Origin of the sequence: Proteus sp. G2673, assembly GCF_009915125.1 — a bacterium.
Classification (GTDB): domain Bacteria; phylum Pseudomonadota; class Gammaproteobacteria; order Enterobacterales; family Enterobacteriaceae; genus Proteus; species Proteus penneri.
In genome coordinates this window covers 288,358-346,028 of record NZ_JAABLT010000022.1, presented here as the reverse complement: position 1 = coordinate 346,028, position 57,671 = coordinate 288,358, and the positions used below count along the sequence as shown (strand labels likewise).

The following is a 57,671-nucleotide window of genomic DNA, read 5'->3' as shown; positions in this document are numbered from 1 at the left end:
ATTATGGATCTCTGTATGCAGATCATGAGAAATTCATCCTCATTTGGCCGATTACCATTAAAAGGTATTTTTCAAAGCTTAAAACTCGCCGCCTCAGTGCTGATTGGGATAATGATTATTTCCCTACTTATTGGCAAATCACCCCTTATTTTACTCAGTGGTTTAGGCGCCATGACGGCGGTATTAATGTTGGTGTTTAAAGATCCAATTATGGGATTAGTCGCCGGTATTCAATTATCTGCAAACAACATGATAAGTCTTGGTGACTGGCTAGAAATGCCTAAATATGGAGCTGATGGCGCTGTCATTGATATTAGTTTAACAACTGTCAAAGTGCGTAATTGGGATAATACGGTTACGACTATTCCAACTTATTCTCTGATTTCAGATTCTTTTAAAAACTGGCAAGCAATGACAAAATCAGGAGGACGTCGTATTAAAAGAAGTCTTGCTCTTGATATTAACAGCATCCATTTTTTAGATAAAAAACAAATTGATAATCTGGAAAAGGCCCACTTGTTAGCGCCTTATATAAAAAATAAGGAAAGTGAAATTAATCAATTCAATGCAACCTTGGGCAATGAATGTCAAACACCATTAAACCAACGAGGCATGACCAATATTGGAACCTTCCGTGCGTATGTTGAAGCTTATTTAAAAAACCATCCTAATGTTCATAAGCAAATGACGATTATGGTAAGACAATTAGCACCAACTTCGGATGGGCTACCCATTGAAATTTACGCCTTTACGAACACCACTGTTTGGGTTCAATACGAGGCAATTCAATCAGATATATTTGATCATATCTTTGCTATTTTGCCTCAATTCGGCTTAAGAGTTCACCAATCTCCAACCGGAAATGATGTAAGAGCACTCAGATTTCCTGTCGAAAATAATCCTCAATAAATCATTTTCGTATTAAGTAAAAAAGAAGAGTTATTCTTCTTTTTTACTTTTCTAATTAACAAATATTTTTAATCTCTTATTTTGTTATTATGTTAACAATCTTGTTTTTCTAGATATTTATGAAAATCGATATGTTATTTTTTACATATCGATTGATTGTTAAATCCTATTTAATTTATATTTCGTTTACCACTAAAGTGGTATTTATCAAAAAATGTAACCATTTGTTTAATAATTATTTTTTTAGATAACGTTATTAACATTTTTTATATTGATATAAATCATTATAGGTAGAAGGGTTATAACTTAACATATATATACAACTTTACTTGTTGTGAAAAATGTTAGGGTAATGTCAATGTCAAAAATTAAAAATAATACTTCTATTACTGAAATGAGTCGGCGTGGATTCATTCAGTCTGCAGCAGTTATTTCTGGTGCTGCCGCTGTTGCAGGAACGGTTTCATTACCATTCGCTGCTAATGCTCAAATCCCCCAGGGTATTCGTCCTGATGAGACTTCAGAAACTATCAAATACAGTGCATGCTTAGTGAACTGTGGTAGCCGTTGTCCATTAAAAGTGCATGTGAAAGATGGCGTTATTCGTCGTATTTCTAATGAAACTATGTATGACGATTCAACATTCGGTCTTCACCAAATTCGCCCGTGTCTGCGTGGTCGTTCTGTACGCTGGAAAACGTATAACCCAGATCGTTTAAAATACCCAATGAAGCGAGTTGGTAAACGTGGTGAAGGTAAATTTGAACGCATTTCTTGGGATGAAGCCACTTCAATCATCGCGGAAAAATTAAAATATACCATCGAAAAATACGGTAATGAGTCCATTTATTACCAATATGGTACAGGCTCTACTGGCGCAAACTTACACGGTAGAACCGCATGTAAACGTTTATTAAGCACTGTTGGCGGCTTTTTAAGTGACTATGGTACTTATTCATACTCTCAATTAACCGGTATTGTGCCTTATGTTTATGGGGACATGTTAGAATCACTGTTAACAGAAATTGAGAATTCAGACTTAGTCGTGATGTTTGGTCATAACCTTGCTGAAACTCGTATGTCTGGTGGTGGTCAGTTCTATGAAACATTAAATGCGTTAGATAAGAGCAAAAGTAAAGTTATCATCATTGACCCTCGTCGTACCGATAGTGTGACAACATTAGGTGCCGAATGGATCCCTATTTATCCAGGTACCGATGCTGCATTAGTCGCTGCATTAGGTTATGTAATGATCCAAGAAGGCATCACCGATGAAGATTTCTTACGTGAATATTGTGTCGGTTGGGATAAACAAACATTACCAGCATCAGCGCCTGAAAATGGCTCTTATAAAGATTATATTTTAGGTAATGGCCCAGATGGCATTGCCAAAACACCTGAATGGGCGAGTAAATTAACCGGTATTTCTGTTTCTCGTATTATCCAATTAGCGCGTGAAATTGGTGGTGCAAGAGCTGCGTGGATCTCTCAAGGTTGGGGTATCCAGCGTACTTCAAATGGTGAGCAGGCATGTCGCGCGATTATGATGCTGCCATTAATGTCAGGTCATATTGGTCGTCCAGGTACAAATACCGGTTGTTGGGGCGGTAACGTTGCTTATCCAGTTGCCAGTTTTGCTCTGCCTAACCCAGTTAAAACCTTGATCCCAACATTTATGTGGTCTGAAGCAATTGCTCGCGGTGATCAACTGACCAGCAAAAATGCAGGTGTTAGAAATAAAGATAAACTCGACACAGGTATTAAATTTATGTGGTGTTATTCCAGTAACGTGATTGGTAACCAACACGCTGACTTGAATAAAACACATGATTTACTGCAAGATGAATCAAAATGTGAGTTTATTTTAGTGTGGGATAACCACATGACACCATCTGCAAAATACGCTGATATTTTATTGCCAGATGTGACAACTGTTGAGACTAACGATCTTATCAATAACTCTTATGCAAGTGGTGCTTACCACTATGTCGTCCGTTTACAAAATGCAATTAAACCACTTTGGGAAAACCGCCCTTGCTATGATGTCTTAACTGACATAGCAGAAAAGATGGGCACCAAAGAGCAATTTACTGAAGGACGTACTTACGAAGAGTGGATTGAATATTGCTATAACCAAATGCGTGAGAAAAATCCAGCGCTACCTACATTTGCAGAAACTAACGATGTAGGAATTATCGATCGTAAATTACCTAATCGTAATCAATACGTTGCACTTGAAGCATTCCGTCAAGATCCTATCGCTAACCCATTAAAAACAGCGTCAGGTAAGATTGAAATTTATTCTGAAAAACTAATGCAAGATACCGATGGCTGGGTTTTACCTGAAGGCGACCGTATCCCTGCAATTCCAGAATATTGTAAAAATGAAGAAGGTGTTGAAAACGTTAAGCTTAAAGAGAAATTCCCTCTACAAATGACCGGTTTCCACGACAAAGGCCACGTTCACTCTAGTTACTATAACGTTGCTATGTTACGTGAAGCTATTCCGCATCAATTCTGGTTAAACCCAATTGATGCGCAAGAACGCGGATTAAAATCTGGCGATATTGCTGAGATTTATAATGATCGTGGTCGTTTAAATATTCGCGTTAAAGTGACAGATCGTGTATTACCTGGTGTGATTGCAGTACCGCAAGGTGCGTGGCGTTCACTTGATACAACAGGTGTAGATACAGGTGGATGTATTAATACATTAACAAGCTGGCACCCATCGCCGTTTGCTAAAGGAAATCCACAACATACAAACCTTGTTGAAGTGAAACGTGCATAAGGAGTTAACTCATGAAGCAATATGGTTTTTATTTTGACTCCACTAAATGCACTGGCTGTAAAACCTGTCAAGTCAGTTGCAAGGATGAAAAAGATTTAGATTTAGGGCCTAAATTCCGTCGTGTTTATGAATACGGTGGTGGTAGCTGGGCAAAACAAGACGGGATCTGGACACAAAATATCTACAGTTATTATTTATCCATTTCTTGTAACCATTGTTCAAATCCTACTTGTGTAGCAGGTTGCCCAACTGGCGCTATGCATAAACGTGAAGAAGATGGTTTAGTGGTTGTTAACCAAGATATTTGTGTTGGTTGTCGTTATTGTGAGTTACGTTGCCCTTATGGTGCACCACAATTCGATGAGAAGAAAAAACTCATGTCTAAGTGTGATGGTTGCTACGAACGTGTAGCACAAGGCATGAAACCGGTTTGTGTTGAGTCTTGTCCTCAACGTGCACTTGATTTTGATGATATTGAAGTGATCAGAGCAAAACACGGTACTGAGTGTGGTATCGCACCAATGCCTGATCCTAGTTTGACCAATCCAAATATCGTGATCAAAGCACACAAAGAAGCTAAACCTTCTGGTGATAAAACCGGTTCAGTTCAAAATGCGGCGGAGGTATAAACCATGCATGAACTTCCTCTAGTCTTTTTTACTGTTTTAGGTTCATCAGCAGCAGGCCTATTTCTTATTGCTTATATCAGTAAAAAATTAGGTCAAATTGATGAAAACCAACTACGTAATGCGAATATTTTAGCGTTGGTTTTAACATTAGTTGGTTTAGGTATTGGTGGATTACACGTTGGTCAGCCACTGCGTTTTTTCAATATGCTTTTAGGCGTTGGTCGTTCTCCAATGAGTAACGAAGCGTTTTTAAGTGGTGTGTTTACAGGTTTTGCTTTCGCAACTGTTGCTCTCACTATAATGAAAAAATGGAAGGGATTACGTGAAATTTGTAACCTATTTACCGTTGTTTTTGGTTTAGCATTTGTTTGGTCAATTCCGCAAGTTTATCATATTCCTACAATTGCTAACTGGAATACAGACTACACTACATTGCAATTCTGGATGACACTGTTAGTTGGCGGTGGTGTATTAGCAATGGCAATAGGTGCAAGACGTTTAGGCGCATTATCCTTTATTATCGGTGCCATTATTACTTTTGCTACTCGCTCTGGTTATGTTAGCTTCCTTGGCTTTACTGGCCCAGAACTCAGCGCTGATCAATCTCTATTTTGGGGATTCCAATTAGCGGTATTAGCATTGGGTATTGTTATCGTTGGGTTTACAGCCCTAAAAGCACAGGCATCAAAAATGACGCTAGTAACTTGTGCTACTGCGGTCATTATTGCCGAGTTATCAGGCCGTATCGCTTTCTATAACTTATGGCATATTACAATGTAATCTAAAGTTATAGCTGATTAATCAGTTATAAAAAAGAAACAAAAATGCATACCTTTTTAGGTATGCATTTTTTTTAGAATGAAGAACCAGGTTGTTGTAAAAAATCTAATTCTTCTGGTGTAGATGTTCGTCCTAAAATTTCATTACGATGAGGATAGCGACCATATTTATCAATAATTTCTTTGTGTCTTAGTTCATATTGATAAGTATTTTCATCATTAAGCTGAGAAAAAAAGATAACCGCATCTTGATGAATTTTAGCTGACTCTGAATGCATAAATGGCATTATCATAAATTTACGTTTAACGGGGGTTAATGTCAGATATTCAGGTAACCGAATAGCTTCTTGCGCTAAGATTAATGCCATATTATCTTGGGCAAAGGCTTTTGGTGTATCGCGCCAAATATTACGCGAGAACTGATCAAGAATAATAATCTCAGCTAAGCGTCCTTCTATCGTTTCTCTCCATGATGCCAACTCACCACGACTCGCGCTTAACCATAATTCACCAAATCTGCGGCTAATTTCTTTATCAAACTGAAGATCTTTTTTAAACCATTGCTCTGGTGTGCATTCTTCAAACCAAAACGTCAAAGTTGATTGATAAGGGATCATAAAAACTACCACGCTAGTTGTTTATTAATCAAAACAGCGTTTATTTTCATCAAAATAAACGTCATTGGCGGTTTACTACTGTAGTAAGTTACCATTTTAATATAGTGACAGCTATTAACCCCAATCCGAAAAGGGCATAAAAATAAATCCCCTTTTCAATCTTAAAAGGGGATTTTAAATGCTTCCTAGCTAACGCTTAAATCCATTAAGTCGCGCCATCCATAAGCCAATTTATCTACAAGTATGTATAAAATGGCATTCATCCCATTTGTTACATTCTGTCGATATCATGATGTAATATAATTAACCTGCGCATTTACAAACATCAAATTTATCTCTTCATCACTATCCTGCCTTAAAAATCAGCATTTAAAAATTTTAATTTTTATAGTGAAACTACTAAAAAAAATCTATATCGTTTTGTTCTATTGTTTATAGAATATCATTTTAAAACAATAAAGATTGTTATAAATAACAAATAAAATCAATGCGATATATTTCATTCTTTTGATTCCTCAGCTTTAATCTTGTTATTATCTTGTGTGATTACTCCCAAAAGAGATCGAAGATCAAAAATGAGATGAATGTTTAAAATTTGCACATTAGTAATGACATTTATTGAAAAGTTTGCCCTATTCCTCTGTTTCTTTAACAATTTTAGAGTACAATTGTTGCAGTCTATTTACTGAATGATCTGTTATGTCTGCTATCTCTATTATTGGAATAAGCTACCTTATTGGAGCTGTAATATCGTTTATTATTACTTTCTTTTTAACCAAAGATCCGAGTCTAGCTATGCGCCTTTTAAGTGCATTACTAATCGCCTTAACTTGGCCGCTTAGTTTTCCTATGGCACTTATCTTTTCTATTTTTAGTTAGTTTTTTATTTAATTTAAATTTAATAACAGTAGTTATATTCTATTAATTTAGAATAATAGCTATTTACGTTTTATTCTTATATAAATACATTAATTTTTTTGTATAAATAACACTTTTAGCTTAGATTTTATCTAAAAAAGAATATCTAATTGCTCGTTATTTTATTCAAGTAATTATAGTCCTATCAGGTAATATCAGAATGTTATATTAATACTCAGTTTATCGAGATAGAGCATCATTTTAAAATCTAATGTTAGAGTAAATATTTTTATAAATTTACAATCAAATTTAATTTCATTACAGTATCTTATGTAAATTGGTTAGATACGCGTATTGTTTACTATTACCAATAATAATTTTTTAATTAGAGCTAGAATATGTTTAGTGAAAATGTCATTACAGATATTATCTATTGGATTGAAGAAAATTTAGAGAAAGATCTAAAACTTGAGAATGTTTCACAAAAATCAGGATATTCCAAATGGCATCTTCAACGCATGTTTAAAGAGCAAACAGGATTGACATTAGCCTCTTATATTCGAGCAAGACGACTTTCTTGTGCTGCTGTTGAATTACGCTTACAAAAAACACCACTGCTGGATATTGCATTAAAATATCGTTTTGATTCTCAGCAGACATTCTCAAGAGCGTTTAAAAAGCTATTTGATATGACGCCCTATAATTATCGTAGAAAAGAGAATTGGCAAGCTTATGGCTTTACATTACCGTTAAGAAAATTTAGTGGTTTTAATTTAGATATCGAAATCGTCACAATAGACTCTCTTCCATTAATCGGTATAGAGCATACCTATAAAGCTAATATGATTGGTTGGAATTTTAATACAGAAAAAGCGCGAGAAGATTACTGGAAAGTATTCTTTCAACATACGCACTCCAAGCATGAGCGGGTATATGCTTTACATAATATTTTATCTAATAAAAATAATGAATTGACAATAAAATATGCAACTATGATGGAAAATAAACCTGACGTTTATCATCCTCAATTTAAAAATCATGCACATATAAAAAATACAAAGTATTTAAAATTCAGTATTCCAGAAGCATTATTAAAATTAGATTATAAAGATATTATCTATAACACCTATGGTATTTTACTTAGAAAACTTAATATCCCAAGAAAGAATGGTGCTCCCGATATTGAAGAGTATATATTTAAAGATGATTATCCAGCTTCAATTCTCGCTACTAATCCTGCATCGTTATTAAAAGATGTTAATTATTATATTCCGATTGAAGTGGATAATAATGAAAAAGGTAAGATAAAAGAATAATTTTATCTTACAAAATGAAGCAACGAGATACAGGGAAATAATACAAATTAGTAAATGATTTAACATTATTTAACGTAACTAATAAAGAAAAAACCCGCTATCTCTTACGAGATAACGGGTTCTTATATGGTGCCGGCTACCGGAGTCGAACTGGTGACCTACTGATTACAAGTCAGTTGCTCTACCAACTGAGCTAAGCCGGCTAATTCTGGCGGAAGGATAGAGATTCGAACTCTAGGATGGTTTCCCATCGGCGGTTTTCAAGACCGCTGCCTTCAGCCACTCGGCCATCCTTCCATAGCGCGGAATTATGCCTATCTCTGACCCTGCTGTCTAGTCCTGATTGTAAAAAAAATGACTTTTTTATCTGTTTGCTCAATCTTCAAACGTTTTATGCTTAAAAAATGCTAACTCTCTAATATATTGGTTAATTTTTGATAACTAGAGATCAAAAATTATAGTGATATCGAGAGATAAATAGAGTAACCCAAAAGAAATAAAATAAGAGGGAATAGAAAAAAGAGAATTATGGATAAGAAAAACCCGCTATCTCTTGCGAGATAACGGGTCTTATATGGTGCCGGCTACCGGAGTCGAACTGGTGACCTACTGATTACAAGTCAGTTGCTCTACCAACTGAGCTAAGCCGGCTAATTCTGGCGGAAGGATAGAGATTCGAACTCTAGGATGGTTTCCCATCGGCGGTTTTCAAGACCGCTGCCTTCAGCCACTCGGCCATCCTTCCATAGCGCGAAATTATGCCTATCTCTGACCCCGCTGTCTAGCTCCGATTGTAAAAAAATTGAATTTTTTAGTTTGTTTGCTCAAAGTTCATCCGAATATCCCTTTTAAAGTGATAACCTGTTAATATAATGGCCGAATAATGATGACTGTTTATTCTATTTTTAAATTACATTGTCTCTTAAGGGCTCGCAAACTGAATGCGTACATTGAACCAACTCAAGCCAAATACACTAACTCGTCTATATGCCCTGTTTCTTCTTTTTATGGTCATATCGCTTTTTTTATACGCTTACAGCTATTTCAACACTTGGCTAGATAGCAAAAAAAACGCGATAAACAATACGACTCAAAAATTCGCGCGGTAGGTTGAAGATTATCGCTATCACTCTAATCAGCTTTTCCAGTTATCAAATAAAATAGCTGATACCTCAATATTCCCTATATTGCGACTTAATCCAATAAAATTACGTTCTGATGTATTTTGGCTTGAAGGTCGAGACCAAACCGTAGATTCTATTATATTTGGTAAACCCAATGAGCAAACCTTTCAGTTGGCACAACGATTCGCAAATTCACTCGAAATTCTTTGGGGTGTACGTAATGATTACAGTTCACTTTATTATTTAAATGGTAAAGGAAATGATCTTATCTTAATTACGACCCATTCTGTGCTTAAGCCAGAGATCCGTTACAAAGAAAGCTATTTAACATTAACGGCTGAAAATAAACGGTCTGAGTTATTGATGCAATCAACAGCATTAGATGAAAAAGAGAGTCTTTCACCTATTAGGAAAATGTCTACAGAAAACATTTATTACTATACTTATCGTATTATGTTTAATGTGCCGGGTCAGTTAACCAGCGTAGTAGCGTTTGATTTGCCTATCAATAATTTCTTACCTTCAGAGTTATCTCCACACTACTTAAGATTACTGCCAACAGGTCAGCAATCTGTCTATGACAAAAATGACATTGAAATATCAACCGACGGCTCATCACTGATTTTTTCTCAACCAATTATTGGGATCCCCTATTCACTCTCTTATGAATACCCAATGAAGTCGATGATCAAAGAAATTGTCTACAAAAATATTTGGTTATTAATCAGCTTAATGGTATTTGTTTCTATTTCCGTTTTTGGCCATATCTATATCCGTAATAAGTACGTTTACCCTTATATCTCTATGACACGTAATCTACGGATCAAAGAAGAGATGACTCACGACATCATTTCAAATCTCCCGATAGGATTATTAGTCTATAATTTTTCCTCTAATCATAAGATTATTAGTAACAGTCATGCAGAAAAACTATTACCTCATATCGATTTATCTAAGATCCGCCAAATGGCAGTTGAGCACAATGGTTTAATCCAAACCGCTATCAACAACGAAATTTATGAAATAAGAACAAGTAATAATAACAATATTGACAATACATCATTATTCATATTTCTGAATAAAGATAACGAAGCTCTGATCAATAAAAAATTACAACTTGCACAGCAAGAATATGAGAAAAATACCATCGCTCGACGCAAGATTTTATCTAATATGTCATTAGAATTAATGCGCCCCATCAAAGATATAAATGAGATGGTTTATCAATTCAAAGATTTATTACCCGAAGATACTCATCAACAATTGCTTAGTTTATTATTAGAGAAAACAAATTACATTTCTGAATGGATAGAAAACATTACATTAATTAATAAGTTAGAAAATCAAGAATGGAAAATACATAAGGATGAATTTGAACTATCAACATTAGTTGAATCTATTCTGACAACAGCATCACCTTTTATGATAAGAAAAGGCTTAACACTTTATTTCCACAATAATATAAAGCCTGGGTTACTTTTAATTAACGATGGTCCCGCATTAAGTAAGATTATTTTATCATTGATTAATTATGCCATTAGTACGACTAATTATGGAAAGATAACCGTTAATCTAAATTTAGTTAAAGATGAAGATGAAGAAAAGATAGTGATTGATATTATTGACAGTGGAAGTGGGCTTACACCTCAAGACATTGCTAATATAAAATACCCATTCTTAGGCCAAGCAATGGGAGACAAATATTATTCTAATTCAGGCATCATTTTTTATTTATGCCATTTACTGTGTAATAAGATACAGGGAGAATTAACTATTAAGAGCCAAGAAAGTATTGGTTCTCATTTCCGAATTGCACTCCCATACCAGCATATAGATACAGAAGAACGGACTTTTAACGTATTATTAGAAGGAATAAACGCAAAACTCGCCATAAAAAACCCTGAAATAGAAAAAATCATTCGCCAACAGCTTGATAAATATGGTGCTACATACTTTGATAAAAATAGAGAGAATCTTTATCCTGAATACGATATCATACTTAGGGATACACCGAATGATAATCCTGAATCTCCAACAATATTATTAATAAGCTCTGTTGTTGGTTTCGAAAAAATATCAAAAGATTTAATAAAGTGTAACTATAACTTCGGTGACCCTTTAATTGAGGCTATTACTTATTTAATTGAAGAAAATGAGTCAATTTCCCTAGATACAACTAAAGAGAGTATTTGGGATGAAAATAATAACCTTGATAAATACGAAGTAATTCTTAATAATTACAGGAAGAAGTTGAATGGTAGTGATTATAAGGAACTATTTATCAGTACTGTTCCTATTGATGTTGAAAAACTACACTTAGAAGCAACAAATAAAGACTTTCATTCTCTAGCCCAGACAACTCATCGTCTAAAAGGTGTTTTTGCCATGTTAGATTTAGAATATCTCAGAGAAAGCTGTGAATATTTAGAGCATGACATAAAAAATCATAATGAATTAGAGATCAAAGAACGTATCACTCAACTGGATAAATGGATTCAACAGTTGCTGCAGCAAGGTAACAATTAAACATGAATAACCTTAATATTATTATTGCCGATGATCACCCAATCGTTTTATTCGGTATTCGTAAATCTTTAGAACAAATTGAATGGGTCAATGTTGTAGGTGAGTTTGAAGATTCAACTTCACTTATCAATAACTTACCTAAGTTAAATGTTGATGCTTTAATTACTGACTTATCTATGCCTGGCGATAAGTATGGTGATGGTATTACACTCATTAAGTACATTAAAAGACATTATCCCAATTTGTCGATTATTGTACTAACAATGAATAACAACCCTGCTATTTTGAGCGCAGTTCTTGATCTTGAAATTGAAGGTATTGTGCTTAAGCAAGGAGCGCCAACTGACCTGCCAAAAGCATTGGCTGCACTACAAAAAGGCAAGAAATTTATGCCTGAAAGCGTTGCAAAGCTACTTGAAAAAGTAAATGCTAATGGTTATGGCGATAAACGTTTATCACCCAAAGAAAGTGAAGTACTAAGATTATTTGCTGAAGGCTTCCTTGTGACCGAAATCGCCAAAAAACTCAATCGCAGTATTAAAACGATTAGTAGTCAGAAAAAATCAGCTATGATGAAATTAGGTGTCGATAACGATATCGCATTGCTTAATTACTTGTCATCAGTGACTATTGATAAGGAAATTAACGGCCCAGATTAATTTCACCGTAGTTGCCTTAACCGAGTCGATAAAATCAGGAAGCTCAACCCTTTGCGGGAGCTTCTCTGTTTTTTTGTTTTTTTACTCTTTATCACTCATTCTCTTTGCACTTATTTCTCTTTCCTTGCAAATACTTTCCGTTGAAGCACCTTATAAGCTGCATAGCATAACTTATATTTTTCATACCGTTACTAGGTTTAAGCTTATAGACTGTTGCAGAAACGCTCTCACTCTCCTTTTAATCAACTAGTATTATTTCTGCTCTTTGTTTCATTTTATCTATCAAAATGCTTTGTGATTACGTTATTTTTACCTTATGAGGTTTAAAAACAGACAAAGACTAATAAATTAGTCTTTGTCTGTTTACTTATTTTATCATTCTCTATTTAGAATTATTCTTTAGAATTATTCTTTAGAAATATTCTTTAGAAATATATTTCACCAATACTTCTCTTAAAATAGAGAGCGAAACAGGTTTAGATACACAATCATTCATTCCTGCATCAATACAGCGTTGCTTTTCTTCTGCTATTGCATTCGCCGTCACCCCTATCACAGGCATATTACTACCCATTTCTCTTATATGTGTTGCCAACTGATAACCATTCATATTTGGCATATTGACATCCGTCAGAACGATATCAACATGATTTTTAGCTAAATATGTTAATGCATCACAGCCATCTTCTGCCGTTGCTGTATTAAAGCCAATTTTTTTCAATTGATCGGTCAACAATAAACGGTTTATTGGATGATCGTCGACAATAAGGATAGTTAAGGTTTGTAAGCGACAATCCGTATCTTGCTTCACGATCTCCACACAATTTGCTTCAACTTTACTTTGTGGCAATTGCAGTATTATTTTTGTTAAATCGTTTAGCTTATAAGTACTGCATACCCATACGTTTTCAGCTATTTTTTTCAATGGTTCAAAGTAATGCTCATTGATCCTAATCAACTGGCAGTTATCTTTTCTTGGTGCATCGTAATCTGTAATAATAAAATCGGTTGAAGATATCACCTCTTCTTCGGTAAACAATTCACAACTCAAACCAAAGTAACGAAGGTATCTACCAATAAATCCTTCTAAATAAAGATTTTTAATATCAATAAAGCAACGAACATGACTTTCTTTATAAATATTCTGTTTAGAATTAGGATCTATGCCATCTAAGGCACCATAAAGAGGTATACGGATCGTAAAGCGACTACCAATATTTTCTTGAGAAACAACGCTAATATCGCCATCCATCAAGTTGATCAACTTTTCACAAATGGCTAAACCTAACCCTGTTCCCTCTGATGCGCTTTCTGTATTCTGGGACACTTGGAAGAATGGTTCAAAAAGCTCATGCAATGCTTTGTCACTGATCCCTCGTCCTGTATCATGAATATCAAAATAGAGATAATAATCATCTTTATAAAGATGTAAGGTAATACACCCGGTCGTAGTAAATTTAATACTGTTATTCAACAGATTAGAGATAACTTGTTGTACACGCACAGGATCACTATTTACAATTTTAGGTACATCAGGTTCGATAAAACAGTAAATAGCCAAGCCTTTTTTCGCAATCAAAGGTAAATAGTTTGAGATAACAAAAGATAACACTTGGCGACAATTAAATGGCTTAATATCAATTTTTAACTGTTTAGATTCAATTTTCGAAAAATCGAGGATATCACTAATAATTTTTAGTAATAATGATGAGGAGTTATCCATCGTTTTTAGCAATCGAGCGGTATCATCGCTTTGTGTATGAGATTGCAATAGCTCTAAATTACCAATAATGCCATAAAGTGGCGTTCGTAATTCATGGCTAACTGTTGCCAAGAACATCGATTTAGCTTGGTTAGCTTGCTCCGCTGCTGTTGCCATATTTTGTAGTGAACGCTCCATTTTAACCCGTGAGCTGATATCCACTAAAACACAAATAGCCACATCTTCATTTTGATAACGTGAGTTAACAAAGCTTATTTGCAGATGATTACGATTGTTGGTAACGACATCAACCATGTTGCTACTTTTCTCGGCAATAATAGAGAGAATATTTTGTTTATCACTATGGCTAAGTAAACGGAAATAGTTATGTGCTAGCTCGTTACTTAAAATAATCATGCCATCACGTATTCTGAGAATACTGATCCCAACTGGTGCTGATGCCACAATCTTATGGTTAAATTGCTCGTGCTCTTCTAGGCGAGAAGCATTATTTTCTGCTGGGGAGAATATTTTTCTCTCAAAGATCCATACAAAGATAAAAATCATAATGGCTGAAATAATATTTAAGATCAGCGCATTGAAAATCGTGAATTTAAATTCATTTAAAATTTGCTTGAGTGGTAATGAATACACCACACTAAAAGACGAGGGCAATAATTTACGCTTAGCAACCAAATCGCTAAAGTCTTCATCAAAGCCAAAATAAGGTGCGCTGACATCAGGAACTTGTTTAACTAAATGATAAGTATTTTCTGCAGGATAGCTTAAAACTGTAGTATTTCTGTTATTAAGAAGATGAATTGAAATCACTCTATCTTTGGTAGGTGAGAAATATTCAAGACGAATAGCTCTTTCAATACCAATCAGACCAATAAATTTACCTGAAGCATAAACTGGAGACATAACATATAAAATGCCACTATCCCCTTTTGCATCTGGCACAATCCAATATTGGTTAACTTCTTTACCTTGTGCACGTTGATTAATGTAGTTACGTGTATTTTCGTAAACCAATTTTTTCAACATTTCAGTATCGACAGGGGATGCGCGCAAAGGAAAGTTAATCATACACATGCTATGGGAACCAACCATAAAGACTTGGTTTATCCCTTGTAAGGCTGGAGTATTATCTTTCCAATAATATAAGATACTATTAAATGAGCGGAAATAGTTATTTGTTTGCCCTTTAAATAATTCACAATCTGCGGTTTCATTAAGCTTATGAAGTGAAAATGGCCCTTCATAAAATAATGAATTTTTCATATTCGGGTTTAAGTTAATTTGTTCTTGGTGGCGTTCAGCAAGGTATTGTAAATCACGGATAGTGCTGGAGGTTTGCCTAAAGAAACTAAGAAGATTAGTGTAGTTATTACTATACTCTTGCCGAATATCAGATTTAGTATCATTGAAAATATTGATAAGGTAAAACATCGTTAGCAATGCACCCATTGCCCACAACATGATACCTAATATGCGAAAAAGGTAGCGGGAAATTTTTAACGATGTTTTAAAGGACGAGAGATATCTCAAACAACCACCCTAATCAATATTCCTACCGCTCAAGAAACTTATTCTATTCTAGCAGAAGTTACTGTATGTCTGAATGATATGATCTTTATCATCAGGATAATTTTTTCTGATGATAAACTGATCCTACCACATAAAAAAAGCAGGCAATTATGCCTGCTTTCTTTGATTTATACATCACAATAATGATAAATATTATTCTTCGTTCGCATCATCAGCTAAATCTGAATCAGGTGCTTCTGATAACTCTTCGTCAATAACTTCATTAACTTCATCGTCATCTAATGCATCATCTTCATCTTCGACACGTTGCAAACCAACAACTAATTCACCTTCTGTTGTACGAATTAAGGTAACACCTTGTGTATTACGTCCAACAATGCTGACTTCAGAAACACGTGTACGAACTAATGTACCCGCATTGGTGATCATCATGATTTGGTCAGTTTCTTCAACTTGAATCGCACCAACAACTTTACCGTTACGCTCACTCACTTTAATAGAGATAACGCCTTGTGTAGCACGATTCTTCGTTGGGTACTCGCTTTGTGCTGTTCGTTTACCATAACCATTTTCAGTGACAGTTAAAATATCACCGTCACCACGAGGAATGATTAGAGAAACTACTTTGTCGTCATCACTCAGTTTCATACCACGAACACCTGTCGCAGTACGACCCATTGGGCGAACACAATCTTCTGCAAAGCGAACCACTTTACCATCAGCAGAGAACAGCATAACTTCATTAGTGCTATCGGTTAAATCAACACCGATTAACTCATCACCTTCATTTAAATTAACAGCAATGATACCGGCACTACGAGGACGGCTGAAATCTTGCAAAGGTGTTTTCTTCACGGTTCCGCTTGCCGTCGCCATAAAGACAAACTTGCCTTCTTCATACTCTCTTACAGGCAAAATAGCAGTAATACGTTCATTTTGCTCAAGAGGTAACAAATTAATAATTGGGCGACCACGAGCACCGCGACTTGCTTCTGGTAACTGGTAAACTTTCATCCAGTAGAGACGACCGCGACTTGAGAAACATAAAATCGTATCATGGGTGTTAGCCACTAATAGACGATCGATAAAGTCTTCTTCTTTAATTCTTGCTGCTGATTTACCCTTACCGCCACGACGCTGTGCTTCATAATCAGTAAGCGGTTGATATTTAACGTAACCTTGATGAGAAAGTGTTACAACAACATTTTCTTCATTGATCAAGTCTTCAATATTAATATCAGCCGTATTTTCAGTGATCTCAGTACGACGTGGATCATTATATTGATCTTTAATCGCATTTAGCTCTTCTCGAATGACTTCCATCAAACGCTCAGGGCTTCTTAAGATATGCAGTAATTCAGCAATTTGAAGCAATAAGTCACGATATTCATCTAACAGTTTTTCATGTTCAAGGCCGGTTAGTTTCTGCAAACGCAGATCCAAAATAGCTTGAGCTTGTTGCTCTGTTAGATAGTACTTACCGTCATGCACACCATATTGTGGTTCTAACCATTCAGGACGAGCAACGTTGCTGTCACCAGCACGCTCTAACATAGTAGAAACACTACCTAAATCCCAAGGCTGTGCAATTAATGCCGCTTTTGCTTCTGCTGGATTTGGTGCTTGACGGATCATTTCAATAACAGGATCAATGTTCGCCAAGGCAACGGCCAGTGCTTCTAAGATATGAGCACGATCACGCGCTTTACGTAATTCATAAATAGTACGACGAGTAACAACTTCACGACGGTGACGAATAAAGGCAGAGATAATTTCTTTTAAATTTAATAATTTAGGTTGACCTTGGTGAAGCGCAACCATATTAATACCAAAAGAAACCTGCATTTGTGTTTGTGAGAATAAGTGATTTAATACCACTTCACCCACAGCATCACGTTTGATTTCAACGACAATACGCATACCATCTTTATCAGACTCGTCACGTAATCCGCTAATACCTTCAATACGTTTATCTTTAACAAGCTCTGCAATTTTTTCAATTAAGCGAGCTTTATTCACCTGATAAGGAATTTCTGTCACGATAATAGTTTCGCGACCTGTTTTCTCATCAGTTTCGATATCAGCCTGAGCGCGGATATAAATTTTTCCGCGACCAGTACGGTATGCATCTAAAATTCCTCTGCGACCATTAATAATAGCGGCAGTCGGGAAATCAGGCCCCGTAATATGTTCCATCAACTCTTCAATCGTGATGTCTTCGTTATCAACGTAAGCAAGGCAACCATCGATAACTTCGCCTAGGTTATGTGGAGGAATGTTTGTTGCCATCCCTACCGCAATCCCTGAAGAACCATTGACTAACAAGTTTGGAATACGGGTTGGCATTACTGCCGGAATATGTTCTGTTCCATCATAGTTAGGAACAAAATCAACCGTTTCTTTTTCCAAATCCGCCAGCAGTTCATGGGCGATTTTCGCCATACGAACTTCGGTATAACGCATTGCAGCCGCCGAGTCACCATCAACTGACCCGAAGTTACCCTGCCCGTCAACCAACATGTAACGCATAGAAAAAGGCTGTGCTAAACGAACAATCGTTTCATAAACAGCACTGTCACCGTGCGGGTGATATTTACCGATAACATCCCCAACAACACGGGCTGATTTTTTATAAGGTTTATTCCAATCGTTTCCTAGTACATTCATCGCGAAAAGAACTCGGCGGTGTACTGGCTTCAGTCCGTCTCGAACATCGGGTAATGCGCGTCCTACAATAACAGACATCGCATAATCCAAATATGAGCTTTTCAGCTCTTCTTCGATATTAACTGGTGTGATTTCTCTGGCAATGTCGCTCATGGAGCCACTGTCCCTCATACTACGGATTCAAAGGTTTAGAACTATACCACAAATCGCCAATTTTTGGAAAAAGGAAACAACTAAATTAATGATCCTTTCGCTATTCTCTTCGATTTCACCGTCTAACGTTGGTAGAATCATGACAATATGAAAATAGGAGTAATACTTTCTGATGAATGATAAAACAACCTCTTTACATGCTAACGTGGATCAGCATGAAATCGACAAGTTTGAAAGCGTTGCATCACGCTGGTGGGATCTTGAAGGTGAATTTAAGCCATTACACCGCATCAACCCACTAAGACTTAACTATATCCAAGAACGCGCTGACGGCTTATTTGGAAAAAAAGTCCTCGATGTTGGCTGTGGTGGCGGTATCTTATCTGAAAGTATGGCGTGTGTCGGTGCCGAAGTGACTGGCCTTGATATGGGCACAGAGCCATTACAAGTTGCACGCTTGCACTCACTAGAGTCAGGTATTCCTGTGACTTATATTCAAGATACCGTTGAAAACCATGCAAATGAAAACCCACAAACTTACGATGTTGTCACCTGTATGGAGATGTTAGAGCACGTTCCAGACCCATCTTCTGTTGTTAGAGCCTGTGCAAAACTGGTAAAACCTGGCGGGCATGTTTTCTTTTCAACCATCAATCGTAATAAGAAAGCGTGGCTAATGCTGGTGGTAGGTGCAGAGTATATTCTGAATATGGTACCTAAGGGCACACATGATGCTAATAAGTTTATTCGCCCGTCAGAATTACTTAGTTGGGTCGATGAAACCGATTTACGTTGCAAAAATATGATTGGTTTACATTATAACCCGATCACTGACAAATTCAGATTAGCGCCAAATGTCGATGTGAATTATATGGTGCACACACAATCGACACATAACTCGAATTCATGAAACCGAAAGTTTGATTTGGTCTAATAAAACATCAAACGATCACATTTTTTAAAATTGACTTTACATCGTTGCCACTTGAATTTGTGTTTCTTACTGCCTGTATTTATGCAGGGTACGGGCAGTTGTTAAAAAATTTATCCCCTATTTATCCACAGAAACAATCCGATTTGTACACTTGATCAATCTCTCAATTACCTTTATCTTGTTATCACCATTTGAACCAACCCCTATATATTGTGTTTCCTTAAATTTCACACCACAAGACTCCTTGACATAGTTTGTCATCGGGAGCGTTTTTTTGCGGTATAAAATTTCAGGTAACACTCATGCAAGATAAGGTGCATCGCTCATGAATCATAGCCTGCTTGTCACAAAACGTGATGGTCATAAAGAACGCATTGACTTAGACAAAATTCACCGTGTTATCGCCTGGGCCGCTGAAGGTCTAGAAAATGTCTCAGTATCTCAAGTTGAATTACGTTCTCAGATTCAGTTTTATGATGGTATCAAAACTGCTGATATCCATGAAACGCTGGTAAAAGCTGCTGCAGACTTAATCTCTGGTGATACACCTGATTATCAGTATCTCGCTGCCCGTCTTGCCGTATTTAATTTACGTAAAAAAGCGTATGGCCAATTTGAGCCACCTAAACTGTATGATCACGTTAAAAAATTAGTCGATTTAGGCAAATACGATCGTCATCTTCTTGAAGATTACACACAAGAAGAGTTCGAACAGATGGATAACTTTATTGTTCATCAACGTGATATGAATTTCTCCTACGCGGCGGTTAAACAGTTAGAAGGCAAATACTTCGTTCAAAACCGTATTACAGGTGAAATTTACGAAAGTGCACAGTTCTTATATGTTTTAGTCGCGGCTTGCTTGTTCTCTCGTTATCCACAAGCAACACGTATGGACTATATCGAACGTTTCTATAATGCGATTTCAACCTTTAAAATCTCATTGCCAACACCAATCATGGCTGGAGTAAGAACTCCAACTCGTCAATTTAGCTCTTGTGTTTTAATTGAGTGCGACGATAGCCTTGATTCTATCAATGCGACATCAAGTGCCATTGTAAAATATGTTTCTCAACGTGCGGGTATTGGTATTAATGCAGGTCGTATTCGTGCATTAGGTAGTGCTATTCGTAATGGTGAAGCATTCCACACTGGTTGTATTCCGTTTTATAAACACTTCCAGACCGCGGTAAAATCTTGCTCACAAGGTGGTGTTCGTGGTGGTGCAGCAACCTTATTCTATCCATTATGGCATTTAGAAGTTGAAAGTCTGCTGGTACTGAAAAATAATCGTGGTGTTGAAGATAACCGTGTTCGTCATTTAGATTACGGCGTTCAGTTAAATAAATTAATGTATGAACGTTTAATCAAAGGTCAGGATATTACTTTATTCAGCCCTTCTGATGTTCCAGGTTTATATGATGCATTCTTTGCTGATCAAGATGAATTTGAACGTCTATATGTGCAATATGAGAAAGATAAGAGCATCCGCCAAAAACAAGTTAAAGCGGTTGAGTTATTCTCATTAATGATGCAAGAACGTGCCTCAACTGGCCGTATTTACATTCAGAATGTTGACCACTGTAATACACATAGCCCATTTGATCCGGCTGTTGCACCAATTCGCCAATCAAACTTATGCTTAGAAATTGCACTACCCACTAAGCCATTAAATGATATTAAAGATCCTAATGGTGAAATTGCACTGTGTACATTATCTGCATTTAACTTAGGCGCAATTGAAAATCTTGATGATTTAGAAGAACTGGCTCGTTTAGCCGTTCGTTCACTGGATGCACTATTAGACTACCAAGATTATCCAATCTTAGCGGCAAAACAAGGTGCAATGGGTCGTCGTACCTTAGGTATTGGTGTTATTAACTTTGCTTATTATTTAGCAAAACACGGTGTTCGCTACTCTGATGGTAGTGCAAATAACTTAACCCATCGTGCATTTGAAGCAATTCAATACTATTTATTAAAAGCATCTAATGAATTAGCGAAAGAACAAGGCGCATGCCCATGGTTTAATGAAACCACTTACGCTGAAGGTATTTTACCTATTGATACCTATAAAAAATCATTAGATGTTCTGACAAAAGAACCTCTGCATTACGACTGGGAAGGCTTACGCAAAGACATTAAAGAGCACGGTTTACGTAACTCAACTCTGTCTGCACTGATGCCATCAGAAACCTCTTCACAGATTTCGAATGCGACCAATGGTATCGAGCCACCTCGTGGTTATATCAGTATTAAAGCCTCTAAAGACGGTATTTTACGTCAAGTGGTTCCTGAGTATGAGCGTTTGAAAGGCGCTTATGAATTACTGTGGCAAATGCCAAGTATTGAAGGTTATTTGCAGTTAGTGGGTATTATGCAAAAATTCGTTGACCAAGCGATTTCAGCGAACACTAACTACGATCCTACTCGTTTCCCTAGCGGTAAAGTTCCAATGAACCAACTGCTGAAAGATTTGCTGCTCGCTTACAAATATGGTGTAAAAACACTTTATTATCACAATACCCGTGACGGTGCAGACGATGTACAGGGTGATCTGGAAGAAGTCGTTGAGACAGAAGATTCAGATTGTGAAGGCGGCGCGTGTAAAATTTAATTGAGGAAGCTATGTCTTATACTACTTTTTCACAAGTTAAAAATGATCAACTTCAGGAGCCCATGTTTTTTGGGCAACCTGTTAACGTAGCGCGTTATGATCAGCAAAAATACCCTATTTTTGAAAAGCTAATTGAAAAACAGCTCTCTTTCTTCTGGCGTCCAGAAGAAGTGGACGTTTCTCGTGATCGTATTGACTACAATGCGTTACCTGATCATGAAAAACATATTTTTATTAGTAATTTAAAATATCAAACTCTGTTGGATTCCATTCAAGGAAGAAGCCCTAACGTGGCATTCTTACCTTTAATCTCAATCCCTGAGTTAGAGACATGGGTTGAAACATGGTCATTTTCTGAAACCATTCACTCACGCTCTTATACTCATATTATTCGTAATATTGTTAACGATCCGTCAGTTGTGTTTGATGATATCGTTGAAAATGAAGAAATTTTAAAACGCGCGCGTGATATTTCTTCTTATTATGATGAGTTAATCAATCTGACAAACCTTTATCACATGTATGGTGAAGGCGAACATCAGGTTAAAGGCAAAACGGTTCATGTCACGTTACGCAAATTAAAGAAACAGCTTTATTTGTGCTTAATGAGCGTTAACGCACTCGAAGCAATTCGTTTCTACGTTAGCTTTGCCTGTTCATTTGCCTTTGCTGAGCGTGAACTGATGGAAGGTAACGCGAAAATCATTAGACTCATTGCTCGTGACGAAGCGCTACACTTAACAGGTACACAGCACATGCTGAATTTACTGCGTTCGGGTCAAGATGATCCTGAAATGGCAGAGATTGCAGAGGAATGTGAGCAAGAGTGTTATGACCTGTTCGTTGAAGCAGCTGAGCAAGAAAAAGAGTGGGCTGAATACCTATTCTCTGAAGGCTCAATGATTGGTTTAAATAAAGATATCCTTTGTCAATATGTTGAATATATTACTAATATTCGCATGCAAGCAGTGGGTCTTAAATTACCATTTAAAGCACGCTCTAACCCTATTCCATGGATCAATGCATGGTTAGTGTCTGACAACGTTCAAGTTGCGCCTCAAGAAGTTGAAGTCAGTTCTTACCTTGTGGGTCAAATTGATTCACAAGTTGATACTGATGACTTAAGTAACTTTGAACTGTAATACTGAGAAATAACACCGATACGTTATGGCATCTCATAAAGTGACCCTGCATCAGCAGGGTCTTTCAAAACCTTTAGAATTTCATACTGACACCCATCCTTCTTTGCTTGATGCATTAGAACATGGGAAAGTTGAAGTCGAATATCAATGTCGTGAAGGCTATTGTGGCTCTTGTCGTCTACGTTTAGTGAAAGGCAAAGTCTGTTATAGCAACGAGCCTTTAGCATTTATCCAGCCTGATGAAATCTTACCTTGTAGCTGCCATCCCATCAGTGATATTGAAATAGAAATTTACTCTGAATAATTTGAATTATCTTAATTTAAGCTTTTTTCTAACATTCTTGTTCAACTTTGACTAAGGTTAAGTTAACACAGTAAAAAAAGGAAAAGCATTATGAAATTAAAGTCTATTTTCTCAGTCATGGCTATTTCTACATCAATTTTGCTCGTTGCTGGCTGTTCCAGTCCACAAAAAATTGAAACCGTAAATGGGGAAACAATTTTAACGACAGATAAACCCCAAGAAGATGAAGCAACGGGATTAATTACCTACAAAGATGCAGAAACTGGGCAGCTCAAACAAATTAATCGAGATCAAATAAGACGAATGGTAGAACTTGACGATTAATGCGCTTATAAACTTTTCTCTTAAAGCGCCAATTCATTTTTATGATTGGCGTTTTTTTATTCACAACATCTTTTTTGTAAATAAATCATTACACTAAACGTAATTAAAATTTGACAGAAATTTACCATTCTTATACTCTGCATTTTTAAGTAAATAAATAGTCTAGTGAATAGAGGATCTTGTGAAGAATCGCACTATAGGCAGTGTTTTTATTGTTGCAGGAACAACAATTGGGGCAGGTATGCTGGCAATGCCACTGGCTGCTGTGGGTATTGGCTTTAGCACGATGATGCTATTGCTTGTTGGTTTATGGTTATTGATGAGTTATACCGCATTACTTCTGGTGGAAGTTTATCAATACAACGACCCTCATACTGGCCTTGGTTCTATCGCAAAACGCTATCTCGGTATAGGTGGTCAAGTCATCACTGGGCTTGCACTATTGTTATTAATGTATGCGTTAACCACTGCTTATATTAGTGGTGCGGGTGAATTGCTTTCATCTACCCTATCCTCTTGGATTGGCCATAAACTCTCTGTCACTCAAGGTATTATAATCTTTACAGTGATTGGCGGAGCTGTAGTCGGAATTGGTACAACATCGGTTGATATAATTAACCGTCTATTGTTTACCGCAAAAGTTTTCTTCCTCATATTTATGCTAATTGTGATGTTACCTCACGTTGAGTCAGTAAACTTAACCTCAATGCCTGTGGCGTATGGGCTTGTTCTTTCTGCTATTCCTGTTATTTTTACCTCATTTGGTTTTCACGGCAGTGTGCCAAGTATCGTCAGCTACATGAATGGCGATATTAAAAAGCTACGTATTATCTTTATTACTGGTAGTGCTATTCCACTTATTGCTTATATTTTATGGCAAATGGCCACATTAGGCGCCATCCCAACAAATACTTTTATGGGGATCATGGCGCAACAATCTGGATTAAATGGTTTACTGACAGCAATTCGTGATGTTGTTGCTACTCCTCGCGTAAATATTGCTGTTAACCTATTTGCTGCATTAGCTTTGGCTACCTCATTCCTTGGTGTTGCATTAGGTCTATTTGATTATCTTGCGGATTTATTTAAACGCAGTAATCGTGCAACTGGACGTATGCAATCCAGCTTATTAACCTTTGTTCCACCTTTAGTCTGTGCACTCTATTTCCCTAACTTTGTTCAAGCATTAGCCTATGCCGCTATTGCACTGTCGATCTTAGCGTTACTTCTACCGGCTTTATTAGTATGGAAAGTTAGACAAGAACAAAATAGTGTAGATAAATACAAAGTTAAAGGTGGAAACGGTGCATTAGGTATTGTATTTATTTGTGGACTGGTAGTTATTGGTATTCAAGTTGCTATCACTTTTGATGTATTACCTCAAGTTGGCTAACATCCTTTCTGATATAACTGTCTTATAGACAATAAAAAGCAGGTGTTAATTTAGACACCTGCTTTTTTTGATTCAGATCTAGCGTCTGGATTAGAAACTTAAGCCTGCACCCACATAGAAACCATCAGCTAATTTATTATTGCTTCTATTATGTGAGTTTTCGATTTCAATCACACGATAACCAGCATTAACATGCAGTGGTTTAAATACCGTTAATTGTGCACCCACATCAGCTTCATAATAAGATTTGCTACCGGAGGTTAATCCTTCAGGAGATGCATAAGCTTCGCCATATAAGCTTAAAGAAGGTAGAACATTCCAGTTAAGTCCAACGCCCCCCGCTAAAGCAGCACCATCATCACCATTTTTGGGTGATAAATAGAGCGCTTTACCACCAACACTTGCTGAAAATGGCCCTAAAGGCAAAGCAAACTTCGCACCTAAGCTACCTAATTGACCATCATGATCACTACGCGCCCAGTTTCCATTAAAAGAAAGGCCCGCATTAGGATCACCTAAACCAGCGCGAACATCAGTATAATGTTTCCCTGCTTGAATATTCATTGATACTGCATTGGCATTTCCAGCCACAAACAACGCACTTATCGCACCGACCAATAAATATTTTTTCATTGTTATTACTCCAGCAAATAATTGTCCCAATATATAATTATACAATAAATTTATTAAACAACTTGAGTCAAAATTGAAAGATAATCTGTAGAATTATCAATCTATGTAAATAAGTTACGTCTATCAATATTATTGGTCTAATTGGTTTTATTAATGAGTTCAATATTGCTAAAGTGGAAATACAGTCAATATTAACCATAATAAGTATAAGGCTGATCGCTTCGTTTTATTCACACGTGCTGTTTTTTTAGAACGTTTACTATTTCATAAACTGGAGATATGTGATGGAAAAGAAAAAGCTAACAACGGCGTCAGGCGCACCTGTCGTAGACAATAATAACTCGATGACAGCAGGCCCTCGTGGTCCGATGTTACTTCAAGATGTCTGGTTTTTAGAAAAACTAGCTCACTTTGATCGTGAAGTTATCCCAGAAAGACGTATGCACGCAAAAGGCTCTGGTGCTTTTGGTACATTTAAAGTCACTCACGATATTACAAAATATACTCGTGCTAAAATTTTCTCTAAAGTGGGTAAAAAAACAGAAATGTTTGCCCGCTTCTCAACAGTGGCTGGTGAAAGAGGTGCCGCAGACGCTGAACGTGATATTCGTGGTTTTGCGTTAAAATTTTATACTGAAGAAGGTAACTGGGATATGGTGGGTAACAACACCCCTGTTTTCTACCTTCGTGATGCGCTGAAATTTCCAGACTTAAACCACATTGTAAAACGTGATCCTAAAACTAACCTACGCAATATGGCATACAAATGGGATTTCTTTTCTCATTTACCAGAATCATTACACCAATTAACCATTGATATGAGCGACCGCGGTTTACCACAAAGCTATCGTTTTATTCACGGTTTTGGTAGCCATACTTATAGCTTTATTAATAAAGATAATGAGCGTTTCTGGGTTAAATTTCACTTCCGTTGCCAGCAAGGCATTAAAAATCTGATGGATGATGAAGCTGAAGCACTGGTAGGTAAAGATAGAGAAAGCTCACAACGTGATTTATTTGATGCGATTGAACGTGGTGATTTCCCTCGCTGGAATTTACAAATCCAAGTAATGCCAGAAAAAGAAGCGTCAAAAGTCCCTTATAATCCTTTTGATTTAACTAAAGTTTGGCCTCATGCTGATTACCCATTAATCGATGTAGGCTATTTCGAGTTAAATCGTAACCCTGAAAACTATTTCTCTGATGTAGAGCAAGCGGCATTTAGCCCCGCTAACATTGTTCCGGGTATTGGTTTCTCCCCAGATAAGATGCTACAAGGTCGTCTATTCTCTTACGGTGACGCACATCGTTATCGTTTAGGTGTTAACCATCATCAGATCCCAGTTAATGCACCAAAATGTCCGTTCCATAATTACCATCGTGATGGTGCAATGCGTGTTGATGGTAATAGTGGTAGCGGTATTACTTACGAGCCAAATAGCGGCGGTATGTTCCAAGAACAGCCTAACTTTAAAGAGCCACCATTATCAATTGAAGGTGCGGCAGATCACTGGAACCATCGCGAAGATGAAGACTACTTCAGTCAACCTCGTGCGCTGTATGAATTACTGAGTGATGAAGAGCATCAACGCATGTTTGCTCGTATTGCAGGCGAATTAGTGCAGGCAAGTAAAGATACACAAAAACGTCAAATTGCCCTATTTAAGAAAGTCCATCCTGAATATGGCGCAGGCGTTGAAAAAGCAATAAAAGCGTTAGCAAAAAAAGACGCTAAATAACGGTATAATAAAAAGCCTTGTGAGCAACTCGGCACTCATGCCCCTAGTTAAAAGCTAGGGGCATATTTTTATATTAAAGAAATAGTCAATTATATGAATTAAAGACTTTTACTTTAGTATTGATTCGCTTAAAAATATTTTTTCCTTCTACGGATTTATTCTTATCTATCTGAAAAACCCCTAGAAACCGATATAATACTCGGTTAAGTTCATCTCGAGAATGAGCCATAACAATACGATAATCCCAATCCTCGATATAATTGTTATCAACTTCGAGACTCTCCTCCGTGATCCACTCACCATCAGGAGAAAGCTCATTATTCCAAACACCCGCATTATAAAGGCGAGGAAACCACACCATTATACGACCAGATAAACCAATCTCTCTTACAATATTTTCAGGTAATTTCCAACTACCAGACTGATGATGTCCTTTATTAATATAACCAAAGCATTCTAAAGCATCACGATGGTAGCGAAAAATAGCATGTGGCCCTACTTCAATAAAGCCTGCATCTATATGGCGTTTGGCTGTATATTGTGCGCTATAATCCCAAGGTATAAACTTCTTTTGTGCCTTTTGCTTTTCTTTAGTGTCTATAAGTAACTTAACAAATTCATCTATACTGGTATTTAACTGCTCTATAGTAACATTGCTAGCAGGGATCCGTTTTTCGATAAAACCAGTAGCTTCAATAATATCAAGTCGCCTCTTTGCATCCTTTTTTTTAGCCTCATCGCTATCGTGATGCTCTTCATCTATTTCCAAATACAGAGCAAGTTGCGGAAAAAATAAATCAGCAAGATATATTTTATCTGGAGAATTTGCTTTTCGAATGCACTGCTGACAAACAAATTCAATTTCGGGGTCGTCTAATTTATGAAAGATACGATTGATAACATAATGTTCCCATCGTTTTTTAGTTATCTTTGAAAGGGAACGTAAAATATAATCTGTTTTACTCATAAGAACATCACATCAATTATCATAATAAAGTGAAATAAGCGTTCAATATTTAATAATAACAATTATATATCCTTAATAAGCATTTGCCCTTTCACCCATTCTTGCACTTGTTTACGGGAAATTTTAATTCCACCATTTTTAAGGTTTTCAGGGAGTTGTAAACAAGCAACGGGTCGTTGAAATCCAGCTAAACGCGAATGATACCACTGCGGTAACTGATTGATTATTTCAATATCACTATCGACAACTGCGACTGGACGTTGCCCAAATTCTGCATCATCAATAGGAACAACAAAAGATTGGCTTACACTAGGGTGTGTATTGAGTATTTTCTCAATATCTTCTGGCTGAATACCCTCACCCGCACTAAAAAACAGATTATCTAATCGCCCTAAAACACACCATTCACCGGCGATAAAACCACCTTTATCTCGTGTTGAATACCATCCATCAGCTGTAAGTGATAACGGTTTTAATTTACCATCAAACCAATAACCTAAAGCAACGCTATCAGACATTATCTGGAGTTCATCATCCACTAACCTAACTTCTTTGCCTTGTAGTGGAAGTCCTACTCCTGCTTTACCATCTGCACGTTTCGCACAAACCGTCGATGCCATTTCTGTCATGCCATAACCACACCAGCATTGAATTCCCCAATGTTCTGCTGCTTGCGTTAGCTCAATAGGGATCATGGCTCCCCCTAATAAAACAGATTTTAAAGTAATAGATTGTTGATTATCTTGCTGCACTCTATTTTGTAAGAAACGCCATAGTTGTGTGGGCACTAAAGAAGCATGAGTACAACCCTGCAACGCATCCACAAATGGGTGCATTTCACGCACCACCAGCGTTGCTCCACGTAATAACCAGCGCCAAAGTATACCTTGCCCTGAAACATGAAATAGAGGCAAAGAAAGTAACCAGCTATCACCTTTTTCCAAAGGCATTAATGACAAAACACCCATTGCGCTGCGAAGATGAGCATCAAAGGTATGTACCGCAGCTTTGGGTAAACCTGATGAGCCTGATGTCAAAATAAGTGTTGCCATACGAGATGGCTTCCATAGAACATCATTTACTGTTTGAGTTTTATATTGACGTGACCTGTTACTTAGCTCAATACCACTAAAATCAAGCAATGTCGCCTTCAAATCTAGCGGTGAATCACTCAAATCAGCATAAAAATCAATACATAAGTTAGGCAACAATTCATCAAGTAAAGATTTTGGAAGCTGTGGATTTAAAGGTAAAACCTTAGCACCACATTGAAAAACAGCCAGTAAGGCAAAAATAAGATTGAGGTGATTTTTTCCACGCAACAGCACAGTGCTTTGTGTATTAACACCTTGTTCCATAAAATGGCTAGCTAACTGATTAATATGACAGCTTAATTGTTGCCATGTAATAGGCGAATTGCCTGAAATGATGGCCGTTTCATTTGGGCTAAATTGTGCCCAGTGATGCCACGGCCATTGTTTAAATTGAACTACTGTTGCCATACAGTCTCTAGCTGTTCAAGAGAAATAAGCGGAATATCCACATCTGGCCAAGGACGAATAAGCTGTTGCTTAATTAGATCAACGGTATCCAGTCCTGGAATGCTATTAGGCGTTAACCATTGTGCAATTCTTGCTAATTGAGTCAGCCCGAAGCTACTCTCAATGCTTGAACTAATAATAGCATCAAGCCCTAAAGCATGTGCTTGCTCAACTAAAGAGCGACAACGTTCAAGGCTTCCCACCAGTGTAGGTTTTATCACAATAGTAGTGACACCGGGTTGTGGTTTTACTTCAAACCCGTCATCTCGTACTGTTTCATCCCAAGCAATATTAATTCCTGTTGCTTGAGAAAAAGCCAGTGACTCTTCTGGTGTTTTGCATGGCTCTTCTAAGAATGCGATGCGATCACGCCATTGCGGATTAACATACTTCGCAAAACCTTCTGCTTTGGCTGGTGTCCAGCTTCGATTGGCATCGAGTCTGAGTTTTAAGTCAGGAATAGCTTCTAATAACAGATTAACGACGATCCCATCACGCACAGCTTCATATAAGCCCACTTTGATTTTAGCGACTTTTTCACCTTCCATATCATTAAGGCTTAAAATCAAATCATCAGGATCGCCATTACATAAAGGTGCAGCACGATAATTTGCGTCTTGTGGCAACGTATCATTAAGCTCTGCTAATGCACAGCTAATACCAAAAGCCACGCTTGGCAGTTCACTGTGCTCTGGGTTTTCACCCGCACACCAAGCTGTTAACCAAGATTGTGCAGCTTCTTGTGCTTGCTCTAAAGTTTCACGGCTAAACTCAGGAAGAGGTGAAATTTCACCCCATCCTTGTTTGCCATTTTGCTCTAAACAGACAAGAAAACCATCACGCGTTTTTAGCCTTTGATAGCGCAGAACAACGCCTGCATCTACAGGTAGGCTGAATGAATAGAGTTTGGCGTTTCTCATTATGGGTTACGTTTAAATCGAGTGAAATCAGGTTGACGTTTTTCATTAAAGGCGTTGCGGCCTTCTTGACCTTCATCAGTCATATAGAACAGCATAGTTGCATTACCCGCTAATTCTTGCAGGCCTGCTTGACCATCACAATCCGCATTTAATGCTGCTTTCAAGCAACGTAATGCCATTGGGCTGTTTTCCAGCATTTCACGACACCAACGAACGGTTTCTTTTTCAAGATCTGCATAAGGAACAACGGTATTAACCAAGCCCATCTCTAATGCTTCTTTCGCATCATATTGACGACATAAGAACCAGATTTCGCGTGCTTTCTTTTGGCCAACAATACGCGCCATATAAGATGCACCCCAACCACCATCGAAAGAACCCACTTTAGGGCCAGTTTGACCAAAAATAGCGTTTTCAGCAGCGATAGTTAAGTCACACATCATATGAAGCACATGACCCCCACCGATAGAATAACCGGCGACCATGGCCACAACAGGCTTCGGACAAGTACGGATTTGGCGTTGGAAATCCAACACATTTAGATGATGTGTACCGCTCTCATCACGATATCCGCCGTAGTCTCCACGAATTTTTTGGTCACCACCAGCGCAGAATGCTTTTTCACCCGCTCCAGTTAAAATGATAGTACCAATGGTGTCATCGTAACGTGCATCAGCTAATGCTTGGATCATCTCTTTCACTGTCAAAGGACGGAAAGCATTACGCACTTGCGGGCGGTTAATCGTAATTTTTGCAATGCCATCGACTGATTTATGATAGAGGATATCTTCAAAACCTTCAGAGCAATCCTGCCATTCAATCGGTGCATATAATTTTTCTTCGCTCGGGTAAAGCATAATTAGGTTCCTTTAACCAAAGAGGGATAAAACATGATTTATCACCGCAGCATAAGCCGCTGGCTGTGCCTGATGCGCATTATGGCCAGCATGCGGGATAGTCGTTAATGGCAGCGAATACCGCTGCGCAATAGATTGAAATTTATTATCTTTTTCACCACAAAGCCAAATAAACGGCAATGTGAGTTGCTGTAATTTAGTCACCAACCACGGTTGATAGCCCAAAGAAAGTGTCTCAAGGCTTTCAGCAATGCACGCCCCGCTATTATGGCGACGCTTCTCAATCAGTAATTGACGTTTTTCATCACTTAAATCAGCAAATACGGGTTGTTGATACCATTGTGTTAATACATCACTAATAGGTTCATTACGAAAACACTCAGCCCAACGTTTATCATGTGCAATGCGACTTTGTCTTTCTATTGCATCATTTAAACCTGGGTTGCCACCTTCTACAATCAATCCCATTAATCCTGTAGTATCACCAAAACATGCATGATACATCGAGATCCGGCCACCTAACGAGTAACCAATTAACCAATAGTGATCAATACCTTGCTCTTTTAGAGTGTCTGTTAGCAATGTACTCACTTCAACAAAATCTTTCGCGCTGATAGATGCAGAACCTCCATGACGAGGCAAATCAATCACAAGTGATGGATATTCATGGCAAGCCTGAATGACAGGCTCCCATTCACAACCTTCACCTAATAGCCCATGCAACCAAACTAACCAAGGCCCTTCATTATGGGTATTATATCGCTGACATGCTAAAGTCATGAGATGTTACCTGTTTTACCAACTGATTTAATGTTTTTGCGCCATCAGTATCATCAACAATTAATTCAATTAATGTCGTTATTGGCGCCCCTGTCCAGCATTCCTGAACAGTCGTTAACAGTGCATCCCAACTTGTTGGTGATACATAATGCAAACCAAACATTGCGGCCGCGTGTTTGAAATTTAGTGAATGAGGCATACAGTAAAAGCGTTCTCGCTCTGTCTCTGGCGTGGGTAACATAGAAAATATTTGCCCACCGTTATTATTCACTACGATAATAACATTAGGTGCATAAACTTGTTGATGTAACGCTAAACTATTTAGGTCATACAGTGCCGATAAATCACCCAAAATTGTTAATGTTGGCTTTTCTGTCGCACGGTGAACACCTGCAGATGTTGAAATTAAGCCATCAATACCACTTGCTCCTCGATTGCTCATCACAGGATACCCTTGTGGTAACTGAGCAAATGCATCGATTAATCGTACTATCAGACTATTGCCAACAAATAATTGCCCATCATTAGGAAGTAATTTATCTAATTGGTGAGCAACCAGTGCTTCACCAAAATAATCGGTTATTTCACTGACTTTTTGATAGGTTTGTTTGGCTATATGAGCTAATGCATCAGTCCACGGTGAATTATCAACCGCAGGATGTGCCATTAACCACTGCATAGGTGATAATGTAAATTTCTCACCTCGATGATGACCGGGATCTAAGCGTCCCGGAATAGGGTCAACAATCCAATAAGCGTTAGGAGAACATCCCACTTGCCATTGCAATAAACGTTTACCTGTTAAGCTTGAACCAAATTGAATAACGATTTCAGCTTGATTTAATTCTGATGTTATTTGAGGGTTATTCAACCATAAATCGGCACAAGGTAGTGGTTGCCCTGTTTGGGATAATACATCACCTAATAAAGGCCAACCTAATTGTGATGCCCATTTTGCGACTGCAACACCTTCTTCTGGGCTAATACGCCCTGCGATCACAACACCTTTTTTCTGGCGTAACTCATTCCATTGCGGATGTGTTGAAACTGCGTTAAAACGAGTTTCTTGTAGCCACGGTTTATCACTTTGCCACCAATCTCCTAAAACATCAGTCCATGGTGTCGATGTTTCAACATCATCACCATATAAAGGTTCTGCAAAAGGACAATTAACGTGTAATGCACCATGTACCAACGTATTCATGGCATTATCAAGGGTAGAAACTAACCAACTCGCGGAAATATCTGCTGTTGGTCTTGGTAAAGAGAGGGTTTGTGAAGGATGCGTTGCAAAAATACCTTGCTGTCGAATCGCTTGGTTTGCACCACAATCAATTAATTCAGGCGGCCTATCTGCGGTTAAAAAGATAACACGTTCACCCGTTAATCCCGCTTCAATCAAGGCTGGGTATAAATTCGCAACGGCTGTCCCCGAAGTTACAATCACCGCAACGGGTTCTTTGGTTGCTTTTGCCAACCCCAAGGCTAAATGACCAAGCCCACGTTCATCAAAATGTGTATGGCAAACTAATTTTTGATTGGCAGCCGCCGCTAGTGTTAAAGGGGTCGAACGAGATCCGGGGGCAATACAGATATGGCGCAAGCCATGACGAGTCAAAGTTTCGAGTATAACTTTAGCCCATTGGCGATTAAACGAACTATTAGACATTGATCATCCCAACAACGAAAACCTGCAATTGCTATTATAATATCTGTTACTAAATACTTTTCCTTAGCCTAGTTCAATGAACAGAAGTTTTCGTTAAATAAATCGTTAAAAAAACACTCAAAAAGTGCATTATTTAGGCTAATTATCCACTCTATTTTCAATGAGCTCTTTTTTATCGTTAAGAATAGGAATAAATAGCGTTAGTGTTCTAAAGGATAGCATCAATTAATTAACAATTAGCACTGGTTATTTAAAGAGTAGTACTAAATAACTGACATAAAAAACTACTCATCAAATTTTGATGATTACACTAATATTATTTAAACTGAGATTATCTGTAAGAATTAACTCTCTTTTTCCAACAATGTTCGTAGACCTGCTGCTTTATTTTCTATTTCAGTCCACTCTTGCTGAGGATCAGATCCTGCAACAACACCTGCACCAGCGTATAAAGTTAAAGCATCATCATGCAATTCACCACAACGTAAACTTACTGCAAATTCGGCATGAGGAAGCGATAAATACCCCGCAGAACCTGCATACCAACGACGCTCAAAAGGTTCATGTTGACGAATAAAAGCACGTGCGACACTTCTTGGTAATCCACATACAGCAGCCGTTGGCTGCAATCGTTTTAAGCAATCGATATCATCAGAGTAAATTAACTTACCATGTATATAGCGACGAAGATGCTGCACTTTACGCAATCGGATAACATCTGCGGGTGAAACATCGATACCTTCTACACCGCCTTGTAATCGCTGACAAATATCATCGACCACAACGAGATTTTCATGCTGATTCTTTTTATCATTCATCAGCCAATCTGCAAATTGAGTGGCTTGCTGTTCGTTGTCAGAACTCGCCACAGTCCCCGCCAACGCCTCAGTGTAAAGCATCAACTCATCACGTTTATATAATCTTTCTGGTGTTGACCCCATAAATGCATCTGAAGATGAAAACGCCAGCATATAGTGATAACAATGATGATTAACATCACGACTGGCTTTCATAAACTGGATCGCTTTAAGCGGGTTATCCAATGTTAAACAAGTTGCTCTAGCAGGGACAACTTTTTCAAATAAACCTTGGTTAATCTCATCTAAGGCAATATTGAGATAGTGAGTCCACTGCTCTTGCGTTAAAGAGTGATTAACATGAGTGACAGAAACAGAAAGCGGTTCAATCTCTTCGGCTTGGTTTAATGTTTGCAGAAAATCTAATGTATTTTGCTTATCATCTTCATCCAACATATTTAGATGAACAGAAAGTTGTTGCTGGTGGCGTCTGATCTCAATGCGAGGTAAAAAAAGGTAAGCATCATCGCCTTTTATTTTGTCAATGCGACCAGGAATAATGGTATCCCACGCATTTAAGCCCCAAATACGCACCTCATCAATATTTATATCAGACTGATGAGTTGCTAAAAATTGGCGAGCATCTTCAATATGATTGAAGCAACATAATTGCCCACATGCTGCCACTTCTTCACTCTCATCGCGGTGCTGCCAGTAAAATTGTGGATAATATACCTGAGCCGCAAGCCATGAGAGCAATGAAAATGAGACCTCTGATGGCAAGGTGACTTTCAAATGTAAAAGATTACCTTGTGCTGTCAGATTTATATTTTTCACTTTTTCGTACAGTGTCGAAAACACAGGATTAATCTTTTCCACTACCAATACCCACAACAAAATTAAAAAGGTGATTATACGTCTCTATACAAATTATCAAAGGGCTGATTAATTATAACCTTTGTCATTTATCAAAGTTTTGTATTTTTTATGTTACAAAGTAGAAGCATTAACTCGCACTTCTGAAATAACCAACAAATCGTCATTAGATAAAGTGGTAAAGATAAAAATTTTTATACATAAGTGAGGTTATATGGATACAACCGCCTTTGAACATATCGATAAGATCATTGAGACGTCCGATATTCCTAAGGTTGCTTTGGGGTTAATATTAGGTGTAGATATTGAAGATGGACGACTACCTGGTATTGTTACTTCTCATGATTTAATAAAAATAAAGTCTTATATTAATAAAGCACTTTCGCTTCCTTACAAAATAGATGATGTCATCAAATTCATTCATTATAGTGAAATAGATGAATCACAACTCTCACCTGATAATATTCTCTCTCTTTTTATCAAAATACGAGAACACGCTTTTGATTGGAATAAAATAGAATATAGTATTAAGCAACAAGCAATTGATTTAGAAATAATGGGTAGAGAAATCACTTCTACAGGTGAAAATATCATTGCATTTATCAATCAAATGCCTTTATTAACAAAAATATCCTCTGTTATAGAAGATCTTTCTGAACAAGAGTTAAAAAGTATCCAATATAAATCTCAAGATAAAGAAGTCGCAACACAACTTATTCATATTTTAGAAAGTATGAAAGAAGATATTGAGAATGAACGAAATAAAACCATTAAAATAAAAGATAGCTTATCGACATTTAGAAGTAAAATAATAGGTGGAAAAGACAGTCAAAATGTCGCTCACCCTTCTATCTATCATGAAATTCTGAATAAAAAACGATTTATTAATGAGTTTTATACTGAGAATAACAATTCTCTTATAGAAGAACGAGATTTATTGATTGAGGAAATTTCACAATTAAAAGATGAATATAAACACTATGTTGGCCTTGCTTTTACGGGACTCGCCGTAGGTATTATTGGTGTCATTATTACAGGAGGAATATTTGGTGCAAAAGCCGAAGTCATTCGTAAAAAGAAAAATGAGCTCATTGAAAAAGTAAAAACAATCAATATAAAGATCGATGTCTACGCTGGTTTGTCTTTGCATTTAAATACACTTTATATTGAATTATCAGAAATCGAACAATTTATTGAAGATACAAATATGGCTTTAGAGCATATTGAGTATGTATGGCAGGCGATATTAACAGAGATAGAAGCTTCAATAACTAACTTTAATAAAATTAACAATGCGTTAGAGTTGATAAAATTTAGTATTTATCTTGAGAAAATCATCACACCTTGGTACATGGTTATTGGTTACTCAAAGGAGATCTTGCTCTCTTTTGATAATGCGCTTTCTACGTTTTATTCATCAAATAGCTAACAAAAGGATATTGTTATGAACAATCATGAAAATCCCATTAAATTAAATCACCTCTTTGAACATAGTAAATTATTTCATGCATACAGAAATATTTTTTATTTAAGTAGTAGTAAAGGCTATATGGATAGTACACTAGAAGAAGAAACAACACAGCTTTTAGAAAGAAACAATAAGAGCATTGAAAATATTATTTACTTTTCTCTCAATATAAAAAATAGACTAAGACAAATTTTATTTAATGATATCTTAGAAACGGTTAACGAAATTGATAGAGAAATACAGGCCGGAAAAATTAACAATGAATTAAAGAATAAATTAAAAGAAGAAAAAAATGAAATATTAAAAATATTTTTTGATGAAATAGATGAAACAATAAATTCTATTAATCAACACAACCAGTATCTTTTATTTGAAATTAATGAATTAAAAAACAAATTTATCACAACTAAAATAACCCCTTTCATTCATGACAAAGAAAATAATATAAAAAAACTTACAAGTGAAATTATCAATTTAGAACATCAATCAGAGGAAACTAAAAAAGAACTTGATATTATACGTGATAGCGAAGATATTTTACATAAAAAAAATTTTTTCGACCTTTTTAAAAATTCGATACCTCAACTATCAGAAATTAATAATCTCAATATTGAAAAGCAAGAAAAAAATATTTTATCTTCCCTAGTAAAAATATTAAACAATTTGTTTTCTACATTAGATTATGGCTTTTCTTATACCAAAATAGTCGAAACTCGACATCAGCTTACTACACTTTATTTGGCACAAATAAAAAAAATTCATCAGTTAAAAAAAGAACAGCAAAATACACTTTTAAATTTAAAACATCATTACAAACTCGTTGATATTGATTATTTTCTTCATATCTTGATTAAACAGTTAGAGTTTTTATCTGAATATTGGAAAGAAATTATTTTGCAAATACACACACTAAAAAATAATAATTTATTAAATAAAGATATTATTATTCCTATATTTTCATTCTTAGATAGTTTTTCTTTATATTATGAAGAGGTTGAAAAATAAAAAACATTAATAATAACGAAAAAAAAACGGCTCTATAAAAGAGCCGCTCTTAGTTTGAATATCTAACTATTACGATTAATTTGCTACTGGTGCAATAATCGCGAAATTCGTTAGTTCAATTAATGGTTGTGGCCATACACCTAAAGCAATCACAACAATAACGCAGATTAATGCAACAAATGTCGCCATATTTTGTGATGTGGTTGCAACCACCGGTGTATTGTCATTGTCTGGTTTACGTAAGAAGACAATCGCGGCTGCACGTAGGTAGTAGAATAAACCTATCGCACTACCTAACACGACCATACCTGTTAGCCACCATAAGCTTGAGTTAATACCTGCAATAATGACATAAAGTTTACCAATAAAACCTAATGTAATTGGTACACCTGCCAGCGATAACATCATGAGTGACATCACCACAGCAACGACAGGACGGCGCCAGAATAATCCACGGTAATCTTCTAGTGAATCCATTTCGCTTTCGCGATAAGGACTTGAAGCTACTGCAATAGCACCAAACGCCCCTAAGCTTGCAAACAAGTAACCAGCTAAATAAATTTCAGCCGTTTCTTGCGCCAGCACAGGACTGTATTGCAATACAATTAATGCCACTAGCAGATAACCAAGGTGCGATACTGAAGAGTAACCCAGTAAACGCTTCACGCTCTTTTGCGTTAACGCCATAATGTTACCAAACAAGATAGAGGCAATTGCCATGAAACCTAAGATCATTCGTAAGGTTTCACTATCCGCAGCGGGTGCTTCAAGGAATAAACGCATCACAACTGCAAAAATACCAATCTTACTTGCAGTGGCTAAGAATGCCCCCGTTGGTGCTGGCGCACCTTGGTAAACATCAGGTGTCCACAGTTGGAATGGGAATAAAGATAATTTAAATCCAATTCCCACCAACATCATCCCTAAACCTGCAAGTACTAATGGTTTATGGATATTGCTATCACTTAAACTTTGTCCCATCGCAGTAAAGGAGAGATCCCCTGCTTCTGCATAGAGCAGTGCCATACCAAACAGTAAGAAAGAAGATGCTGCTGCCGAAAGCAGCATATATTTAATACCCGCTTCCAGTGATGGACGTTGTTGGAATGCATAACCGATAAGACCAAACAGCGGTAATGTCAGTAATTCAATACCAATAAACATCGATGCGAAGTGGTGGGCTGAAGAGAGTAAAATCCCTCCAATCACCGCAATCGCAATCAGCATGTAAAACTCTTCTTTGTTATCTTGATAGCCTTCTAACCAAGGATAAGCAAAAGCGATAGTACCAATACCCGAAAGAATAACTAGTGCAGTAAAGAAACTAGAGTATCCATCAACATGGTAAAGCGTGGTAACGTCCACTACACCTAATGCATTAACGTAATAGAGTGATCCCAGCGCAATGATGAAACCTGTTGCTGTCAAAGTGGCAATAGTGAAATGATCGCGTCGCCACGCAATGGACAGCATCACAACCACCACCGTCAATCCGACGATTAATAGCGGTAGCATTGCGATCAATTGTTCAGGAGTTATTGTCATGGCGAATTACGGCCTTACTGTTGAAATAGAAGCGGAATACCAAGTCTGGAGATTTTCCATCGCTGATGCCGAGGTGTCTAATACAGGTTGTGGGAAGAAGCCCAGAATAACCAGTAAAACGACCAAGGTGATCAGGATAAAGAATTCTCTCAGATCCAACCCTTTATAGGTTCTTTCAGCTGTTTTCGGTGAACCGTAGTAAGCCTGTTGCATCATCCATAGTGCATAAACAGATGCAAAGACTAAACCAAAGACCGAAATAATCGTGATCAGCTTAAAGTTGCCATAAGTACCAAATAGGATCATAAACTCACCGACGAAGTTACCTGTTCCTGGCATACCTAAAGAGGCAACCGCAAAGAACAGTGAAAACGCAGGTAAGAAACGGATGCTTTTCCACAATCCGCCCATTTGATTCATATCACGCGTACCTAAACGCTCATACAGCATGCCACACATGATAAACAGACCTGCTGCTGACAAACCATTGGTGATCATTTGAATAATCGCACCTTGATAAGCCAATACAGAGCCAGCATAAATCGCAATTACGATAAAGCCCATGTGAGAAATACTACTGTAAGCCGCAAGACGTTTGATATCTGTCTGACGAAATGCCAGTAATGCTGCATAAAATACGGTAATTAAACCTAACCACATCGCCACAGGTGCCAATAACGCTGACGCTTCTGGGAACAGTGGTAAGTTAAAACGCAATAAACCGTAAGCCGCTGTTTTTAACAAAATACCGGATAAGTCAACAGAACCCGCGGTTGGTGCTTCTGCATGCGCATCGGCTAACCAGCCATGAACAGGAACGATTGGCATTTTCACCGCAAATGCAGCGAAGAAACCTAGCATCAGGATAAATTGTAGCTCAGTACCTAATACGGTGTGTGCTTGTAATAAGGTATCATAGCTAAACGTCCAAATACCTGTTTCACGGTAGAAAGCAACCGCTAAACCGATAATGGCCAGCAACATTAACAGGCCACTTGCCTGTGTATAGATAAAGAATTTCGTTGCTGCACTGACGTGTGCTTTATCACTACTTCCTTTGTGTCCCCATAAAGAAATCAGGAAATACATTGGGATCAACATCATTTCCCAAAAGAAGAAGAATAAGAACAAGTCCGTTGCTAAAAATACCCCCATTACACCTGCTAAGATCCACAGCAGGTTAAAATGGAAAGCACCTTGTGATGGTTGGTTTTCACTCCACGAAGAGAGCACCGCTAAAATACCTAAAACTGCGGTCAAAACAGCCATCAGCAATGACATACCATCAAGTGCAAACTGGATATTGATCCCTAACGAAGGTATCCACGGCACAAAGAAATACTCTGTCCAGCGTGGCGCTCCATCAGCACTGAGTAGTTGATAATCGCCTTGCAACCAAAGTTGCACAGAAATAACGAGTGTTAATCCCATCGTCAGCAACGCAACCCAGCGAGGAACTTGCGAGCCGATTCGTTCAGCCTGCCAACTTAGCAGGCCACCGATGAAGGGAATAAGTATTAGCCAGGGTAATAACATGGCGCAATGTGTCCCTTAATTAAACCAGAAGCAGCAGAGCGATAACCAGCACTGCACCTAAACCGAGAGAAGCCGCATACCAGCGAGTTAATCCATTCTCACTGAAACTTAATCCTTTATTGGTACCTTTAAGCAGGCAACCGAATAAATTAAAGAATTGGTTAACAGGATCATTTTGGATAAGCCACGCCGCCCCTTTATAAGGTTTGACAAACAGCACTTCATACAGAGCATCGAATCCCCAAGCATGGAACCACCATGTTGAGAAGAAACGACCGGTACGAGTATTGGCAACCTTAGCAACACATTGACGCTGTTTCAGGTATAACCATGCTGCAATGGCAACGCCTACAATCGCTACCACACCAGAAAGAATTTCTAATACATACTTACCATCGTGCGATGCGTTTCCTTCAGGGAAAACAGCACCTAACGGTTGAGTGATTAACGCACCGATAAATGTTGATAACAGTGCTAATACCGCTAATGGGAAAGTATGAGTAACCCCTTTAACTTGGTGTGCTTCGGTTTTGGTTTCACCATGGAATACGATGAAAATCAAACGGAAGGTATAAAGAGACGTAAATAACGCACCAATTAACCCTGCTAGCATTAAGTTAAAATGCCCGTTTGAGTACGCACCCCATAAGATTTCATCTTTACTGAAGAACCCTGCTGTTAACAGTGGTAATGCCGCTAATGCGCCACCACCAATCAGGAAACAAGCATAAACAAATGGGATCTTCTTACGTAACCCGCCCATCTTAAAGATATTTTGTTCGTGGTGGCAGGCAATAATCACAGAGCCTGCGGATAAGAACAGTAACGCTTTAAAGAAAGCGTGGGTCATTAAGTGGAAAATTGCCGCATCCCATGCTTGAGCGCCTAAAGCCAAGAACATATAACCAATTTGGCTCATGGTTGAATAAGCAAGAATACGTTTAATATCTGTTTGTACTAAGGCAGCAAAACCCGCTAGCACTAATGTCACCGCACCGATAATACCGACTAATTCCAGTACTTCTGGTGCCATTAAGAATAGCGCGTTGCTACGTGCCACTAAGTACACACCCGCTGTAACCATAGTTGCTGCGTGAATTAATGCAGATACAGGTGTTGGGCCTGCCATTGCATCGGCTAACCAAGTTTGTAATGGAAGCTGTGCTGATTTACCTACCGCACCACCTAATACCATTAACATTGCCCAGTTAATAACACTTGAACCTACTGCTAATTGCTCAGGCGCAAGTACCGCCATTTCACGGAAGCTCAATGTACCTAATTGGTCAAACAGGATAAACATACCGATAGCTAGGAACACATCACCGATACGCGTTACGATAAACGCTTTCATCGCCGCTGCGCCATTAGCAGGATTGCTATAATAGAAACCAATTAACAGGTAGCTACATAGACCAACCCCTTCCCAACCCATATACATCAGCATCATGTTATCAGCCAGTACTAAGACAACCATACTGGCGATAAATAAGTTGGTATAAGCAAAGAAGCGAGAATACCCTTCTTCTCCACGCATATACCACGATGCATACATATGAATCAGGAAGCCAACACCGGTAATCACACCCAGCATGGTTAATGAAAGACCATCAAGAACCAGTGTGAATGGAATATTAAAATTCCCTGCTGACATCCAGTTCCATAAAGTCAGAACTTGAGTTTCTTGCCCATTGGCAAAGAAATCCATACCAACCCAAAGTGCAACTAAAGCCGATAAACCAACCGAACCTGTACCAATCCATGCTGATACGTTTTCAGACCAACGACCACGTGAGAAAGCGAGCAGTAAAAATCCCAGCAGTGGTAGCAGAATGGTTAAATAGAGTATATTCATCCGCGCATCTCACTGACTGTATCAATATTGATGTTTTGGCGATGTCTATGAAGCTGTAACAACAATGCCAGACCAATACTTGCCTCTGCCGCCGCCAAGCTGATTGCCAGAATATACATTATCTGACCATCTGTTTGACCCCAAAAGCTACCACCGACAACAAATGCCAGTGCAGCCGCATTAATCATAATTTCTAGTCCGATCAACATAAACAACAGGTTGCGGCGAAGTACTAAACAGGTAAAACCTAACACAAACAGTACCGCCGCCAAGATCAAACCATGTTGAAGAGGTATCATTTTTGCTCCCCTGCGTTTTCGTTTTCGACGAGATCGTCATGGCTCTGATCACGACCAATGTGATAAGCAACTATTAACCCCGACAATAAGAGAACAGATGCTAACTCAACAGCCAGAATATAAGGCCCAAATAAGCTAATACCGACCTCTTTCGCACCAATTATTTCTCCAGTAATTTCACCGTGAGTAACACTACTAATTGCATAAATAAGCACGACTAATAGCATTAGAGATAACAGTGCAGGCCCAATCCAAAACTTCGGTTGTAGCCACTTTCTCTCTTGGTCAACGACGGATTTACCTAAATTAAGCATCATCACCACGAAAACGAACAACACCATAATGGCGCCAGCGTAAACGATGATTTCTAATGCACCTGCGAAATAGGCGCCCAGCGAGAAGAAAACCACAGAGAGGGCAATCAATGAAATCACTAAGTACAACAATGCGTGTACTGGATTGGTATGAGTGATCACTCTCAATGTTGCAAGGATGGCAATCAGCCCCGCGATGTAAAATGCAAATTCCATGAATATCGCTCCTTACGGTAACAGGCTTTTGACATCGATAGGTTTAGCTTCATCATCTGCATCACCTTTGTCTTTGCCGTTAATCGCCATACCTGTTTTACGGTAAAAGTTATATTCAGGATATTTGCCGGGTCCAGAAATCAACAGATCGTCTTTTTCATAAACCAGATCCTGACGCTTAAACTCACCCATTTCAAAGTCAGGCGTCAATTGCAACGCCGTTGTTGGGCAAGCTTCTTCACATAAACCGCAGAAAATACAGCGAGAAAAGTTGATACGGAAAAATTCCGGATACCAACGACCATCTTCATGTTCTGCTTTCTGTAATGAAATACAGCCAACTGGACAAACTGCCGCACACAAGTTACAAGCAACACAGCGTTCTTCACCATCGGGATCACGCGTCAATACAATACGTCCACGGTAGCGTGGTGCAACGTTGACAGGTTCTTCCGGGTACATCTGTGTTTCACGTTTGGCGAAGGCGTGTAAGCCAATCATCCAAATGCTTCGTACCTGGGTGCCGAAACCAGTCAATAACTCTTTTAAAGTCATGGTTCAATCACCCCTTATTGAGCGTTGTAAAGTATCACTGCAGCAGTTACCAGCAGATTGATAAGAGTTAACGGTAAGCAAATTTTCCAACCAAAAGACATCACTTGGTCGTAACGCGGACGCGGTAACGAAGCACGAATAAGGATGAACATCATCATGAAGAATCCTGTTTTCAGTGCAAACCAAATGAATGACGGTAAGAAAGGACCTTGCCAACCACCAAAGAATAACGTCACGATAAGACCTGATACTGCAACGATCCCGATATATTCACCGACAAAGAACAAACCGAATTTCATACCGGAATATTCAATGTGATAACCATCAGCAAGCTCTTGTTCTGCTTCTGGTTGGTCAAATGGATGACGGTGACAAACAGCAACGCCAGCAATCGCAAACGTAATAAAGCCGAAGAATTGTGGAATGACATTCCACATATTCGCTTGTGAATTCACAATATCTGTCAAGTTAAAAGAGCCTGCTTGAGCAACAACCCCTAAGATTGAAAGTCCTAAGAACACCTCATAACTTACGGTTTGTGCTGATGCACGCATTGCACCTAACAATGAGTATTTATTGTTACTTGACCAACCCGCAAATAACACGGCATACACCGCGATACCCGCAACCATCAAGAAGAATAAAATACCGATATTTAAGTCAGCAACAACCCATGTTGAGCTAACAGGTACAATGGCAAATGACAGCAATAAAGATGAAAACGCAATTACTGGTGCTATGGTGAAGATAAAGCGGTCAGCAAATTTTGGGATCCAGTCCTCTTTAAAGAACATTTTGATCATATCCGCAATTAGCTGTGCTGAACCTGCATAACCTACACGATTAGGCCCATAACGGTTTTGAAATAACCCCAGTAAACGGCGTTCCCCCATACTCATAAAAGCACCACAGGTGACCACGACAAGCAAGATCACCACGGCTTTTAGAACAGTGAGTAAAATCTCTGTAACTTCAGGAGATAACCAGCTCATTATGCAATACCCCGCAGTTGACGAACCGATACACCCACCAGCGATGGAGAAATACCTGCCATACCTAACGGCAAGCCGATTTGACCTTGAGTTAGGTGAGCACTGATTTTCACAGGTAAGGTGAATTCACGACCTTCGTAAGTAAACATGGCTTGCTGCCCCTGAGTTAACGCTAATGCTTGTGCATCAGATTCGCTCAATGTTAAATAAGCCGTTTCCATACGAGATTGGATAACTTCTGCACGTTGTGATAATTCTTCACTACCAAATAAACGGTAGTAAGGTGCAACAGTCCATTGATTTTTCTGTGCATTAAATGGCGCAGGAATATCAGTAAAGTAGCCAAGTGTATTATCACCACATTCGATTAAGCGCACACCCGGATCGCCAAAGCGTAAGCTGCCACCCACTTCGGCTTGGAATTTATTCCATGCTTGAGGTGAGTTCCAACCCGGTGCCCATGCAAATGGAATTTGCTGACGAGGTGCGGTTGGGCTGTTATTACCTTCCATTGAGAACGCAAATGGTGTGTCGATATCTTTTGGTTGGCGCTGTTCATGAACAGACACATTCGCCAACATGGAAGTACGACCACTGTAACGATGGGGTTCACGCGCCAATTTTTGACCGCGAATGCGGAATGATGCATTCGGAGCGGCATCAACAATGCCAGCAAACTGAGGGAGACTGGTTGCACAATGCTCAATCACATTGTCTAACTGTGTCCAATCCAGCGTTCTTTCATGCCATTGTGAATCAACTGCACTTAACCAACGCCAGCTTTCATGCATTACCACTTCTTTGTTATAGAAAGAAGGTTCAAAAACTTGGAAATAACGCTGTGCTCTGCCCTCTTGGCTCACCATTGTCCCATCGCTTTCAGCGAATGAAGACGCGGGGAGAACTAGATGTGCTTTTGCCATAATGTCTGTTTGCTGGTGGTCGATAACAATAACGTTATCGACTTTAGCAATCGCATCATCAATAACATCGGCATCGTAATGGCGATATAAATCGTTTTCCATAACAACAACGGTGTCGGCTTGACCACTGCGCATGATTTTTAAAGCATCATCAAGTGGCTGAGCATTGATCATGGCTAGCCCCATGCTGTTTGCATCATCAGCAACGAAAGAAAGTCCCACTTCATTGCCTTTTGCTTTTAATGCAAACGCAATGTTGGCAGCAGCTTTAATAACGTCTTCACTACCTGCATGACTACCACTGATAATTAATGGTTTCTTCGCTTGAGAAAGTGCTTGAACAATCATCTCGATATGCTTATTCAGCGCGTCATCAATACCATCAACCGCAGGTGCTTCACCGTTAATGTTATTGGCAATTGCAAATCCTAAGCGTGCTTGATCAACAACTGGGGCGCGATAACTCCATGCAGCAACATCATCAAGACGGGTTTCATCAACATGAGTCACAAACAGCGGATATTTCGCACGTTGTCCGATATTCATAATCGCAGCAATTTGCCAGTCAGCGACTTTTTGAGCCGCAGCCATTTCACGCGCTTTACCTTTCACCGCTTGACGTACAGACAATGCCATACGAGCACCAGTTTGCGTTAAATCTTCACCTAACACTAAAACCGCATCGTAATCTTCAATTTCACGTAGAGATGGAGTATGAACGCCACCTTTTTGTAAAATCTCTAGCATTAATGTCAAACGTTTCTGCTCTGATGCAGAGATACCACTATAGAAGTTTTCAGCACCGACAACTTCACGTAATGCAAAGTTACTTTCAATGCTTGCACGAGGCGAACCAATACCCACGATACGCTGACTTTTCTTCAGCATATCCGCAGCGGCTTGAGTCGCTTGAACTGCACTAATTTCTAACCAGTTACTACCTAAACGTTTTTTAGGCTGACGAGGTCTGCTTGCTAAGTTCACATAGCCATAGCCAAAACGACCACGGTCACAGAGGAAATAGCGGTTTACAGTCCCGTTATAACGGTTTTCAATACGACGTAATTCACCATAGCGTTCACCCGGGCTTGTGTTACAGCCCATGCTACAACCTTGGCAAATACTTGGTGCAAACTGCATATCCCACTTACGGTTATAACGTGATGAGTGAGTTTTATCAGTAAATACACCCGTCGGACAAATTTCGACTAAGTTACCCGAGAATTCGCTCTCTAATGTGCCATCTTCAACACGTCCAAAGAAAACGTTGTTATGCGCACCAAAGACACCAAGATCAGTACCATCGGCATAGTCTTTGTAGTAACGAACACAGCGGTAACAAGCAATACAACGGTTCATTTCATGAGAAATAAACGGTCCCAGATCTTGATTTCTATGTGTACGCTTGGTAAAGCGATAGCGACGCATAGTGTGACCTGTCATTACCGTCATATCTTGAAGGTGGCAGTTACCCCCTTCTTCACAAACTGGACAGTCATGAGGATGGTTTGTCATATACCATTCAACAACGCTTTCGCGGAATTTCTTCGCTTCTTCGTCATCAATAGAAATAAACGTGCCATCAGTCGCTGGTGTCATACAAGACATCACTAAACGACCGCGGGTATCCTCAGCATTTTGATACTGCTTAACCGCACACTGGCGGCAAGCGCCAACGCTTCCCAGCGCTGGGTGCCAGCAAAAATAAGGAATATCTAAGCCTAAATTAAGACAGGCTTCTAACAGGTTATCAGCCCCGTTAACTTCATATTCTTTGCCGTCTACATGAATCGTAGCCATAGTCAGCATGCTTCCCAAAGGCCTGCACAGCAGGCGTTAAACCTAGAATGTGTCGTGAAAAATTACCAGCGGCTTTTCAGCAAGTTAGGCTGAATACCTCTGATTAAGTTGGCATTTGTATAATCTTCTTGAATAATGCCCGCTTCAAATTCTTCACGGAAATATTTAATGGCGCTTTGTAAAGGTTCTACTGCACCCGGTGCGTGAGCACAGAATGTGTGTCCTGGACTTAAAGAACGACATAAATGCTCAAGGGTCTCAATATCACCAGGGCGACCTTTACCGTTTTCTATCGCACGTAAGATTTCGACACTCCATGGCAAGCCATCACGGCAAGGTGTACACCAGCCACAAGATTCACGCGCAAAGAACTCTTCTAAGTTGCGAGTTAATGAAACCATATTAATTTCATTATCTACTGCCATCGCAAGCGCTGTGCCTAAACGGCTACCTGCTTTTGCAATCGTGCCAAAATCCATTGGGAGATCGAGGTGATCTTCTGTTAAGAAATCAGTACCTGCACCACCCGGTTGCCATGCTTTCAGCTTAAGACCATCACGCATACCGCCTGCGTAATCTTCAAGGATCTCACGCGCGGTTGTACCAAATGGTAATTCCCATAAGCCCGGAAATTTCACACGACCAGAGAATCCCATTAATTTAGTACCCGCGTCTGGGCTTTTGCCTTCACTTAAGCCGATATACCAATCTTTGCCATGTTCAATAATCGCGGGCACGTTACACAGTGTTTCAACGTTATTGACACAGGTTGGTTTACCCCATGCACCTGATGTTGCAGGAAATGGTGGTTTAGAGCGCGGGTTAGCACGACGACCTTCTAAGGAGTTGATTAATGCTGTCTCTTCACCACAGATGTAACGACCAGCACCTGTATGAACAAACAGTTCAAAGTCAATTCCTGAACCGAAGATATTTTTACCAAGAAAACCCGCTGCTTTTGCTTCCTCAATGGCATGGCGTAAATGCTTAGCCGCTTCAATATATTCGCCACGAAGGAAAATATAACCACGGTAAGCTTTTAGTGCGTGAGCGCCGATAATCATCCCTTCAATTAATAGATGTGGAAGTTCTTCCATTAAGAGACGGTCTTTATATGTTCCCGGCTCCATTTCATCTGCATTACAAAGGATGTAACGGATATTCATGCTTTCATCTTTTGGCATCAGGCTCCATTTCAAGCCTGTTGAGAATCCAGCACCACCACGACCTTTTAGGCCAGCATCTTTAACTTCAGTAGTCACCTCAGTCGGAGACATACCTTTTAATGCTTTTTCTGCCGCTTTATAACCGTTTTTAGCACGGTATTCATCCAGCCATACAGGCTGACGATCATCGCGTAAGCGCCACGTTAGCGGATGCGTTTCTGCGCTACGAATAATCGGTTTTGCTCCTGAAATTGCTGTCATGGATACTGCTCCAGTAACGTTTCAATCTCTTCAGGTTTAACAAAGCTGTGAGTATCGTCATCTACCATCATGGTAGGACCTTTATCACAATTACCTAAACAGCAGGTTGGCAGTAACGTAAAGCGACCATCTGGTGTTGTTTGACCAGGGATAATATTAAGATGCTTTTCAATTGCTGCTTGAATGCCTTGATAACCTGTAATATGACAAACCACGCTGTCACAAAAACGAATAATGTGACGACCAACGGGTTGACGGAAAATTTGGCTATAGAACGTAGCAACGCCTTCAACATCGCTTGCAGGGATCCCAAGAACATCCGCAATCGCATAAATCGCGCCGTCTTCCACCCAACCGCGGTTCTTTTGCACAATTTTCAGTGCTTCAATAGAGGCTGCTCGCGGATCTTCGTAGTGATGTTTTTCTTGTTCAATTTCAGCACGTTCTTCTTCAGTTAAAACAAACGTTGCTTTCTTTGAATGTGTTACATCAACGATTTCGATCTGCACTGCATCATCTTTTTGGTTTAATTCATTTTGCATGATTAACGATCCACATCCGACATTACAAAATCAATACTTCCCAGATACACAATCAAGTCAGAAACCAAGCTACCGCGGATAACCGCTGGGATTTGTTGTAAATGAGCAAAACTAGGCGTACGAATACGTGTACGGTAGCTCATTGTGCTGCCATCACTGGTTAAGTAATAACTGTTGATCCCTTTAGTGGCTTCAACCATCTGGAATGATTCATTAGCAGGCATAACCGGCCCCCATGAAACCTGTAAGAAGTGGTTAATCATGGTTTCGATATGCTGTAATGTGCGCTCTTTTGGTGGAGGCGTTGTCAGTGGATGATCTGCTTTAAATGGCCCTTCTGGCATATTTTTATAGCACTGTTCCAAAATGCGTAAGCTCTGGCGTAGCTCTTCTACTTTCAGCATTACACGATCGTAACAGTCACCATTGCTTGCGACAGGGATTTCAAATTCAAAGTTTTCATAACCTGAATATGGACGCCATTTACGCACGTCAAATTCAACACCTGTTGCACGAAGACCCGCACCTGTGACTCCCCACTCTAACGCTTCTTTTGCGTTATATGAGGCAACACCAATAGTACGACCTTTCAAAATACTGTTTTGCAACGCTGCTTTTACGTAAGAATCTAAACGTTTTGGCATCCAATCTAAAAATTCACGTAATAAGCGTTCCCAACCGCGAGGTAAATCATGAGCAACACCACCGATACGGAACCATGCAGGATGCATACGGAATCCGGTAATCGCTTCAACAATGTTGTAAACTTTTTGACGGTCAGTAAAGGCGAAGAACACCGGTGTCATTGCACCAACGTCTTGGATAAAGGTACTGATATACAGTAAGTGGCTATTAATACGAAATAGCTCAGACAGCATGACACGAATGACTTTAACGCGTTCAGGCACTTCGATACCGGCAAGTTTTTCCACTGCAAGTACATAAGGCATTTCGTTAACGCATCCGCCAAGGTATTCGATTCGATCTGTATATGGGATATAGCTGTGCCAAGATTGGCGCTCACCCATTTTTTCAGCACCACGGTGGTGATAACCCACATCAGGTACACAGTCGACGATTTCCTCGCCATCAAGCTGAAGAATAATACGGAATGCACCGTGAGAGGATGGATGGTTAGGGCCGAGGTTTAAGAACATAAAGTCCTCATTCTCCGTACCGCGTTTCATCCCCCACTCTTCAGGTTTAAATGTCAGCGATTCCATTTCCAGATCCTGCTTCTGCTTTGTCAGCACATAAGGATCGAACTCTGTCGCACGAGCAGGATAATCTTTACGCAGTGGATGACCTTCCCAATCAGGAAGCATCATAATACGGCGTAAATTTGGGTGCCCATTAAAGACAATCCCAAACATATCCCAGACTTCACGCTCATACCAATTCGAGTTAGGAAAGAGAGATGTGATTGTCGGAACATTAAGATCATTTTCACTTAATGCGACTTTCAACATAATATCTTTATTACGATCGATTGATATCAAATGATAGAAAACGGAAAAGTCTGCTGCTGGTAAGCCTTGGCGGTGCGTACGAAGACGCTCATCAAAGCCATGCATATCAAACAGCATGACATAAGGTTTTGGTAAAGATTTGAGGTATTGCATTACCTCAATGAGTTGTTCCCGCTTAACCCAAACAACTGGCATGCCAGTACGAGTAGGCTGGAACGTAAACGCATCTGGCCCAAATTTCTGACGCAGTTCATTAACTACCTGATCATCAATATGATCGGTCGTTTCCCACGCTGGCCGAGCGCCTTTTTGCGCTATCTGATCGGTCATTTCTATTCACCACAACTTTGATCAGGGTTACTATGATCGCAACACATTGCTCTGGTTACGTCTTAGGCAAAAGCCTTTAAATTTCGTCAGGAGTACGCAGATTTTTGACTGCGATACGCTCACCGTGTTTTCTTTCTCGTTCTGATTGCATATTGGCACGGTAAACGCCTTGGTCGCCGACAACCCATGATAATGGGCGACGTTCTTTACCAATGGACTCTTGTAATAACATCAGTGCTTGCATATAAGCTTCAGGGCGTGGCGGACATCCAGGAATATACACATCAACTGGAATGAACTTATCCACACCTTGCACTACTGAGTAGATGTCATACATACCACCAGAGTTAGCACATGCACCCATAGAGATAACCCATTTAGGCTCTAACATCTGATCGTATAAACGCTGAATAACGGGTGCCATTTTCGTAAAGCAAGTACCCGCAACCACCATAAAGTCAGCTTGACGAGGGGATGCACGTAATACTTCTGAACCAAAACGAGCCACGTCATGTACAGCTGTAAATGACGTCACCATTTCAACGTAACAACAAGAAAGACCAAAGTTATATGGCCATAAAGAGTTTTTCCGTCCCCAGTTCACAACGTCATGCAACGCATGTTCCAGTTTTCCCATATACACACTGCGATGAACGTGAGCATCTAATGGGTCACTGACAATTTCCTGTGATTGCAGGGGATAACGGTCATTCTCACCGTTCGGATCTATGCGGGTGAGCGTATAATCCATTTCTAATGCCTCGCTTATTACTGCTGCGGATGTTTGCCGCTGGTTAATCGAACATGGCTTTTACTCGCAGTTTCACGGCGAGAGCGAATAGGCGTCCAATTTAATGCACCTATGCGAACCAAATAGAATAATCCAGCTAATAAAATAGCGATGAAGACTGATGCTTCAATAAAGCCTAACCAGCCAACTTCACGAACGGAAACAGCCCAGGCATAAAGAAACAGTGCTTCAACATCGAAAATAACGAAAAACATGGCAACTAAATAGAATTTAGCTGACATGCGCAGACGAGCGCTGCCAACAGAATCAAGACCAGATTCATAAGGAACATGCTTTGCCCTTGCCTGTGCGCGTCCGCCTAAATAGCGGGCACCCAACAACATGAGCGAACATAACCCCAATGCGCCTATGAGGAAGACAGCAAATGCCCAATGATGGGCGATAACTTCGGTGGTTGTAGACATACTCATTGCTTACTCATCAAAGGTGGTGTCAATTAACCAACTCTTATCCGGCGGTTTACACCACATTTCTAATTACGAAAAAAAGGCGAATTAAACAGACTTGCTAATTAAAGAAATAATAACAGTCTATTTATACCTTTTTTCTTTTTTAGAAAACTTTGCGACAAATCACTCAGTTTTCTATCGCGATTTAACAAATTAAACACTCATTTTTAACACTAAATTACTGGCTAATGCTAAAACGTGTCAGTCAACCGACAAACTTTATGCTAACACGCTTAGTCTAACCGATAATTCGATTTTACTACACCAGTATCTCAGGAAAAACCTTATTCAACACAGGCAAATGTGCCTTATTTTTTTGATCAAACTCACAAAATAGTCGAAAAAACGCCTAATCAGTTTAAAATTTATCCAAATTTTAACAAATTAACTTTCTAATATTGTGGAGAAGGTCAAATATCCGCTTAGATTTACTTTTTTATTCTCTTAAAACCTAGACAAACTTTTTATTTGTTAACAAATCCTACAAGTGATTAACTAAGAGGGAAGGTAAACATTTTTTTAACAAATAGTTTAGGTAGTAATGGAATGAAATGTCACAAAGATAAATACATAAAACAACATAATTATTAACATAATGTTACTACTTCAAAAGAAAGCAATAAAAAAACGGAAATAAATGCACTTCATTGCATCTATTCCCGTTTATTATTCATCACTATCCAGTTTTATTTGACTCTATTTTAATCTTTAATTTTTGTGTTTTAACGCTAAAAAATTCACACAATTATTAATGTGATTATTCAAGTTCAGTAGAGCTAATATCTTCAGATGCAGTGACAGTATAAGGTGTTTTCTTGTTTTCAATCGCATTGAATACTGTTAACACCGCTTCATTTTGTTCATCAGAGTTACGATATAACCAATATTGTGTTTCAGGTAAACGCGGTAAACCTTCGCTTTCACCTAAAATACGCAAATCAGCATTTTGCATTTCAAGTGGACGAGCAGTAATACCCACTTCTGCATTAACTGCCGCACGAACAGCAGATAAAGAAGCGGCTTCATAAGCAACACGCCATTGAATTCCAGCGTCATCTAACGTGTTTATCGCTAATTGACGGAATGGATTTGTTTCATCCATAACAACTAAAGGAATAGGTTCATTCATTTGTAATTGGAAATCTGGCGCACAATGCCATAACACTGGTGCAGTACGTAGCGCTGTACGTGGGTGATGACCAATACGTGCTGTTGTTAATGCTAAATCAATTTCATGATTATCTAGCATTGTCTCAATATATTGAGAACGCTTAATACGTACATCAACAGCTAAACGAGGATACACTGACGCGATACGATTTAATAAAAACGGTAATAAAGTATCAACAGAGTCATCAGAAGCACCAATACGTAACTCCCCTTCTGCATCGCTATACGTTAATGATGCCGTTGCATCATCATTTGCACGCAAAATTTGACGCGCATAACCTAACAGTTGTAGACCATGCTCGGTTAAAAGTTTATTACGACCATGACGGGCGAAAAGCTCTCTACCCACCAATTGCTCTAAACGTTGCATCTGCTGACTCACAGCAGATTGGGTTCGACATACAGCAGCCGCGGCGGCTGCAAAAGTGTTCAAATCTGCTACAGCTACAAACGTTCTAAGCAGATCGAGGTCGAGATTCATTATCGGACGATTTGCATTAATCATTGTTTATTCTTCACTTATTTTTGATTTTTAAATTACATATACCTGGTGTTTTATATCAAAAGTCTAAAAAGACTTCCGATTCAGACTGTACTTTACTCTGAAAAGGAGAGCAAAGACATACTGAATACTTTACATTTGTTTCTTATCGTTTACACCTCCTAGATAGAAAGGAATTGCATCTTTTTGTAACAAATTAAATTTTATTATCATTTCATATATTCACAAGAAAGAACTCTATACCGTCATCACAAGTTAGACTTAGATCATGCTATATTGTTTTCTCATTCATAAATTTTAACATTTTGAAAATAATTTAGATTATCTTAACTATACATTCAAGTTTAAGTATTTTCCCCTATAAACTAAATTTAAGATTTAAATTTAATTTATACTTAAACTAATTGATTGCTATAGAATAAAGTAGATTTAACCATATTATTTGAAAATTTAATATATTAAGTCAGATAATACAAATCCGATAAAATTATTCAATAATTGATTATGCAACATTTCACTTACTAACCTATCACATCAACTTATTTCTAATTGACACACTAAAAAGGCCCTTTTCATCAGAATAACAATCTAGATTATTTATCAAGTCTGAAACATAATCTCGCAGTAGGTAATATATTCAGTCATCAAAATAACATTCCAAGAATAAACTGACCTTTTACACCAAAAATTACCTAGCATCTTCAAAAGTTTGTAACGTGAGAGTAGAGTGATAGAACAGTTATTTGCTGGGATAACCTTTTCATTTGTATCTTTCTATATGAATAGCAACCGGCGATAAATGTCGCTAAGTCGCCATAATCACAATAAAGATACGAGTCAGACCCTATTAGGTAAACGCGCTATGAATCAGATTAAAAAATCAAACAAACTCGAACATGTCTGTTACGACATTAGAGGTCCGGTTTTGCAAGAGGCAAAACGTCTGGAAGAAGAAGGTAACAAAGTTTTAAAACTCAATATTGGTAACCCAGCACCTTTCGGCTTTGAAGCACCTGATGAAATTTTAGTAGATGTGATCCGCAATCTACCAAGCTCTCAGGGTTATAGTGACTCTAAAGGTCTGTTTTCTGCGCGTAAAGCTATCATGCAGCATTATCAAGCTCGTGATATGCGAGATATCACTGTTGAAGACATCTATATTGGTAATGGTGTTTCTGAGTTAATCGTACAAGCGATGCAAGCGTTATTGAATAATGGCGATGAAATGCTAGTACCAGCGCCTGATTACCCATTATGGACAGCCGCTGTTTCCCTTTCTGGGGGAAATGCCGTTCATTATATGTGTGACGAGCAACAAGGTTGGTTCCCTGATCTCGATGATATTCGTAGTAAAATTACAAAAAATACCCGTGGTATTGTTATTATCAACCCAAATAACCCAACAGGTGCGGTGTATAGCAAAGATATTCTGATGGAAATCGTTGAAATAGCACGTCAACACAACCTGATTATCTTCGCTGACGAGATCTACGATAAAATTCTGTATGACGATGCACAACATCATTCTATCGCTGCCATGGCACCCGATTTATTAACCGTAACATTTAATGGTTTATCAAAAACTTACCGTGTTGCAGGTTTCCGTCAAGGTTGGATGGTATTAAACGGCCCTAAAAAACAGGCTAAAAGCTATATTGAAGGCTTAGATATGCTGGCATCGATGCGTTTATGTGCCAACGTACCAATGCAACATGCTATTCAAACGGCATTAGGAGGCTATCAAAGTATTAGTGAATTTATCCTGCCGGGTGGTCGTTTATACGAACAACGCAATCGAGCTTGGGAACTCATTAATCAAATCCCGGGGGTTTCTTGTGTTAAACCTATGGGGGCGTTGTATATGTTCCCTAAAATAGATCTTAACCGCTACAGTATTAAAAACGATCAGAAAATGATCCTTGATTTATTACTGCAAGAAAAAGTCTTATTAGTGCAAGGTACTGCCTTTAATTGGCCATACCCTGACCATTTCCGTATCGTTACTCTTCCGCGTGAAGATGATTTAGATATGGCAATCCAAAAATTTGGTCGTTTTATTGTGGGTTATCATCAATAAAATTGTCTACACCTAAAATAAAACGCAATATTACAATACGTTATATTGCGTTTTATTTATTTTCTTTTTTATTAATGTTTACATCTATCTATTATCCACTCACAATAATGTCTTCAATCACGCAATTGGGAGATATTATGAGTTACTTTTTTGCCCACCTTTCTCGCTTAAAACTCATTACTCGTTGGCCTTTAATGCGTAATATTCGCCAAGAAAATGTGTCTGAGCACAGTTTACAAGTCGCTTTTGTCGCCCATGCCTTAGCAGTGATAAAAAATCGTAAATTTGATGGTAATGTCAACGCAGAGCGAATTGCATTACAAGCGATGTATCATGATGCCAGCGAAGTGATCACTGGCGATATGCCCACGCCTATTAAATATCACAATCCTCAAATTGCTCATGAATATAAAAAAATAGAAAAATATGCACAGCAAAAATTAATTGAAATGTTACCCGAAGAATTACAAGACGATTTTCGCCCTCTTATTGATGAGCAATTACATAATGAAGAAGAAACGTTTATTGTTAAGCAAGCAGATAGTCTGTGCGCTTATTTAAAATGCCTTGAAGAGTTAGCGGCCGGTAATAGCGAATTTAATTTAGCGAAAA

Annotated in this window: 43 protein-coding genes, 4 tRNA genes and 1 pseudogene (2 of these 48 only partly in view); 19 read left to right on the top strand and 29 right to left on the bottom strand. The window is 38.5% G+C overall.

Annotation, left to right across the window (positions count from 1 at the left end; translation table 11 throughout):
• The 4 genes from GWI59_RS13965 to GWI59_RS13950 form a co-directional block, all read left to right on the top strand.
• On the top strand, nucleotides 1–909 hold the 3' portion of the coding sequence (locus GWI59_RS13965; protein ID WP_072063150.1) for a mechanosensitive ion channel family protein. The gene continues 348 nt to the left of window position 1, outside the view; 909 of the gene's 1,257 nt are visible here — the last part of the coding sequence; its start codon lies beyond the left edge, outside the window; it ends in the stop codon at nucleotides 907–909.
• A gap of 358 nt (nucleotides 910–1,267) precedes the next feature.
• Entirely contained in the window at nucleotides 1,268–3,700 is a 2,433-nt protein-coding gene (locus GWI59_RS13960) for a DMSO/selenate family reductase complex A subunit (RefSeq protein WP_109847260.1), read from the top strand.
• Between the two features lie 11 nt (nucleotides 3,701–3,711).
• The gene (locus GWI59_RS13955) at nucleotides 3,712–4,329 is read left to right on the top strand and encodes a DMSO/selenate family reductase complex B subunit (RefSeq protein ID WP_023581764.1); all 618 of its coding nucleotides are present in this window, start codon (nucleotides 3,712–3,714) and stop codon (nucleotides 4,327–4,329) included.
• A 3-nt stretch (nucleotides 4,330–4,332) separates the two neighbouring features.
• Nucleotides 4,333–5,109 (top strand): dimethyl sulfoxide reductase anchor subunit family protein, encoded by a 777-nt coding sequence (locus GWI59_RS13950; protein ID WP_006533261.1) that lies wholly within the window; start codon nucleotides 4,333–4,335, stop codon nucleotides 5,107–5,109.
• Nucleotides 5,110–5,182: 73 nt separating this feature from the next.
• Here the strand turns inward: GWI59_RS13950 and GWI59_RS13945 are convergent, their stop codons facing one another.
• A complete protein-coding gene (locus GWI59_RS13945) occupies nucleotides 5,183–5,725 on the bottom strand; it encodes a DUF924 family protein (protein WP_109847259.1) in 543 nt (180 codons plus the stop codon).
• Between the two features lie 699 nt (nucleotides 5,726–6,424).
• Between GWI59_RS13945 and GWI59_RS13940 the strand changes: the two genes are divergently transcribed.
• Both GWI59_RS13940 and GWI59_RS13935 read left to right on the top strand, forming a co-directional pair.
• A complete protein-coding gene (locus tag GWI59_RS13940) occupies nucleotides 6,425–6,604 on the top strand; it encodes a GhoT/OrtT family toxin (protein ID WP_036912664.1) in 180 nt (59 codons plus the stop codon).
• Between the two features lie 377 nt (nucleotides 6,605–6,981).
• Complete coding sequence (locus tag GWI59_RS13935) at nucleotides 6,982–7,899, top strand: helix-turn-helix domain-containing protein (protein ID WP_072063153.1); 918 nt, start codon at nucleotides 6,982–6,984, stop codon at nucleotides 7,897–7,899.
• Between the two features lie 127 nt (nucleotides 7,900–8,026).
• Here GWI59_RS13935 and GWI59_RS13930 read toward each other — a convergent pair.
• The 4 genes from GWI59_RS13930 to GWI59_RS13915 form a co-directional block, all read right to left on the bottom strand.
• Nucleotides 8,027–8,102 (bottom strand) — tRNA-Thr (locus GWI59_RS13930).
• 6 nt (nucleotides 8,103–8,108) lie between these two features.
• A tRNA-Ser gene (locus tag GWI59_RS13925) sits at nucleotides 8,109–8,196 on the bottom strand.
• Between the two features lie 278 nt (nucleotides 8,197–8,474).
• Nucleotides 8,475–8,550: transfer RNA gene (locus GWI59_RS13920), tRNA-Thr, on the bottom strand.
• Between the two features lie 6 nt (nucleotides 8,551–8,556).
• Nucleotides 8,557–8,644: transfer RNA gene (locus GWI59_RS13915), tRNA-Ser, on the bottom strand.
• A 376-nt stretch (nucleotides 8,645–9,020) separates the two neighbouring features.
• Here GWI59_RS13915 and rcsD point away from each other — a divergent pair.
• Together rcsD and rcsB are read left to right on the top strand one after the other, a co-directional pair.
• Nucleotides 9,021–11,549, top strand: a pseudogene (gene rcsD, locus GWI59_RS13910) (phosphotransferase RcsD); the annotation flags it as partial.
• A 2-nt stretch (nucleotides 11,550–11,551) separates the two neighbouring features.
• On the top strand, nucleotides 11,552–12,208 hold the full coding sequence (rcsB, locus tag GWI59_RS13905; RefSeq protein ID WP_006533269.1) for a response regulator transcription factor RcsB: 657 nt from the start codon (nucleotides 11,552–11,554) through the stop codon (nucleotides 12,206–12,208).
• Nucleotides 12,209–12,620: 412 nt separating this feature from the next.
• Here rcsB and rcsC read toward each other — a convergent pair whose 3' ends face one another.
• Together rcsC and gyrA are read right to left on the bottom strand one after the other, a co-directional pair.
• A complete protein-coding gene (gene rcsC, locus GWI59_RS13900; RefSeq protein ID WP_161724934.1) occupies nucleotides 12,621–15,461 on the bottom strand; it encodes a two-component system sensor histidine kinase RcsC in 2,841 nt (946 codons plus the stop codon).
• A gap of 192 nt (nucleotides 15,462–15,653) precedes the next feature.
• On the bottom strand, nucleotides 15,654–18,281 hold the full coding sequence (gyrA, locus tag GWI59_RS13895; protein ID WP_072063156.1) for a DNA topoisomerase (ATP-hydrolyzing) subunit A: 2,628 nt from the start codon (nucleotides 18,279–18,281) through the stop codon (nucleotides 15,654–15,656).
• A gap of 172 nt (nucleotides 18,282–18,453) precedes the next feature.
• On the opposite strand from gyrA, the gene ubiG reads away from it, so the two are divergent.
• The 6 genes from ubiG to tyrP all read left to right on the top strand — a co-directional run bounded on the left by ubiG (nucleotide 18,454) and on the right by tyrP (nucleotide 24,995).
• Nucleotides 18,454–19,191 (top strand): bifunctional 2-polyprenyl-6-hydroxyphenol methylase/3-demethylubiquinol 3-O-methyltransferase UbiG, encoded by a 738-nt coding sequence (ubiG, locus tag GWI59_RS13890; RefSeq protein WP_072063157.1) that lies wholly within the window; start codon nucleotides 18,454–18,456, stop codon nucleotides 19,189–19,191.
• A gap of 349 nt (nucleotides 19,192–19,540) precedes the next feature.
• Nucleotides 19,541–21,832 carry a class 1a ribonucleoside-diphosphate reductase subunit alpha gene (gene nrdA, locus GWI59_RS13885; protein WP_006533275.1) on the top strand — a complete coding sequence of 764 codons (2,292 nt, stop codon included), beginning with the start codon at nucleotides 19,541–19,543 and terminating at the stop codon, nucleotides 21,830–21,832.
• Between the two features lie 11 nt (nucleotides 21,833–21,843).
• Entirely contained in the window at nucleotides 21,844–22,974 is a 1,131-nt protein-coding gene (gene nrdB / locus GWI59_RS13880; RefSeq protein ID WP_006533276.1) for a class Ia ribonucleoside-diphosphate reductase subunit beta, read from the top strand.
• A 25-nt stretch (nucleotides 22,975–22,999) separates the two neighbouring features.
• A complete protein-coding gene (gene yfaE / locus GWI59_RS13875; protein ID WP_072063161.1) occupies nucleotides 23,000–23,278 on the top strand; it encodes a class I ribonucleotide reductase maintenance protein YfaE in 279 nt (92 codons plus the stop codon).
• A 90-nt stretch (nucleotides 23,279–23,368) separates the two neighbouring features.
• On the top strand, nucleotides 23,369–23,602 hold the full coding sequence (locus tag GWI59_RS13870) for a YgdI/YgdR family lipoprotein (RefSeq protein WP_006533278.1): 234 nt from the start codon (nucleotides 23,369–23,371) through the stop codon (nucleotides 23,600–23,602).
• 181 nt (nucleotides 23,603–23,783) lie between these two features.
• Nucleotides 23,784–24,995, top strand: coding sequence for a tyrosine transporter TyrP (gene tyrP / locus GWI59_RS13865; protein ID WP_006533279.1), 1,212 nt, complete (start codon nucleotides 23,784–23,786; stop codon nucleotides 24,993–24,995).
• A gap of 90 nt (nucleotides 24,996–25,085) precedes the next feature.
• Here tyrP and GWI59_RS13860 read toward each other — a convergent pair whose 3' ends face one another.
• On the bottom strand, nucleotides 25,086–25,628 hold the full coding sequence (locus GWI59_RS13860) for a YfaZ family outer membrane protein (protein ID WP_006533280.1): 543 nt from the start codon (nucleotides 25,626–25,628) through the stop codon (nucleotides 25,086–25,088).
• A gap of 284 nt (nucleotides 25,629–25,912) precedes the next feature.
• Here GWI59_RS13860 and GWI59_RS13855 point away from each other — a divergent pair, with 284 nt between their 5' ends.
• Nucleotides 25,913–27,367, top strand: a complete 1,455-nt coding sequence (locus GWI59_RS13855; RefSeq protein WP_109399905.1) for a catalase — start codon at nucleotides 25,913–25,915, stop codon at nucleotides 27,365–27,367.
• Nucleotides 27,368–27,452: 85 nt separating this feature from the next.
• On the opposite strand, the gene GWI59_RS13850 is transcribed toward GWI59_RS13855, so the two are convergent.
• The 7 genes from GWI59_RS13850 to menF all read right to left on the bottom strand — a co-directional run bounded on the left by GWI59_RS13850 (nucleotide 27,453) and on the right by menF (nucleotide 35,777).
• A complete protein-coding gene (locus tag GWI59_RS13850) occupies nucleotides 27,453–28,334 on the bottom strand; it encodes an AbaSI family restriction endonuclease (RefSeq protein ID WP_006533282.1) in 882 nt (293 codons plus the stop codon).
• Between the two features lie 62 nt (nucleotides 28,335–28,396).
• Nucleotides 28,397–29,836, bottom strand: a complete 1,440-nt coding sequence (menE, locus tag GWI59_RS13845; protein WP_161724931.1) for an o-succinylbenzoate--CoA ligase — start codon at nucleotides 29,834–29,836, stop codon at nucleotides 28,397–28,399.
• Nucleotides 29,824–30,795 (bottom strand): o-succinylbenzoate synthase, encoded by a 972-nt coding sequence (menC, locus tag GWI59_RS13840; RefSeq protein ID WP_109847255.1) that lies wholly within the window; start codon nucleotides 30,793–30,795, stop codon nucleotides 29,824–29,826. The genes menE and menC overlap by 13 nt, the downstream gene beginning before the upstream one ends.
• A complete protein-coding gene (gene menB, locus GWI59_RS13835) occupies nucleotides 30,795–31,652 on the bottom strand; it encodes a 1,4-dihydroxy-2-naphthoyl-CoA synthase (protein ID WP_023581739.1) in 858 nt (285 codons plus the stop codon). Before menB ends, menC begins: the two co-directional genes overlap by 1 nt.
• 12 nt (nucleotides 31,653–31,664) lie before the next feature.
• Entirely contained in the window at nucleotides 31,665–32,432 is a 768-nt protein-coding gene (gene menH, locus GWI59_RS13830; protein WP_109847254.1) for a 2-succinyl-6-hydroxy-2,4-cyclohexadiene-1-carboxylate synthase, read from the bottom strand.
• Nucleotides 32,407–34,101 carry a 2-succinyl-5-enolpyruvyl-6-hydroxy-3-cyclohexene-1-carboxylic-acid synthase gene (menD, locus tag GWI59_RS13825; protein ID WP_006533288.1) on the bottom strand — a complete coding sequence of 565 codons (1,695 nt, stop codon included), beginning with the start codon at nucleotides 34,099–34,101 and terminating at the stop codon, nucleotides 32,407–32,409. Before menD ends, menH begins: the two co-directional genes overlap by 26 nt.
• A gap of 344 nt (nucleotides 34,102–34,445) precedes the next feature.
• Nucleotides 34,446–35,777, bottom strand: coding sequence for an isochorismate synthase MenF (gene menF, locus GWI59_RS13820; protein ID WP_161724928.1), 1,332 nt, complete (start codon nucleotides 35,775–35,777; stop codon nucleotides 34,446–34,448).
• 211 nt (nucleotides 35,778–35,988) lie between these two features.
• Between menF and GWI59_RS13815 the strand changes: the two genes are divergently transcribed.
• Together GWI59_RS13815 and GWI59_RS13810 are read left to right on the top strand one after the other, a co-directional pair.
• On the top strand, nucleotides 35,989–37,203 hold the full coding sequence (locus tag GWI59_RS13815) for an alpha-xenorhabdolysin family binary toxin subunit A (RefSeq protein ID WP_109399899.1): 1,215 nt from the start codon (nucleotides 35,989–35,991) through the stop codon (nucleotides 37,201–37,203).
• Nucleotides 37,204–37,218: 15 nt separating this feature from the next.
• Nucleotides 37,219–38,247 carry an alpha-xenorhabdolysin family binary toxin subunit B gene (locus GWI59_RS13810; RefSeq protein ID WP_115065485.1) on the top strand — a complete coding sequence of 343 codons (1,029 nt, stop codon included), beginning with the start codon at nucleotides 37,219–37,221 and terminating at the stop codon, nucleotides 38,245–38,247.
• Nucleotides 38,248–38,322: 75 nt separating this feature from the next.
• Here GWI59_RS13810 and nuoN read toward each other — a convergent pair whose 3' ends face one another.
• The 14 genes from nuoN to hexA all read right to left on the bottom strand — a co-directional run bounded on the left by nuoN (nucleotide 38,323) and on the right by hexA (nucleotide 54,985).
• A complete protein-coding gene (gene nuoN / locus GWI59_RS13805; RefSeq protein WP_006533295.1) occupies nucleotides 38,323–39,792 on the bottom strand; it encodes an NADH-quinone oxidoreductase subunit NuoN in 1,470 nt (489 codons plus the stop codon).
• A gap of 6 nt (nucleotides 39,793–39,798) precedes the next feature.
• Complete coding sequence (gene nuoM / locus GWI59_RS13800) at nucleotides 39,799–41,328, bottom strand: NADH-quinone oxidoreductase subunit M (RefSeq protein WP_115065486.1); 1,530 nt, start codon at nucleotides 41,326–41,328, stop codon at nucleotides 39,799–39,801.
• 19 nt (nucleotides 41,329–41,347) lie between these two features.
• A complete protein-coding gene (nuoL, locus tag GWI59_RS13795) occupies nucleotides 41,348–43,183 on the bottom strand; it encodes an NADH-quinone oxidoreductase subunit L (protein ID WP_161724925.1) in 1,836 nt (611 codons plus the stop codon).
• Complete coding sequence (gene nuoK, locus GWI59_RS13790; protein WP_023581731.1) at nucleotides 43,180–43,482, bottom strand: NADH-quinone oxidoreductase subunit NuoK; 303 nt, start codon at nucleotides 43,480–43,482, stop codon at nucleotides 43,180–43,182. Before nuoK ends, nuoL begins: the two co-directional genes overlap by 4 nt.
• Complete coding sequence (nuoJ, locus tag GWI59_RS13785; RefSeq protein WP_072063175.1) at nucleotides 43,479–44,012, bottom strand: NADH-quinone oxidoreductase subunit J; 534 nt, start codon at nucleotides 44,010–44,012, stop codon at nucleotides 43,479–43,481. Before nuoJ ends, nuoK begins: the two co-directional genes overlap by 4 nt.
• Nucleotides 44,013–44,024: 12 nt before the next feature.
• Nucleotides 44,025–44,567 (bottom strand): NADH-quinone oxidoreductase subunit NuoI, encoded by a 543-nt coding sequence (gene nuoI, locus GWI59_RS13780; protein ID WP_006533299.1) that lies wholly within the window; start codon nucleotides 44,565–44,567, stop codon nucleotides 44,025–44,027.
• A 14-nt stretch (nucleotides 44,568–44,581) separates the two neighbouring features.
• Entirely contained in the window at nucleotides 44,582–45,559 is a 978-nt protein-coding gene (gene nuoH, locus GWI59_RS13775; RefSeq protein ID WP_006533300.1) for an NADH-quinone oxidoreductase subunit NuoH, read from the bottom strand.
• Nucleotides 45,559–48,291: an NADH-quinone oxidoreductase subunit NuoG gene (gene nuoG, locus GWI59_RS13770; RefSeq protein ID WP_161671480.1), complete on the bottom strand. Its 2,733-nt coding sequence runs from the start codon at nucleotides 48,289–48,291 to the stop codon at nucleotides 45,559–45,561. Before nuoG ends, nuoH begins: the two co-directional genes overlap by 1 nt.
• 53 nt (nucleotides 48,292–48,344) lie before the next feature.
• Entirely contained in the window at nucleotides 48,345–49,709 is a 1,365-nt protein-coding gene (gene nuoF, locus GWI59_RS13765; RefSeq protein WP_072063177.1) for an NADH-quinone oxidoreductase subunit NuoF, read from the bottom strand.
• Nucleotides 49,706–50,251: an NADH-quinone oxidoreductase subunit NuoE gene (gene nuoE, locus GWI59_RS13760; RefSeq protein ID WP_006533305.1), complete on the bottom strand. Its 546-nt coding sequence runs from the start codon at nucleotides 50,249–50,251 to the stop codon at nucleotides 49,706–49,708. Before nuoE ends, nuoF begins: the two co-directional genes overlap by 4 nt.
• Before the next feature lie 2 nt (nucleotides 50,252–50,253).
• A complete protein-coding gene (gene nuoC / locus GWI59_RS13755; RefSeq protein WP_072063179.1) occupies nucleotides 50,254–52,050 on the bottom strand; it encodes an NADH-quinone oxidoreductase subunit C/D in 1,797 nt (598 codons plus the stop codon).
• Nucleotides 52,051–52,126: 76 nt separating this feature from the next.
• Nucleotides 52,127–52,801, bottom strand: a complete 675-nt coding sequence (locus GWI59_RS13750; RefSeq protein WP_004243697.1) for a NuoB/complex I 20 kDa subunit family protein — start codon at nucleotides 52,799–52,801, stop codon at nucleotides 52,127–52,129.
• Nucleotides 52,802–52,818: 17 nt separating this feature from the next.
• Nucleotides 52,819–53,271, bottom strand: a complete 453-nt coding sequence (locus GWI59_RS13745; protein ID WP_161671479.1) for an NADH-quinone oxidoreductase subunit A — start codon at nucleotides 53,269–53,271, stop codon at nucleotides 52,819–52,821.
• A 796-nt stretch (nucleotides 53,272–54,067) separates the two neighbouring features.
• Nucleotides 54,068–54,985 (bottom strand): transcriptional regulator HexA, encoded by a 918-nt coding sequence (gene hexA, locus GWI59_RS13740; protein ID WP_006533310.1) that lies wholly within the window; start codon nucleotides 54,983–54,985, stop codon nucleotides 54,068–54,070.
• Nucleotides 54,986–55,844: 859 nt separating this feature from the next.
• Between hexA and GWI59_RS13735 the strand changes: the two genes are divergently transcribed.
• Nucleotides 55,845–57,059: a pyridoxal phosphate-dependent aminotransferase gene (locus tag GWI59_RS13735; protein ID WP_072063486.1), complete on the top strand. Its 1,215-nt coding sequence runs from the start codon at nucleotides 55,845–55,847 to the stop codon at nucleotides 57,057–57,059.
• A gap of 137 nt (nucleotides 57,060–57,196) precedes the next feature.
• Nucleotides 57,197–57,671: the 5' portion of a 5'-deoxynucleotidase gene (yfbR, locus tag GWI59_RS13730; protein WP_109847243.1), read on the top strand. Its footprint extends 107 nt past the window's final position; 475 of the gene's 582 nt are visible here — the first part of the coding sequence; its start codon is at nucleotides 57,197–57,199; the stop codon falls past the right edge of the window.

Coding starts and splice junctions, on each gene's coding strand:
- GWI59_RS13960 (WP_109847260.1), top strand. CDS start 1,268: ATGTCAAAAATTAAAAATAATACTTCTATTACTGAAATGAGTCGGCGT.
- GWI59_RS13955 (WP_023581764.1), top strand. CDS start 3,712: ATGAAGCAATATGGTTTTTATTTTGACTCCACTAAATGCACTGGCTGT.
- GWI59_RS13950 (WP_006533261.1), top strand. CDS start 4,333: ATGCATGAACTTCCTCTAGTCTTTTTTACTGTTTTAGGTTCATCAGCA.
- GWI59_RS13945 (WP_109847259.1), bottom strand. CDS start 5,725: ATGATCCCTTATCAATCAACTTTGACGTTTTGGTTTGAAGAATGCACA.
- GWI59_RS13940 (WP_036912664.1), top strand. CDS start 6,425: ATGTCTGCTATCTCTATTATTGGAATAAGCTACCTTATTGGAGCTGTA.
- GWI59_RS13935 (WP_072063153.1), top strand. CDS start 6,982: ATGTTTAGTGAAAATGTCATTACAGATATTATCTATTGGATTGAAGAA.
- rcsB (WP_006533269.1), top strand. CDS start 11,552: ATGAATAACCTTAATATTATTATTGCCGATGATCACCCAATCGTTTTA.
- gyrA (WP_072063156.1), bottom strand. CDS start 18,281: ATGAGCGACATTGCCAGAGAAATCACACCAGTTAATATCGAAGAAGAG.
- ubiG (WP_072063157.1), top strand. CDS start 18,454: ATGAATGATAAAACAACCTCTTTACATGCTAACGTGGATCAGCATGAA.
- nrdA (WP_006533275.1), top strand. CDS start 19,541: ATGAATCATAGCCTGCTTGTCACAAAACGTGATGGTCATAAAGAACGC.
- nrdB (WP_006533276.1), top strand. CDS start 21,844: ATGTCTTATACTACTTTTTCACAAGTTAAAAATGATCAACTTCAGGAG.
- yfaE (WP_072063161.1), top strand. CDS start 23,000: ATGGCATCTCATAAAGTGACCCTGCATCAGCAGGGTCTTTCAAAACCT.
- GWI59_RS13870 (WP_006533278.1), top strand. CDS start 23,369: ATGAAATTAAAGTCTATTTTCTCAGTCATGGCTATTTCTACATCAATT.
- GWI59_RS13860 (WP_006533280.1), bottom strand. CDS start 25,628: ATGAAAAAATATTTATTGGTCGGTGCGATAAGTGCGTTGTTTGTGGCT.
- GWI59_RS13855 (WP_109399905.1), top strand. CDS start 25,913: ATGGAAAAGAAAAAGCTAACAACGGCGTCAGGCGCACCTGTCGTAGAC.
- GWI59_RS13850 (WP_006533282.1), bottom strand. CDS start 28,334: ATGAGTAAAACAGATTATATTTTACGTTCCCTTTCAAAGATAACTAAA.
- menE (WP_161724931.1), bottom strand. CDS start 29,836: ATGGCAACAGTAGTTCAATTTAAACAATGGCCGTGGCATCACTGGGCA.
- menC (WP_109847255.1), bottom strand. CDS start 30,795: ATGAGAAACGCCAAACTCTATTCATTCAGCCTACCTGTAGATGCAGGC.
- menB (WP_023581739.1), bottom strand. CDS start 31,652: ATGCTTTACCCGAGCGAAGAAAAATTATATGCACCGATTGAATGGCAG.
- menH (WP_109847254.1), bottom strand. CDS start 32,432: ATGACTTTAGCATGTCAGCGATATAATACCCATAATGAAGGGCCTTGG.
- menD (WP_006533288.1), bottom strand. CDS start 34,101: ATGTCTAATAGTTCGTTTAATCGCCAATGGGCTAAAGTTATACTCGAA.
- GWI59_RS13815 (WP_109399899.1), top strand. CDS start 35,989: ATGGATACAACCGCCTTTGAACATATCGATAAGATCATTGAGACGTCC.
- GWI59_RS13810 (WP_115065485.1), top strand. CDS start 37,219: ATGAACAATCATGAAAATCCCATTAAATTAAATCACCTCTTTGAACAT.
- nuoN (WP_006533295.1), bottom strand. CDS start 39,792: ATGACAATAACTCCTGAACAATTGATCGCAATGCTACCGCTATTAATC.
- nuoM (WP_115065486.1), bottom strand. CDS start 41,328: ATGTTATTACCCTGGCTAATACTTATTCCCTTCATCGGTGGCCTGCTA.
- nuoL (WP_161724925.1), bottom strand. CDS start 43,183: ATGAATATACTCTATTTAACCATTCTGCTACCACTGCTGGGATTTTTA.
- nuoK (WP_023581731.1), bottom strand. CDS start 43,482: ATGATACCTCTTCAACATGGTTTGATCTTGGCGGCGGTACTGTTTGTG.
- nuoJ (WP_072063175.1), bottom strand. CDS start 44,012: ATGGAATTTGCATTTTACATCGCGGGGCTGATTGCCATCCTTGCAACA.
- nuoI (WP_006533299.1), bottom strand. CDS start 44,567: ATGACTTTAAAAGAGTTATTGACTGGTTTCGGCACCCAGGTACGAAGC.
- nuoH (WP_006533300.1), bottom strand. CDS start 45,559: ATGAGCTGGTTATCTCCTGAAGTTACAGAGATTTTACTCACTGTTCTA.
- nuoG (WP_161671480.1), bottom strand. CDS start 48,291: ATGCTGACTATGGCTACGATTCATGTAGACGGCAAAGAATATGAAGTT.
- nuoF (WP_072063177.1), bottom strand. CDS start 49,709: ATGACAGCAATTTCAGGAGCAAAACCGATTATTCGTAGCGCAGAAACG.
- nuoE (WP_006533305.1), bottom strand. CDS start 50,251: ATGCAAAATGAATTAAACCAAAAAGATGATGCAGTGCAGATCGAAATC.
- nuoC (WP_072063179.1), bottom strand. CDS start 52,050: ATGACCGATCAGATAGCGCAAAAAGGCGCTCGGCCAGCGTGGGAAACG.
- GWI59_RS13750 (WP_004243697.1), bottom strand. CDS start 52,801: ATGGATTATACGCTCACCCGCATAGATCCGAACGGTGAGAATGACCGT.
- GWI59_RS13745 (WP_161671479.1), bottom strand. CDS start 53,271: ATGAGTATGTCTACAACCACCGAAGTTATCGCCCATCATTGGGCATTT.
- hexA (WP_006533310.1), bottom strand. CDS start 54,985: ATGATTAATGCAAATCGTCCGATAATGAATCTCGACCTCGATCTGCTT.
- GWI59_RS13735 (WP_072063486.1), top strand. CDS start 55,845: ATGAATCAGATTAAAAAATCAAACAAACTCGAACATGTCTGTTACGAC.